The 48,074-nt window shown below is 64.1% G+C and carries 50 protein-coding genes; 25 read left to right on the forward strand and 25 right to left on the reverse strand.

What is annotated here, in order from left to right; translation table 11 throughout:
- Positions 1-80 precede the first annotated feature (80 nt).
- Together fbcH and petA are read right to left on the reverse strand one after the other, a co-directional pair.
- Positions 81-2,144, reverse strand: coding sequence for a cytochrome b/c1 (gene fbcH, locus C2U70_RS06060; protein ID WP_140977021.1), 2,064 nt, complete (start codon positions 2,142-2,144; stop codon positions 81-83).
- A gap of 68 nt (positions 2,145-2,212) precedes the next feature.
- Positions 2,213-2,743 carry a ubiquinol-cytochrome c reductase iron-sulfur subunit gene (gene petA / locus C2U70_RS06065; RefSeq protein ID WP_140977022.1) on the reverse strand — a complete coding sequence of 177 codons (531 nt, stop codon included), beginning with the start codon at positions 2,741-2,743 and terminating at the stop codon, positions 2,213-2,215.
- 290 nt (positions 2,744-3,033) lie between these two features.
- On the opposite strand from petA, the gene C2U70_RS06070 reads away from it, so the two are divergent.
- The 9 genes from C2U70_RS06070 to C2U70_RS06110 all read left to right on the forward strand — a co-directional run bounded on the left by C2U70_RS06070 (position 3,034) and on the right by C2U70_RS06110 (position 10,065).
- Positions 3,034-3,492: a tRNA (cytidine(34)-2'-O)-methyltransferase gene (locus C2U70_RS06070; protein WP_140977024.1), complete on the forward strand. Its 459-nt coding sequence runs from the start codon at positions 3,034-3,036 to the stop codon at positions 3,490-3,492.
- Between the two features lie 18 nt (positions 3,493-3,510).
- Entirely contained in the window at positions 3,511-4,143 is a 633-nt protein-coding gene (gene queE, locus C2U70_RS06075) for a 7-carboxy-7-deazaguanine synthase (protein WP_140977026.1), read from the forward strand.
- 17 nt (positions 4,144-4,160) lie between these two features.
- Positions 4,161-4,526, forward strand: a complete 366-nt coding sequence (locus tag C2U70_RS06080) for a 6-pyruvoyl trahydropterin synthase family protein (protein ID WP_140977028.1) — start codon at positions 4,161-4,163, stop codon at positions 4,524-4,526.
- Between the two features lie 116 nt (positions 4,527-4,642).
- Positions 4,643-5,530, forward strand: coding sequence for an oxygen-dependent coproporphyrinogen oxidase (hemF, locus tag C2U70_RS06085; protein WP_186294090.1), 888 nt, complete (start codon positions 4,643-4,645; stop codon positions 5,528-5,530).
- Positions 5,521-6,264: an HAD family hydrolase gene (locus tag C2U70_RS06090; RefSeq protein WP_140977032.1), complete on the forward strand. Its 744-nt coding sequence runs from the start codon at positions 5,521-5,523 to the stop codon at positions 6,262-6,264. Before hemF ends, C2U70_RS06090 begins: the two co-directional genes overlap by 10 nt.
- A gap of 375 nt (positions 6,265-6,639) precedes the next feature.
- Positions 6,640-7,689: a hypothetical protein gene (locus C2U70_RS06095; protein WP_140977033.1), complete on the forward strand. Its 1,050-nt coding sequence runs from the start codon at positions 6,640-6,642 to the stop codon at positions 7,687-7,689.
- Positions 7,690-7,779: 90 nt separating this feature from the next.
- Positions 7,780-8,010 carry a DUF2158 domain-containing protein gene (locus tag C2U70_RS06100; RefSeq protein WP_140977035.1) on the forward strand — a complete coding sequence of 77 codons (231 nt, stop codon included), beginning with the start codon at positions 7,780-7,782 and terminating at the stop codon, positions 8,008-8,010.
- A gap of 178 nt (positions 8,011-8,188) precedes the next feature.
- Complete coding sequence (locus C2U70_RS06105; RefSeq protein ID WP_140977036.1) at positions 8,189-9,469, forward strand: DUF2157 domain-containing protein; 1,281 nt, start codon at positions 8,189-8,191, stop codon at positions 9,467-9,469.
- The gene (locus C2U70_RS06110) at positions 9,466-10,065 is read left to right on the forward strand and encodes a GDYXXLXY domain-containing protein (RefSeq protein ID WP_140977038.1); all 600 of its coding nucleotides are present in this window, start codon (positions 9,466-9,468) and stop codon (positions 10,063-10,065) included. The genes C2U70_RS06105 and C2U70_RS06110 overlap by 4 nt, the downstream gene beginning before the upstream one ends.
- 31 nt (positions 10,066-10,096) lie before the next feature.
- On the opposite strand, the gene C2U70_RS06115 is transcribed toward C2U70_RS06110, so the two are convergent.
- Both C2U70_RS06115 and C2U70_RS33660 read right to left on the reverse strand, forming a co-directional pair.
- A complete protein-coding gene (locus C2U70_RS06115) occupies positions 10,097-10,405 on the reverse strand; it encodes a HigA family addiction module antitoxin (protein ID WP_140977039.1) in 309 nt (102 codons plus the stop codon).
- Positions 10,406-10,419: 14 nt separating this feature from the next.
- Complete coding sequence (locus tag C2U70_RS33660) at positions 10,420-10,611, reverse strand: type II toxin-antitoxin system RelE/ParE family toxin (protein WP_433960664.1); 192 nt, start codon at positions 10,609-10,611, stop codon at positions 10,420-10,422.
- Between the two features lie 176 nt (positions 10,612-10,787).
- On the opposite strand from C2U70_RS33660, the gene C2U70_RS06125 reads away from it, so the two are divergent.
- The gene (locus tag C2U70_RS06125; RefSeq protein WP_140977043.1) at positions 10,788-12,224 is read left to right on the forward strand and encodes a caspase family protein; all 1,437 of its coding nucleotides are present in this window, start codon (positions 10,788-10,790) and stop codon (positions 12,222-12,224) included.
- A 195-nt stretch (positions 12,225-12,419) separates the two neighbouring features.
- Here C2U70_RS06125 and C2U70_RS06130 read toward each other — a convergent pair whose 3' ends face one another.
- Genes C2U70_RS06130 through C2U70_RS06150 form a run of 5 tightly spaced genes read right to left on the reverse strand, consistent with a single transcriptional unit; the run spans position 12,420 to position 15,996 of the window.
- Positions 12,420-13,187 carry a sulfite exporter TauE/SafE family protein gene (locus tag C2U70_RS06130; protein ID WP_140977045.1) on the reverse strand — a complete coding sequence of 256 codons (768 nt, stop codon included), beginning with the start codon at positions 13,185-13,187 and terminating at the stop codon, positions 12,420-12,422.
- Positions 13,184-14,440: a CCA tRNA nucleotidyltransferase gene (locus C2U70_RS06135; protein WP_140977047.1), complete on the reverse strand. Its 1,257-nt coding sequence runs from the start codon at positions 14,438-14,440 to the stop codon at positions 13,184-13,186. The genes C2U70_RS06130 and C2U70_RS06135 overlap by 4 nt, the downstream gene beginning before the upstream one ends.
- A 10-nt stretch (positions 14,441-14,450) precedes the next feature.
- On the reverse strand, positions 14,451-14,714 hold the full coding sequence (locus tag C2U70_RS06140) for a DUF6111 family protein (RefSeq protein WP_140977048.1): 264 nt from the start codon (positions 14,712-14,714) through the stop codon (positions 14,451-14,453).
- The gene (locus C2U70_RS06145; RefSeq protein ID WP_140977050.1) at positions 14,711-15,385 is read right to left on the reverse strand and encodes a CoA pyrophosphatase; all 675 of its coding nucleotides are present in this window, start codon (positions 15,383-15,385) and stop codon (positions 14,711-14,713) included. Before C2U70_RS06145 ends, C2U70_RS06140 begins: the two co-directional genes overlap by 4 nt.
- The gene (locus tag C2U70_RS06150; RefSeq protein ID WP_140977052.1) at positions 15,382-15,996 is read right to left on the reverse strand and encodes a DUF1285 domain-containing protein; all 615 of its coding nucleotides are present in this window, start codon (positions 15,994-15,996) and stop codon (positions 15,382-15,384) included. The genes C2U70_RS06145 and C2U70_RS06150 overlap by 4 nt, the downstream gene beginning before the upstream one ends.
- Positions 15,997-16,239: 243 nt before the next feature.
- On the opposite strand from C2U70_RS06150, the gene C2U70_RS06155 reads away from it, so the two are divergent.
- The 6 genes from C2U70_RS06155 to C2U70_RS06180 all read left to right on the forward strand — a co-directional run bounded on the left by C2U70_RS06155 (position 16,240) and on the right by C2U70_RS06180 (position 26,119).
- Positions 16,240-17,238 (forward strand): AAA family ATPase, encoded by a 999-nt coding sequence (locus C2U70_RS06155; protein ID WP_140977053.1) that lies wholly within the window; start codon positions 16,240-16,242, stop codon positions 17,236-17,238.
- On the forward strand, positions 17,238-18,182 hold the full coding sequence (locus C2U70_RS06160) for a DUF58 domain-containing protein (RefSeq protein WP_140977054.1): 945 nt from the start codon (positions 17,238-17,240) through the stop codon (positions 18,180-18,182). Before C2U70_RS06155 ends, C2U70_RS06160 begins: the two co-directional genes overlap by 1 nt.
- On the forward strand, positions 18,179-20,998 hold the full coding sequence (locus tag C2U70_RS06165) for a DUF4159 domain-containing protein (protein ID WP_140977056.1): 2,820 nt from the start codon (positions 18,179-18,181) through the stop codon (positions 20,996-20,998). The genes C2U70_RS06160 and C2U70_RS06165 overlap by 4 nt, the downstream gene beginning before the upstream one ends.
- A gap of 7 nt (positions 20,999-21,005) precedes the next feature.
- On the forward strand, positions 21,006-23,069 hold the full coding sequence (locus C2U70_RS06170) for a hypothetical protein (protein WP_140977058.1): 2,064 nt from the start codon (positions 21,006-21,008) through the stop codon (positions 23,067-23,069).
- A gap of 150 nt (positions 23,070-23,219) precedes the next feature.
- Positions 23,220-23,621, forward strand: coding sequence for a DUF2946 domain-containing protein (locus tag C2U70_RS06175; RefSeq protein WP_140977060.1), 402 nt, complete (start codon positions 23,220-23,222; stop codon positions 23,619-23,621).
- Between the two features lie 149 nt (positions 23,622-23,770).
- Positions 23,771-26,119, forward strand: a complete 2,349-nt coding sequence (locus C2U70_RS06180; RefSeq protein WP_140977062.1) for a TonB-dependent receptor — start codon at positions 23,771-23,773, stop codon at positions 26,117-26,119.
- Here the strand turns inward: C2U70_RS06180 and C2U70_RS06185 are convergent.
- Both C2U70_RS06185 and C2U70_RS06190 read right to left on the reverse strand, forming a co-directional pair.
- Positions 26,116-26,631, reverse strand: a complete 516-nt coding sequence (locus C2U70_RS06185) for a GNAT family N-acetyltransferase (RefSeq protein ID WP_140977063.1) — start codon at positions 26,629-26,631, stop codon at positions 26,116-26,118. The two genes, C2U70_RS06180 and C2U70_RS06185, sit on opposite strands and share 4 nt — an antisense overlap.
- Positions 26,628-27,785, reverse strand: a complete 1,158-nt coding sequence (locus C2U70_RS06190) for a hypothetical protein (RefSeq protein WP_140977065.1) — start codon at positions 27,783-27,785, stop codon at positions 26,628-26,630. Before C2U70_RS06190 ends, C2U70_RS06185 begins: the two co-directional genes overlap by 4 nt.
- 109 nt (positions 27,786-27,894) lie before the next feature.
- Here C2U70_RS06190 and C2U70_RS06195 point away from each other — a divergent pair, with 109 nt between their 5' ends.
- Both C2U70_RS06195 and C2U70_RS06200 read left to right on the forward strand, forming a co-directional pair.
- Entirely contained in the window at positions 27,895-28,659 is a 765-nt protein-coding gene (locus C2U70_RS06195) for a glycosyltransferase family 2 protein (RefSeq protein ID WP_246666673.1), read from the forward strand.
- A gap of 61 nt (positions 28,660-28,720) precedes the next feature.
- Positions 28,721-29,098, forward strand: a complete 378-nt coding sequence (locus C2U70_RS06200; RefSeq protein WP_140977067.1) for a DUF2304 domain-containing protein — start codon at positions 28,721-28,723, stop codon at positions 29,096-29,098.
- Between the two features lie 65 nt (positions 29,099-29,163).
- On the opposite strand, the gene C2U70_RS06205 is transcribed toward C2U70_RS06200, so the two are convergent.
- A complete protein-coding gene (locus C2U70_RS06205) occupies positions 29,164-29,655 on the reverse strand; it encodes an NUDIX domain-containing protein (protein WP_140977068.1) in 492 nt (163 codons plus the stop codon).
- Positions 29,656-29,764: 109 nt separating this feature from the next.
- Here C2U70_RS06205 and C2U70_RS06210 point away from each other — a divergent pair, with 109 nt between their 5' ends.
- Complete coding sequence (locus C2U70_RS06210) at positions 29,765-30,646, forward strand: metallophosphoesterase family protein (RefSeq protein ID WP_140977070.1); 882 nt, start codon at positions 29,765-29,767, stop codon at positions 30,644-30,646.
- 64 nt (positions 30,647-30,710) lie between these two features.
- Here the strand turns inward: C2U70_RS06210 and C2U70_RS06215 are convergent, their stop codons facing one another.
- Complete coding sequence (locus C2U70_RS06215) at positions 30,711-31,265, reverse strand: hypothetical protein (RefSeq protein ID WP_140977072.1); 555 nt, start codon at positions 31,263-31,265, stop codon at positions 30,711-30,713.
- A gap of 192 nt (positions 31,266-31,457) precedes the next feature.
- A complete protein-coding gene (locus C2U70_RS06220) occupies positions 31,458-31,670 on the reverse strand; it encodes a DUF4170 domain-containing protein (RefSeq protein WP_140977073.1) in 213 nt (70 codons plus the stop codon).
- 249 nt (positions 31,671-31,919) lie between these two features.
- Here C2U70_RS06220 and C2U70_RS06225 point away from each other — a divergent pair, with 249 nt between their 5' ends.
- Positions 31,920-33,365 (forward strand): helix-turn-helix domain-containing protein, encoded by a 1,446-nt coding sequence (locus C2U70_RS06225; protein ID WP_140977075.1) that lies wholly within the window; start codon positions 31,920-31,922, stop codon positions 33,363-33,365.
- A 3-nt stretch (positions 33,366-33,368) separates the two neighbouring features.
- Here C2U70_RS06225 and C2U70_RS06230 read toward each other — a convergent pair whose 3' ends face one another.
- On the reverse strand, positions 33,369-33,662 hold the full coding sequence (locus tag C2U70_RS06230) for an antibiotic biosynthesis monooxygenase (RefSeq protein ID WP_140977077.1): 294 nt from the start codon (positions 33,660-33,662) through the stop codon (positions 33,369-33,371).
- A gap of 171 nt (positions 33,663-33,833) precedes the next feature.
- On the opposite strand from C2U70_RS06230, the gene C2U70_RS06235 reads away from it, so the two are divergent.
- The gene (locus tag C2U70_RS06235; protein ID WP_140977078.1) at positions 33,834-34,208 is read left to right on the forward strand and encodes a hypothetical protein; all 375 of its coding nucleotides are present in this window, start codon (positions 33,834-33,836) and stop codon (positions 34,206-34,208) included.
- A 24-nt stretch (positions 34,209-34,232) separates the two neighbouring features.
- On the opposite strand, the gene C2U70_RS06240 is transcribed toward C2U70_RS06235, so the two are convergent.
- The 4 genes from C2U70_RS06240 to C2U70_RS06250 form a co-directional block, all read right to left on the reverse strand.
- Positions 34,233-34,853, reverse strand: coding sequence for a tetratricopeptide repeat protein (locus C2U70_RS06240; RefSeq protein ID WP_140977080.1), 621 nt, complete (start codon positions 34,851-34,853; stop codon positions 34,233-34,235).
- Positions 34,854-34,992: 139 nt separating this feature from the next.
- Positions 34,993-35,166, reverse strand: coding sequence for a hypothetical protein (locus C2U70_RS32855; protein ID WP_186294091.1), 174 nt, complete (start codon positions 35,164-35,166; stop codon positions 34,993-34,995).
- A 241-nt stretch (positions 35,167-35,407) separates the two neighbouring features.
- On the reverse strand, positions 35,408-36,373 hold the full coding sequence (gene htpX, locus C2U70_RS06245; RefSeq protein WP_140977081.1) for a zinc metalloprotease HtpX: 966 nt from the start codon (positions 36,371-36,373) through the stop codon (positions 35,408-35,410).
- 94 nt (positions 36,374-36,467) lie between these two features.
- Positions 36,468-37,169 carry a hypothetical protein gene (locus C2U70_RS06250; protein ID WP_140977083.1) on the reverse strand — a complete coding sequence of 234 codons (702 nt, stop codon included), beginning with the start codon at positions 37,167-37,169 and terminating at the stop codon, positions 36,468-36,470.
- A gap of 321 nt (positions 37,170-37,490) precedes the next feature.
- Between C2U70_RS06250 and C2U70_RS06255 the strand changes: the two genes are divergently transcribed.
- Positions 37,491-38,837, forward strand: coding sequence for a lytic murein transglycosylase (locus C2U70_RS06255; RefSeq protein ID WP_140977085.1), 1,347 nt, complete (start codon positions 37,491-37,493; stop codon positions 38,835-38,837).
- Positions 38,838-39,064: 227 nt separating this feature from the next.
- Entirely contained in the window at positions 39,065-39,742 is a 678-nt protein-coding gene (locus C2U70_RS06260; protein ID WP_140977087.1) for a hypothetical protein, read from the forward strand.
- 96 nt (positions 39,743-39,838) lie between these two features.
- Here C2U70_RS06260 and C2U70_RS06265 read toward each other — a convergent pair whose 3' ends face one another.
- From C2U70_RS06265 to C2U70_RS06285, 5 genes are all read right to left on the reverse strand, one after another.
- Positions 39,839-40,378 (reverse strand): hypothetical protein, encoded by a 540-nt coding sequence (locus C2U70_RS06265; RefSeq protein ID WP_140977088.1) that lies wholly within the window; start codon positions 40,376-40,378, stop codon positions 39,839-39,841.
- A gap of 206 nt (positions 40,379-40,584) precedes the next feature.
- Positions 40,585-41,574 (reverse strand): ABC transporter substrate-binding protein, encoded by a 990-nt coding sequence (locus C2U70_RS06270; RefSeq protein ID WP_140977090.1) that lies wholly within the window; start codon positions 41,572-41,574, stop codon positions 40,585-40,587.
- A gap of 189 nt (positions 41,575-41,763) precedes the next feature.
- A complete protein-coding gene (locus C2U70_RS06275; RefSeq protein WP_140977101.1) occupies positions 41,764-42,603 on the reverse strand; it encodes a class I SAM-dependent methyltransferase in 840 nt (279 codons plus the stop codon).
- 221 nt (positions 42,604-42,824) lie between these two features.
- The gene (locus C2U70_RS06280) at positions 42,825-43,814 is read right to left on the reverse strand and encodes an ABC transporter substrate-binding protein (protein ID WP_186294092.1); all 990 of its coding nucleotides are present in this window, start codon (positions 43,812-43,814) and stop codon (positions 42,825-42,827) included.
- 232 nt (positions 43,815-44,046) lie between these two features.
- Positions 44,047-44,301, reverse strand: coding sequence for a DUF1127 domain-containing protein (locus C2U70_RS06285; RefSeq protein ID WP_140977092.1), 255 nt, complete (start codon positions 44,299-44,301; stop codon positions 44,047-44,049).
- A gap of 161 nt (positions 44,302-44,462) precedes the next feature.
- Between C2U70_RS06285 and C2U70_RS06290 the strand changes: the two genes are divergently transcribed.
- Complete coding sequence (locus tag C2U70_RS06290; protein ID WP_246666674.1) at positions 44,463-46,028, forward strand: winged helix-turn-helix domain-containing protein; 1,566 nt, start codon at positions 44,463-44,465, stop codon at positions 46,026-46,028.
- 142 nt (positions 46,029-46,170) lie between these two features.
- Here the strand turns inward: C2U70_RS06290 and C2U70_RS06295 are convergent, their stop codons facing one another.
- Positions 46,171-47,160 (reverse strand): ABC transporter substrate-binding protein, encoded by a 990-nt coding sequence (locus C2U70_RS06295; protein WP_186294093.1) that lies wholly within the window; start codon positions 47,158-47,160, stop codon positions 46,171-46,173.
- A gap of 341 nt (positions 47,161-47,501) precedes the next feature.
- On the opposite strand from C2U70_RS06295, the gene C2U70_RS06300 reads away from it, so the two are divergent.
- Complete coding sequence (locus C2U70_RS06300) at positions 47,502-48,005, forward strand: DUF1993 domain-containing protein (RefSeq protein ID WP_140977097.1); 504 nt, start codon at positions 47,502-47,504, stop codon at positions 48,003-48,005.
- Positions 48,006-48,074 lie beyond the last annotated feature (69 nt).

Genomic DNA, 48,074 nt, shown 5'->3' on the forward strand with positions numbered 1-48,074 from the left:
CGCTTCGCGCGTCCGGGACGCGAGGGCAACAAAAAAGCCCCCTTGCGGGGGCTTTTCGTTTGTTGGCTACCGTTTGCCGATCAGTGAGCGTCGGCCCAGACCTTTTTCTTGGTGAAGTACATCAGGCCTGCGAACACGATCAGGAAGATGAACACCTGGAAGCCGAGCTGCTTGCGGGCTTCCATGTGCGGCTCTGCGGTCCACATCAGGAAGGTGGTGACGTCCTTGGCGTACTGCGCGACCGTGGCCGGCGAGCCATCGTCAAAGGTCACCTGGCCGTCGGAGAGCGGCTTCGGCATCTTGATGGCATGGCCCGGGAAGTACTTGTTGAAGTACGAGCCCTCCGGGATGGTCACGCCGGCCGGCGCCTTGTCCTCGTAGCCCTGCAGCACGGCGGCGACATAGTCGGGGCCCTGCTCCTGGTACTGCGTGAAGACGTCGAAGATGAACCAGGGGAAGCCGCGCTTGTAGCTGCGCGCCTTGGTGATCAGCGACAGGTCCGGCGGCGCCGCACCGCCGTTCGCCGCACGAGCCGCCTGCTCGTTGGGGAATGGCGAGGGGAAGTAGTCAGCCGGACGGCCCGGGCGCTCGAACATGTCGCCGGCATCGTTCGGTCCGTCCTTGATCTTGTACTCGGATGCGAAAGCTGCCGCCTGCGCCACCGAATAGCCGGGACCGCCGGCCTCCGCGAGGTTGCGGAAGGCGATGTAGGACAGGCCATGGCAGCTCGAGCAGACTTCCTTGTAGACCTTCAGGCCGCGCTGAAGTGCGCCGCGATCGTACTTGCCGAACGGGCCCGAGAACGACCACTTCTGGCCGGGCGGGTTGTCGCCACCCTCGCTGGCGCGCGCGGTGTCGACCGAGCCGAGGAACAGCGCACCGGCAGCGATCAGCGCGACCGCGATCGAGGCGACGGCCTTGCCGGACTTCGCCAGCACGGCCTCCGAGATCGAGTTCGGCACCGGGCGCGGCGTCTCGATACGGGCGAGCAGCGGCAGCACGATGAGGAAGTAGGCGAAGTAGCAGACCGTCAGGATGCGGCCGGCGATGACGTAGATGCCCTCCGGCGGCTGCGCGCCGAGATAGCCGAGCAGGATGCAGACCACGACGAAGATCCAGAAGAACTGCTTGGCGAGCGGGCGATACTTCGACGAGCGGGTTTTTGCGCTGTCGAGCCAGGGCAGGAACACCAGCACGATGATCGCCGAGAACATGCCGATGACGCCGGCGAGCTTGTTCGGGATCGAACGCAGGATCGCGTAGAACGGCAGGTAGTACCATTCCGGCACGATGTGCGGCGGGGTCACGCCGGGGTTGGCCGGGATGTAATTGTCGGCATCGCCGAGATAGTTCGGCATGTAGAAGATGAACCAGGCGTAGAGCAGCAGGAAGCAGGACACGCCGAAGAAGTCCTTGATCGTCGCGTGCGGCGTGAACGGCACGGTGTCCTTCTCGGTCTTGGGTTCGACGCCGTCGGGATTGTTCTGGCCGGCGACATGCAGCGCCCAGACGTGCAGCACGACGACGCCCGCGATCACGAACGGCAGCAGGTAATGCAGCGAGAAGAAGCGGTTGAGGGTCGGGTTGCCGACCGAATAGCCGCCCCAGAGCAGCGTCACGATGCTCTCGCCGACATAGGGAATGGCGGAGAACAGATTGGTGATGACGGTGGCGCCCCAGAAGCTCATCTGGCCCCACGGCAGCACGTAGCCCATGAAGCCGGTCGCCATCATCAGGAGATAGATGATGACGCCGAGGATCCACAGCACCTCGCGCGGCTCCTTGTACGACCCGTAGTAAAGGCCGCGGAACATGTGGACGTAGACGGCGAAGAAGAACATCGACGCGCCGACCGCGTGCATGTTGCGCAGCAGCCAGCCGTAGTTCACGTCGCGCACGATCAGCTCGACCGACTTGAAGGCGAGATCGGCATACGGCGTGTAGTGCATCGCCAGGATCACGCCGGTCAGGATCTGCACGCCGAGCATGAAGGACAGGATGGCGCCGAAGGTCCACCAGTAGTTCAGGTTACGCGGCGTGGGATAGACCACGAACGACGAGTGCATGAGCCCGAGGATGGGCAGGCGCCGCTCGAGCCACTTCAGGGCTGGATTGCTCGGCTGGTAGTCGGAGGGTCCGCTCATGATGCGATCCTGAGGAAATAAAGCGACGCGACGGGTTCAAAGGCCGGAAACGAAGGCGTTCCCGTGCCTCAGCCGATCTGGATTTTTGTGTCGGAAACGAATGTGTACGGCGGCACCGGCAGGTTCGCGGGTGCGGGCCCCTGACGGATACGGCCGGACGTGTCGTACACCGAGCCGTGGCAGGGGCAGAAGAAGCCGTCGTAGCTGCCTTCATGGGCGATCGGGATGCAGCCGAGATGGGTGCAGATGCCGATCACGACCAGCCACTGCTCATGGCCCGATTTGGTGCGGGCCTCGTCGGACTGCGGATCGGGCAGGCTCGCCACGTTGACGGAACGAGCCGCTTCGACCTGCTTCTTGGTCCGGTGGCTGATGTAGATCGGCTTGCCGCGCCAGAAGACCTTGACGTCCTGGCCCTCGGCGATCGGCGCCAGGTCGACCTCGATCGGCGCACCGGCCGCAATCGTCGAAGCATCCGGGTTCATCTGCGAAATGAACGGCCAGAGAGTTGCTGCGCCCCCCACTGCGGCAGCAGCCCCGGTTGCAACAAAAAGGAAATCACGGCGTGTCGGATGGTCCGCCGAAGACGCTGTCGTCACGATTCCAACCCTTTCATTTGTGCGACCGGTGGAACCGCCCCAGGGGGCGCCCAAAGGTCCCCAGAACAGGCTGCCGGCGCCCGCGGCCCCCCGCGGCGGCAGAACGATGCTTCTCCGCGCCAATTGGGCGAAAACCGCAGTCCAGAATCGTTCTATTGGCACCCTTGCCGGGCGAGCGCAAGCCCGCTATCGGCGCGGAAGCGTGCAATGCACGAATTCCGCGGCCTGCGATGTTTTATTGAGACATTTTTGGCCGCGCCAACCGCCATCACACCCCCTGCCGGACCCCCATGCAGATCGCTCTCTTCCAGCCCGACATCCCCCAGAACACCGGTACGATTCTCAGGCTGTGCGCATGCCTGGATATGGCGGCCCACATCATCGAGCCCGCGGGTTTTCCGGTGTCGGATCGGCATTTCCGTCGTGCGGGAATGGACTATCTCGACCAGGTCAGCATCACCCGCCACGACTCCTGGTCGAAGTTCCAGGCCTGGCGCACCGAGCAAGGGCATCGGCTGCTGCTTTTCACCACCAAGGGCGCGACCAATTATCTTGATTTTAGCTACCAACCGTCGGACATCCTGCTGCTCGGACGCGAGAGCGCCGGCGTCACCGACGAGGTGGTCGCGGCCGCCGATGCGCGGCTGGTGATCCCGATCAAGCCGGGGCTGCGCTCGCTCAATGTGGCGATGGCCGCCGCAATGGCCGCGGGCGAAGCGCTGCGGCAGGTCCGGAACCCGCCGGTCTAAGATTTTGAGGAGAAGGTCGTGAGCTACGCGGTCAAGGAGATCTTCCTGACCCTTCAGGGCGAAGGCGCCCATGCCGGGCGTGCATCGGTGTTCTGCCGCTTTGCCGGCTGCAATCTCTGGAGCGGCCGCGAGGCGGATCGCGCCGACGCGGTCTGCCAGTTCTGCGACACCGATTTCGTCGGCACCGACGGCACGCTCGGCGGCCGCTATGGCACGGCCGACGAGCTTGCCCGCACCATCGCCGCGCAATGGCAGGGGGCGGACGATCAGCGCTATGTGGTTTTGACCGGCGGCGAGCCGCTGTTGCAGGTGGACGGGCCCCTCGTCGATGCGCTACACGCGGCTGGCTTCGAGATCGGGGTCGAGACCAACGGCACCATGATGCCGCCCGACGGGCTCGACTGGATCTGTGTCAGCCCCAAGGGCGGAAGCGAGCTCATTCTGCGGCAGGGACACGAGCTGAAGCTGGTGTATCCGCAGGCGCTCGCCCTGCCCGAAGCCTTCGAGGCCCTCGCCTTCGAGCGCTTCTCGCTGCAACCGATGGACGGGCCTGACGTAGCCGAGAACACGGTGCGTGCCATCGACTACTGCCTGCGCCATCCGCAATGGCGGCTCAGCGTGCAGACACACAAGACGCTCGGAATAAGATAGGACCGGTTGACGACGCGATGTGGGAATTGACGAAATCGTTTCGCTTCGAGGCAGCGCACGCGCTGTCCGGCACGACCTTCGGCGCCGCCAGCGAGGAGATCCACGGCCATTCGTTTCGCGCCGAGGTGACGCTGCGCGGCACGCCCGATCCAAAAACCGGCATGGTGGTCGATCTCGGCCTCGTGCAGCGCGCGATCGAGGACGTGCGCCTGACGCTCGACCACAAGCTGCTCAACAAGATCGAGGCGCTCGGCATTCCGACTTTGGAAAACCTGTCGCGCTTCGTCTGGGAGCGACTCCATCACGTCGGCGGGCTCACCCGCGTCTCCATTCACCGCGACAGTTGCAACGAGAGTTGCGCCTATTTCGGTCCACAGGGGTAAAACTTCGTAGGGTGGGCAAAGCGTAGCGTGCCCACCATCAAGTGCGACGATGAAGGTTGGTGGGCACGGCGAAGGGCGCCTTTGCCCACCCTACGAGATCTGCTTTGGAATTGAATATGGACGCCTCAACAATAGAAGATCGCAAGACGCGCGCGCGAAGCTGGTTCGAGCGCTTGCGCGACGACATCTGCGCGAGTTTCGAGCGGCTCGAGGACGATGCTCCGACCACGCTCTATCCCGGACAAACCGGCCGCTTCGAACGCACGCCCTGGAATCGCACCGACCACAGCGGCGCAGCGGGCGGCGGCGGCGTGATGTCGATGATGCATGGACGTCTGTTCGAGAAGGTCGGCGTGCACTGCTCGACCGTGCATGGCGAATTCGCGCCGGAGTTTCGCGCGCAGATCCCGGGCGCGGCCGACGATCCCAGGTTCTGGGCCTCCGGCATCTCGCTGATCGCGCATATGCGCAATCCGCACGTGCCAGCCGTGCACATGAACACGCGCTTCGTGGTCACCACAAAAGCCTGGTTCGGCGGCGGCGCCGACCTGACGCCGGTGCTCGACCGCCGCCGCACGCAGGAGGATGCCGACACGGTCGCCTTCCACGCCGCAATGAAGGAGGCCTGCAGCGGCCCCAATGGCGTCGCCGACTACGACAAATACAAGAAGTGGTGCGATGAGTATTTCTACCTGCCGCACCGGAAAGAGGCGCGCGGCATCGGCGGCATCTTCTACGACTGGCATGACAGCGGCGACTGGGACGCCGACCTCGCCTTCACCCAGGACGTCGGCCGCGCTTTCCTGAAGATCTATCCCGAGCTGGTGCGGCGCAATTTTGCGACGTCGTGGACGCAAGCGGATCGCGAGGAGCAGTTGGTCCGCCGCGGACGCTATGTCGAGTTCAACCTGCTCTACGACCGCGGCACGATCTTCGGGCTCAAGACCGGCGGCAATGTGGATTCGATCCTGTCGTCGCTGCCGCCGGAGGTGAAATGGCCATGACCAAACTGCCGCCGCTGCCGCGCGCCATGCTGATCGACATGGATGACACCATCCTGTCGGCCTATGGCCGTCCGGAGATTGCCTGGAACACGATCACCAACGAATTTGCTGACGAGCTTGCACCGCTGCCGCCGGAGCAGGTCGCAACCGCCGTGCTCGCCTTCGCGCGAAACTTCTGGGCCAATGCGGACGCCTCATGGCGGATGAAGCTCGGCGAAGCGCGGCACCTGACGGTGAAGGGCGGCTTTGCAGCGCTCGCCGCGGCCGGTCACCGCGCCCTGTCGGACGATCTCGCGGTGCGCCTCGCCGACCGCTTCACCGCCTATCGCGAGGAGGAGATGTTCGTCTTCCCCGGCGCGCATGAGGCGATCGACAAGTTCAAGGAGATGGGCATCAAGCTCGCGCTGGTGACCAATGGCGCCGCCGACATGCAGCGCGCCAAAGTCGAGCGCTTCGAGCTGACCCATCGCTTCGACCACATCCAGATCGAGGGCGAGCACGGTTTTGGCAAGCCCGAGGAGCGCGCCTATCTGCACGCCATGGAGGCGCTCGGTGTCAGCGCGCGGGACACCTGGATGATCGGCGACAATCTGGAATGGGAGGTCGTGACGCCGCAGCGGCTCGGCATCTACGCGATCTGGATCGACGTCCATGGCGAGGGCCTGCCCGAGGGCTCGACCATCAAGCCTGACCGCATCATCCGCTCGCTGACCGAGCTGGTGCCGGCTGCATAACGCCCGACGAGACCGGTTTCGGCTCGCGGCCCCGCCATCGTCCGATAATAGCGTCGAAAACAACCCCATGCACAGTAGCCGGCAGGGCGGGCGGGCTTTACGGATTTTTCGAAAATGAGTTTGACCCGTCGGGCAAATCAGGTGTATATTGCTATGATCGCAACCTGCGGAATTGAGCTGCAAAAACCCGTCGAAACGGCGCCACTTTCGTCCTCTCCCGCCAAGAATTTCGCAAAATGCCGCAGCCCCGTGCACCAGCGCGATCGGGTGAGCTGCGTCGTAACGCCCCTCCTCGCGAACCAGTGAAATTTCCCACAGACCGCAATCCAGGATTGCGGTAGGCTTGCTGCCGGGCGGGGGGACCGTGAGGCAGCAATGCAGCAGGACCTCCAGAGGACACCGCAGCCGCCAGCCGAGCCGCCGGGCGTGCTGCAGAAGGTTCAGGCCTGGGACAGCCGGCTGACTGTCACCAAAGGGCTGACCATCGTCACCCTGCTCACCGGCTTCTTCGGCGGCTATTTCAACTACCTCAACTCCTACGAGGAGAAGGTCGGCGAGCAGGCCAAGGCCGACATGACCACCGCGACCAAAACCTTCGTCGAGATCTCCAACGCCTTTGCCGAAGTGCAGATGCAGCAGGAGATCATGCTGGCGGATTTCGCGGGCGCGTTGAACGATCGCCTCGACCTCGGCGCCAAGCAGATGGACACCAAGGCCGCGAACGATCTGTTCCCGGATTACATCAAGGCGCGGACCGCCTTGCGGCAGAGCAGCGCCGTGTTCGCCCGCGAAGCCGAGATCTACATCGACTGGCCGAGCGACCCGACCCGCGATCCGGCGGCACCGCGCACGCTCAATCAGGACCCACTGACCGAGACGCTGCTGAACGACTACGATTTCGACTGCGATGCGCCGGCGAGCCTGCCGAGCTTCGAGGGCGCGATCTACGACGGTTCGAAGCACGGGCCGGCCGACGAAAAACTCTGCGCACCCGAAGTGATCGAGCAAAAAACCTATGTCGACATGTGCGCACGTACTCCCGGCAGCGGCGCGATCAAGCCGGCCAAAGGCATCGTCATCATCAACTGGTGGAGCGCCAAGCACCATTTGCTGACGCTGCATTATTGTTTCGAAAACATGCACACGCGCCTGCGCACCGCGCGCATCTGGGCCTCGAAGAACGACGTCAGCGACGATGCCAAGCAGGAGTTTCTCAAGCAGGAACGCCATCTGCGGCGGAGCCTCGAGCACCAGGGCACGCGGCTCAATGCCTTCATGACGCTGACCATGTCGCAGCTGGAACGGATCCGGGTCCGCTACCGCCCCTCCGGCTTCTTCTGCCACGTGCCCGTGGTGCGCGATGCGATCGGGGTTTTCAGCAATCAGTGCATGCCGATACGCACGGCGGTGGACGAGCGGAACTGAACGCAATCCACAGCACGCCCGTGCCGTGATCGGCGTGTCATGACCGCTTGCTAGCCTCTCGCCTCGTCGATCAAGACAGGAGGACCAGCCATGGAATTGAAAGCCGGTGACGTCGTCATGCTGAAGTCGGGCGGACAGCCGCTGACCGTCGTTGATGTGAAGGAGGACGACGTACTCTGCCTCTGGATGGGGATGGAAGGCCAGCTCTACCGCGAGACGCTGCCGCTCGCCGTCCTCGAGCACCCCGACGAGGAAGAGGACGACGAGGACGAGGATGAAGACGAGGAGGAGGAAGAGGACGAGGAAGACGACAAGGACTGACGTCCACCCTCCCCCCGCTTTACACCGCATCGCGATCGCGGCCCAGGACCTCAGGTCGGGCCGCGATTTTCTTTGAATACCGTCCGGCCGCAGGCCATCCTGTTGAACCTGCGGCAGTTCCGGCGCAACCGATAAGGACTGGATTGATTCTGCGCCAACGGGAGCCGGCGAACCGACCATGTTTGATCGTGTCTACCGGCAGCGCCTCGAAGCTGATCTGGCGCAATGGGAAGCCCGTGGCGTGATCGCGCCCGCGACTGTGGCCGCGATACGCGGCGCCCTTCCGCCTGCAACTCCCGGCCTCAACATTCCCGTGGTGATCGGCATCGTCGGCGGCCTTCTGATCGCGGCGGCGTTCCTGGCCTTCGTCGCCGCGCACTGGATGGAGATCGCGCGGCTGTCGCGGATGGGAATCCTCAGTGCCGGCATCGTTGCATCCAACGGGCTCGGGGCATGGTTCGCCCGCACCGAACGGCCGATCCTTGCCGACCTCTGCGCCAGCGTCGGCGCGGTCATTTTCGGGGCCGGTATCGCGCTGGTCGGCCAGATGTATCACCTCGGCGACGATTTTGCCGGCGGCATGCTGTTGTGGGCGGTGGGTGCGCTCGGCGCGGCCGCGCTGACCGGCTCGCGCGGTGCGCTTGCGGTGGCGCTTGCCGCGGCGAGCATCTGGACTTGTCTCCGCATCGCCGAGATCCAGGACGGCCCGCACCTTCCGTTCGTCGTGTTCTGGCTCGCTGCAGGCGCCCTTGCCCTGATCTGGAATTCCCGCGTCGCCGCACATCTCGTCGCGCTGGCGGCGCTGCCATGGTGGATTGCGACGGCAACCCAGGTGATCCTGTTCGACCTCGCGCCGTTCTTCATCCTTGCCAACGGCGCTGCCTTGCTGCTGGGCGGCGGGATGGCGCTGACCGCAACGCCGTGGCAGCGGGCGCGTGATGCCGGCGGCGTTTTGGCGAACTACGGCGCGTTCCTGCTCGCCGGCGTCGCCGCCATGGAGGTAATCGTTGCCAACGACATGCTCCGGCCTGGGTCGGATGCCAGCCTCCAGCCGGCATGGACCATCGCCTGCGGCGTCGCCGCGACGATCGCAGCCTTCGCCGTCGGCGCGCTGCGGCGACAGGCTGGTGCGGCTTTTGCCGGCGCCGCGATGGCGCTGATGCTGGTCGCGGCAATCGTGTGGCCGTTGCGCACCTTGGGCGAGCCATTAGGTGAGCCTTGGCCTGGCTATGCCGTGGTGCTCGGCGCCATGCTTTGCCTCGTCGTGTCAGGCATGTTCGATGGCAGCCGCGCGCGGACGGTCGCCGGCTGGCTCGGCATCGCCGGCGCGATTGCCGGCATCACCTGGGCCGTCAAGGGCTCGCTGCTGCGCCGCTCCGCCTTTCTCGCAGCCGCAGGTGTCGTTGCGATCGCGATGGCGGCGGCGCTCAACCGCCTGCTGCCGAGGAGCGAGACATGACCGAGATCGGCAGTTTCCTGCAGCGCATCCCAAAAGTCGCCCTGTTCGCAGCCGTCGCTATAATTCAGTTCGCGCTTTTGGCCGTGATGATCATCGACCGGGTGCAGATTTTGCGCGACGGCGCCGAGGTCGCGCTGCAGACGCGCCCCGTCGATCCCCGGGACATCTTTCGCGGCGACTATGTCCGTCTCGGCTATGACATCTCGGAGGTGCCCGCCGGCGCGCTGACAGGTCAGCCCGCCCAAAGCCGCACGCCGACCGTGTTCGTCAAACTGACGCCTGACAGCAACGGGCTCTACCAGGCGGTCTCGGTGCACGCGGACGCCGTTCCGGTGACGAGCCCCGAGGTGTTGATCCGTGGCCGCATCACCTCAGGCGCAAATTGCGGCCCGGCCGCTCCCCGATTCTGCGCAAAACTGCGGATCAACTACAATCTGGAGCGCTATTTCGTCCCTCAGGGTGAGGGATTGAAACTCGAGCAGGCGCGCAACGAGCGCAAGCTGACCATCATTGCCGCGGTCACGCCGTCCGGCCGCGCCGCCATCAAGCGGCTGCTGCTTGATGGCCAGGCGGTGTATGAGGAGCCGTGGTTCTGAGAACGATGGTCGTATTTAGGTTGGCAATCGATCACGCCGCCGGCTTAGCGTCACGCGCCGGCGCGATCTTACGGAACGCAGCACCCAGTTCGTCCTCGGCTCGCTCGAGATCATACTGTGTCTGGATGCCCATCCAGAACGCGGCCGAGGTGCCGAAATATCTGCCAAGCCGGAGTGCGGTGTCAGCGGTCACGGGGGTTTGCTCATTGGCCAACCGCTCAATTCTCGTGAGCGGCACGCCAACGGCACGCGCCACCGCGTAGGCCGAGAGGTTGAGCGGGCCCAAAAATTCCTCGCGCAGGACCTCTCCGGGGTGAACAGGGGGAAGTTTCTTGGCCATGGCCGCGCGTCCTCTCAATGATAATCCACAATCTCGACCTCGTCCGGTCCCTGATCGCTCCACAGGAATACGATCCGCCACCGGTCGTTGATCCGGATCGAATGCTTGCCAGCGAGATCCCCTCGCAAGGCTTCCAGCCGGTTGCCCGGCGGCGCCATGAGATCAGCGCAGGGGCCGCCTTGGGCCAACACCAGACGTACTGACACGGCTGCTCTTAGATCGAAAACGGCGCACCCGATCCGATCGTGTGACTTATGCCTGAGGAGAGCTACGCAGCCCATTCAACCCGGCGATTTTCGACCGGAAGGCCGATGCCTTAATCTGGATCAAGGCATCGAAGCAGAAAGCGGGATTCTGTCCTAACGACAGGGGGCACGGAACCATGCATTTCAACTCGAAATTTTGCACCGCCATCGCTTTCTGGATCACGTTGATGCTGCCGCATCCCGCTGTTGCTGAACGCAGGGTCGCGCTGGTGGTCGGGAATTCCGGTTATATGAACGTCCCACGGCTCCCGAATCCGCGCAATGACGCCAGCGACATGATCACGCGCCTCAAGGCGATGGGCTTCGATGTGGTTCCGGGGCTCGACCTCGACCGCAACCAATTTCTGAACACGCTTGCCAGCTTCGGTCGTGCCGCGGAAGGCGCGGACGTCGCGCTGTTCTTCTATGCCGGCCACGGCCTTCAAGTGAACGGTCAGAACTATCTTGTGCCAACCGACGCGAAGGTGGAATACGAAGCAGAACTCGAGATCGCGCTGATCCCCGTTCCGCTGGTCATGCAGCAGCTCACGCGCGGCAGCCGGGTCAATATCGTGCTTCTCGACGCCTGCCGCGACAATCCCTTTGCGAAGGATCTGTCGCGAACGCTCGGCACGCGATCGTCTTCGGCGCTCGGGCGAGGCCTGAACCGCATTCAAACCGCGTCCGGCACGTTCATCGCCTTCGCGACACAGCCCGACAACGTCGCGCAGGACGGGGCCGGCCGCAACAGTCCTTTCACGGGGGCGTTTCTGGCCAACATGGACAAACCGGGCCTGTCTCTCTCCGACCTGATGATCGAGGTGCGCAACGCGGTGATACAGGAGACCAACGGCAAGCAGGTGCCATGGGATTCATCGTCGCTGACGGGTCGGTTCTCGTTCAAGATCGAAGGCACAGTGACAGTTGCCCCGCAGACAGGTCCGTCCCAGTCGTCTGCTCCCGTTTCTGACACGCGCACGGTCGAACTTGGCGTCTGGAATGCAATTCGCGAGTCCAGCGACGCGGCGGTGTTTCATCGTTTTCTGAAGGAGTATCCGGAAAGCCTGTTTGCGCCCCTGGCGCGCGAGCGCATCGCGGGACTGGCGGGGGAGAGAAAGGCGGCGCTGACGACACCCGGATCTCCGGCGGAACGCACGACGGAGACCCAGCCGATCCTGCTGTCTGCGAGTTCGGTTGATCTGAAGCGAAGCCGCAACATCGAGATTGGCGGCGGTCTCGCCAGCCAGTATGGCGCGAACGTTTTGCACAACGCACCACCTTACGGAACGAGGCCGAATGCTGCCGAATGGGTCTTTTCGGCGCCGGCCGCCGGGCGCTACCGGCTCGACATCGAGTTTGCGGCGATGGAGGCGCGCCCGGTCAAGATCATCATCAACGGCAGGATCGTCCGCACCGACGCACTCAACGAGACAACGGGCGGCTGGTCGGAAGCAAACCAGACTTTCCGCGCACAAGGGTCTTACGACCTCAGGGGGGGCGACAACCGCATTCGGCTGGAACGCGCAAATGTGTTTCCTCACATCCGGGCCCTGCGTTTCGTGCCCGAGATGTGAACAGGAAGCAGTGAGCCTCAACTACGCTTGGGTCAGCAGGTACCTCAGCCGGCACTGCCCCAAGTCCGCTTCGGGTCATGAGCCGTCAATAAAGGCCAAGCGGGGCGACTTCCGCTTTGTCCTCAGAAGCTGACACTTGCGAGGACACGCCCCAGGGAAGACTCCGCTGCACATGAGTGCCTATACACCGCAATCTCAGGCCAACTGCTTCACCGCAGCCGAGATCATCACCAGCCCGCCGGTGATGACGGCAGCATCCAGGATCGCGGTGTGGATGTGCACCGGCATCCGCTCGACGAAGGCTTTTGCGAGGAAGGCGCCGGGGATCGCGATGCCGCCGATCAGGAGCGCGAAGGCCAGCACTTGCGCGGTCACGGCACCCGCGAGGCCGAAGACGGAAATCTTGATCAGGCCGGTGCCGAGCGAGATCATCGCATCCGTCGCGATCACGGCCGCGCCTTCGAGGCCCGACGCCATCAAGAGCGAGAGCAGGATCACGCCGGAGCCTGAGGTGCCGCCGACCAGCACGCCGTAGCCGACGGAGCCCGCGGCAAGGCCGGTGTCGCCGATCTTTAACGAGCGACGGCGCAGCACGCGGCGCAGCGGCACGCTCAGGATCAGCATCGCGCCGATCACGAGCGCGGCGCCGGCATTGGTGAGCCGAGTGTAGCCATAGGCGCCGAGCGCCGTCGTCAAGGCCGCGCAGGCCAGCACGATCAGCGCGCGGCGGCGGTCGAAATATTTGAGATAGGCAACGGCACGGCTGGAGTTGGTGAAGATCGCTGATATTGCGATGATCGGCACCACGGGCTCGGCGCCGACCAGCGGCACCAGCACCAGCGGCATCAGGGCGCCGGTGCCGTAGCCGGCGAGACCGCCGATAACGGAAGCAAACAACGCCATCGACGCGACCAGCAGGAGCTGAAGCAGCGAGATATCGGCGAAGCCTGAAACGATGGTCAATGTCTCCGGTCGCGACTGACGCGGGCCACGGCCTGATCGGCGATGGCAGCGAGCGCGGCCTCATCTAGTGGAAAATCCGCCGCGAGCCAAGCGTCCTCGGCCAGCGTCAACACATGTCCGAGCGCCGGTCCCTCCGCCATGCCGCGCGCGATGAAGTCAGCGGCCTTCAGCGGGAATTTTGGCGCAGTCCAGCGTTGCGGCAATTCGGCGAGCTCGCGCCAGCGCTGTGACGTCACATCGCCGCCGAGCCTTGCCCAGGCCAGCAACACGCGATCGTGATAGCGCTCGGGACCGAGCCGATAGACGAGACGCCGCGCACTGGCGTCGTCCTTGCTCTCGAAGCGCCACCAGCGATGGCCCATCGAATCCAGCGCCTTGGCTTCGGCATTGGAGAGCCGCAGCCGCGTCGCAACGCGCTTGGCATCCTCGGTGACCGCGACCGTCAAGGCCGCCAGGCGCCGCGTCGCGTCGGCTTTCACGCCGAGCTCGCGCTCGATCGCGACTATGGTCGCAAGCGGCCCGGTATAGGCAACGCCGCCGATCAACGCCTGCAGCAATCCGCTGTCGGCCATCGCAAGTGCCGCGGCGGCAGCGCCGTTTGCGACCAGCAGCTTCAGCATCTCCATCCGCACCCGCTCGGCCGAGAGGCTCGCAAGGCCTGCGCGGCCGCGGATGCAGGCGAGATAGCCGTCACGATCGGGCTCGCCTTCACCGAAGGCGGCATGGATGCGAAAGAAGCGCAGGATGCGTAAGTAGTCCTCGGCAATGCGCTGGTCGGGATCGCCGATGAAGCGCACGCGGCGGGCGGCGACGTCGGCGAGGCCCCCGACATAGTCGTGCACGACGCCTGTCGCGTCGACCGAGAGCCCGTTCATGGTGAAGTCGCGCCGCTCGGCATCCCGCACCCAGTCGCGGCCGAACGCGACCGTGGCCTTGCGGCCGAAGGTCTCGGTGTCCTCGCGCAGCGTCGTCACCTCATAGGGGTGGCCGTCGATGACCAGCGTGATGGTGCCGTGGTCGATGCCGGTTGGCACGCTCTTGATGCCGGCGCTTTTGGCGCGCCTCATCACTTCCTCGGGCAAGGCTGTCGTCGCGATGTCCATATCGCCCGGCGGCAGCTTCAACAGCGCGTTGCGCACCGCGCCGCCAACCACGCGGGCTTCCTCGCCGTCGGTGTTGAGGAGCTGCAGGACACGCGCGGTGCCGCCAGCGGTCAGCCAGGGCGCATCGGCAAGCAGGCTTTCAGCGCTCATGCATCAGCCCTTACTTCTCGACGCCCGGCACGAGCCTGCCGTTCTCGATATGAGCGGGAACGTAGGTCGAATCCGGCGGCGCACCGGTGAAATGCGCGAGCCCGATCAGGCTCGCAATCACCAGAACCAGCGCCATCAGCGCGAGGCGCGCGACGACCGTGACCGTCCACGACGATTGCACGAACACGCCCGACCGGCTTGCGACCAGAAACAGCGCATAGACCGCGAAGGGAATGAGGAAGATTCCGATCTCGGTCAGGGCTGGCCGGATCATGACAAATAGATCCGCTCATACAGCACACGCAGGATTCCGGCGGTCGCGCCCCAGATGTAGCGCTCGGCGAACGGCATCGCGTAGTAGGAGCGCTCCATGCCGCGAAACTCCTTGCTGTGCACCTGGTGGTTCGCCGGGTTCATCAGGAAGGATAGCGGCACCTCGAAGGCGTCATCAACCTCGGAATGGTTGATGGTCAGCTCAAAACCCGGCTTGACCCTGGCGACCGTCGGCAGGATGCGGAAGCCAAAACCGGTGCCGTAGAGATCGAGATAGCCGATCGGCTCGACGAAGTGGCGCGACAGCCCGACCTCTTCCTCGGCCTCGCGCAGCGCGGCGTCCTGAGGCGATGCGTCGGTGGCGTCGATCTTGCCGCCGGGAAACGCGATCTGGCCGGCGTGATCGTTGAGATGGGCGGCGCGCTGGGTCAGCAGCACGGTCGGCTCGGGCCGGTCGATGATCGGGATCAGCACGGCAGCGGGCCGCACCGGCTGCTCGCGCGCGATGATCTCCAGCATCCGGTCGGTGCCGGGATCGCCCGACGTCGGAACGATGTTCGGATCGTACAGCGCCGCCGGAACGTCGAAGCCGAGCCGCGCCTTCGAGCGGTCGAAAAACTCCGTCGCGCCGACCGGCGCGGCGGGTCCGTTCTTCAGAATCGGCTTGCTCAAAGTGCCGCCCTCACCTGCTCCGCATCGGCCATGGCGAAGAACTCGCCGGCCGATTCGACGCCGAACATCGGCTGGCCATCGACCATCCGCTCCTCGCCCATGTCAACAAGGTCGTAATACAGCGCGCGTGTCACCTTGGCCCAGAGGTCAGAGCGCACGTGCAGATAGGGCGTCAGCCCGCCGTCGGCCGCCTGCTCGAAGCGGAGCCGGTGCGCGCCGTCGCACCGCACCCAATCATCGACATTGGTGCGGAAGCTCAGCACGCGCCGGTTGCCCTCGCTTTCCTTCTGCATCTCGACCGCCATGAAGGGCGCGTCGTCGACGCGGATGCCGACCTTCTCCACCGGCGTGACCAGGAAATGCTTGTCCCCTTCCCGCTTCAAGATGGTCGAGAACAGCCGCACCAGCGCCGGGCGGCCGATTGGCGTGCCCATGTAGAACCATGTACCATCGGCTGCGATTCGGATGTCGAGGTCGCCGCAAAACGGCGGATTCCACAGATGCACCGGAGGCAGGCCTTTTTTGGCGCCGGTGGTACTTCCGACAGCTTGGTTGGCGGCAGCAGTCAGCCCCTCAAGACCCTGTTTGGTGCTCTGCCCTTGGTTCGCCATGGTTTGCCCTGACTTTGTGTTTTGGCACGATTGGTGCAGGTCTACGTTGCATATCGGCGAGCGGTTCCACCCCGGTATCACCCGGTGTGAAGTTCGCCACTTCGTGATGCCGTACATAGCCCGAAGCCGATAAGGTGGGGATAGCTTAATTCAACGAATACATGGCCTTCCTGCAAGTTTAGCATGGTGCCCATGACATGACGATCTGAAGCAGGCCGCGCGATGCGCCGAAGGAGCTGACGGATGGCGGAAAGTGTCGAGAAACTCGAAGACGTGATCGTCCGTTCGGCCGAACAGGTGTCGGGCCAGATTCGCGCTGCGAAAGACGCGATCGGGACCGTCATCTTCGGCCAGGACCGCGTGATCGAGAACACGCTGGTGACGATCCTCTCCGGCGGCCATGCGCTGCTGATCGGCGTGCCCGGCCTCGCCAAGACGAAACTCGTCGAAACGCTCGGCGTCACGCTCGGTCTCGACGCCAAGCGCATCCAGTTCACACCCGATTTGATGCCGTCAGACATTCTCGGCGCCGAAGTGCTCGACGAGAGCACCGCGGGAAAACGCTCCTTCCGCTTCATCTCCGGTCCGGTGTTCGCGCAGCTCCTGATGGCGGACGAGATCAACCGCGCCAGCCCGCGCACACAATCGGCGCTGTTGCAGGCGATGCAGGAGCAGCACATCACCGTCGCCGGCGCCCGCCACGATCTGCCAAAACCGTTCCACGTGCTGGCGACACAAAACCCGCTGGAGCAGGAAGGCACCTATCCGCTGCCCGAAGCCCAGCTCGACCGCTTCCTGATGGAAATCGACGTCGACTATCCCGATCGCGATGCCGAGCGCCGCATCCTGTTCGAGACCACCGGCGCCGAGGAGACACTGGCAAAGGCATCATTGACGGCGGATGCGCTGATCAGCGCGCAGCGGCTGGTGCGCCGCCTGCCGGTCGGCGATTCCGTGGTCGAGGCCATTCTGTCGCTGGTGCGCTCGGCGCGTCCGGGTCCCGATGCCGGCGAGACCGGCAAGCTGATTGCCTGGGGCCCCGGCCCGCGCGCGAGCCAGTCGCTGATGCTCGCGGTGCGCGCCCGTGCGCTGCTCGACGGACGTCTGGCGCCGTCGATCGACGACGTGCTCGACCTCGCCGAGCCCGTGCTGAAGCATCGCATGGCGCTAACCTTCCAGGCGCGCGCCGAAGGACGCACGATTCCGGACGTGATCCGGCAATTGAAGACACGGATCGGTTGATGGCCGCGGAGACCGGGCACCCAGCGAAGGAGATCATCGCGATCCGACGCGCCGATGGCGAAAGCCGTACGCTCGCCGCTTCGCTGCCGCGCCTGGTGCTCGAAGCCCGCCGCATCGCCGCCAACGTCATCCACGGCCTGCACGGCCGGCGCCGCGCCGGCTCCGGCGAGAATTTCTGGCAATACCGCCGCTTCGTCTCGGGCGAGCCGTCGCAGAACGTCGACTGGCGGCGCTCGGCGCGTGACGACCATCTCTATGTCCGCGAGCTCGAATGGGAAGCCTCGCACACTGTCTGGATCTGGCCCGACCGTTCCCCCTCGATGGCATTCGCCTCGAAGACCGCGCGCGAGTCCAAGCTCGAGCGTACGCTGATCGTCGCCTTCGCGCTGGCCGAGCTGCTGGTCTCGGGCGGCGAGCGCGTCGGCATTCCCGGCCTGATGGCGCCGACCGCGAGCCGCAGCGTCATCGACAAGATGGCGCAGGCGATGCTGCATGACGATGCCGACCGGCTGAGCCTGCCGCCCTCCTTCGTGCCGTCGGCGCTGGCCGAGATCATCGTGCTGTCGGACTTCTGGTCGCCGATCGCGGAGATCAAGACCATGCTCGCAGGGCTCTCCGGATCGGGCGCGCATGGCACGATGGTCCAGGTGGTCGATCCCGCCGAAGAGAGCTTCCCTTACTCCGGCCGCATCGAGTTCGTCGAGCCCGAGGGTTTTGGCGTGATCACCGCCGGCCGCGCCGAGAGCTGGGCGCAGGATTACACCACGCGGCTCGCATTGCATCGCGACCAGATCCGCGCCGAGACCGGCAAGCTCGACTGGCTGTTCACGACGCATGCGACCGACCGCTCGGCCGCCGAGCTGCTGCTGTTCCTGCATGCCGGCATGCAGGTGAGCAAGTCGGGTGCCCGCACCATGACCGTCAAAGCGGGGCCTGCCGCATGATGGGCCTGCCGCTCGCCTTCACCGAACCGCTGCTCCTGATCGGGCTCGTCAGCCTGCCGGTGCTGTGGTGGCTGTTGCGCGTGATGCCGCCGCGGCCGCGCCGCATCGAGTTTCCGCCGACGAGGCTCTTGTTCGACATCGCGCCCAAGGAAGAGACGCCCTCACGCACGCCGTGGTGGCTGACCTTGCTGCGCCTGCTCGCCGCCGCATTGGTGATCTTCGCGGCCGCCGGCCCGATCTGGAATCCGCAGACGGGCCTTGCCTCCAGCAAGGCGCCGCTGATGATCATGTTCGACGACGGCTGGAGCGCCGCCGCCAACTGGGACTCCAGGATCAAGGCCGCCGACGAGCTGATCGCCAATGCCGACAATGATCGCCGCGCCATCGCGCTGGTGCCGCTCTCGGAGCCGAACCGCGACATCACGCTGATGCCGGCGGGCGCCGCCCGCGTTGCGCTGCGGCAGATCACGCCAAAGGCCTATTCTGTCGATCGCGTTGAAACTCTCACCGCGATCGAACGTTTCCTCAAGGCAACCGGCGATTGCGAGATCGCCTGGCTGTCTGACGGTGTCGACACCGGCCGCGGCGAGGAATTCGTGCAGGCTCTCGGCAAGACGATCGGAGATCGCGGCCTGACGGTGTTCGAGGGCGGCACCGCGTCGCCGCTCGCGCTGGTCGCTGCCGAGAACGCCGCCGCGAAGATGACGGTGAAGGTGCTGCGCACCGACAGCGGCATCACCGCCGGCACGGTGCGCGCGCTGGACCAGAAGGGCTCGCCGATCGGCGAAGCACGCTACACCTTCGGCCCGCAGGACAAGGACACCGAAGCTGCCTTCGACCTCCCGGTCGAACTGCGCAACGACATCACCCGGCTCGAAATCGCCGGTGAGCGTTCGGCAGGCGCCGTGCAACTGCTCGACAAGCGCTGGCGCCGCCGCGCGATCGGCGTCGTCTCGGGTGCGACCAGCGAGACCGCGCAGCCGCTGCTGGCGCCGACCTTCTACCTCACCCGCGCGCTGGCGCCGTTTGCCGATGTCCGTCTTGCGGACAAGGGCTCGCCGCAGCAGGGCATCACGCAATTTCTCGACCAGAAGCTGCCGATGATCATCCTCGCCGATGTCGGCACCGTGGCGCCTGAGGTGCGCGACCGTCTCAACGCCTGGGTCGACCAGGGCGGCGTGCTGGTGCGCTTCGCAGGTCCGCGCCTCGCGCAGGCCGAGGACGACCTCGTGCCGGTCAAGCTGCGCAAGGGCGGCCGTACGCTCGGCGGCAGTCTGACCTGGGAGAAGCCGCAGCATCTCGCCAACTTCACGGCCGACGGTCCGTTCGCCGGCGTGCCCGTGCCGAAAGACGTCACCGTGAGCCGGCAGGTGCTGGCCGAGCCCAACGCAGCTCTGGCGGCCAAGAGCTGGGCCTCGCTGGAAGACGGCACACCGCTCGTCACCGGCGAGCATCGCGGCAAGGGCGTGGTCAGCCTGTTCCATGTCAGCGCCGATATGCGCTGGTCCGATCTGCCGATGTCCGGCACCTTCGTCGAAATGCTGAGGCGGATTGTCGATATGTCCGGATACACCTCGAAGCCGGGCGCGGGCGTCGCCGGAGAAACCTTCGCCGAGACGGTCGCGCCGCTGCACATCCTCGACGGCTTTGGCGCCTTCGGTCCGCCGCCGGCGACCGCCAAGCCGGTGACCGCTGATTATCGCGACCGCGCCACATCAGAGCATCCGCCCGGCTTCTATGGCCCGGCGGAAGGACCGCTGGCGGTGAACACGCTCGCGGCCGCCGACCGCATCGCGCCGCTCAACACCGCAAGCCTGCGCGCCCGTCACGCCACCTACACCAATGCCGAGCCGCGCGACTTGCGCGGCTGGCTGCTGTCGACCGCGCTGATGCTGTTCCTGATCGATGCGATCATTGTCGCCCTGCTCGGCGGCGGTCTCGCAGCCCTGATCCGCCGCCGTGCCGCGCCCGCGGTGCTCGCAATCGGGCTCGCGGTCAGTCTTGCGTTCGCCACGACCTTCACGCCCTCGCCGGCACGCGCGGACGCGGCCTCCGACGATTTCGCCATGAAGGCGGTGTCTCAGACCCGGCTCGCCTATGTCGTGACCGGCAATGCCGACGTCGATTCGATCGTGAAGGCCGGCATGGCCGGCCTGACGCTATTCCTGGCGCAGCGCACCGCGCTCGAGGCCGGCGATCCCGTCGGCGTCGATCCGGCGCGCGACGAGCTCGCCTTCTTCCCGCTGATCTACTGGCCGATCGTGCCGGGCGCGCCAAAGCCGCCGCAGGACGCCATCAACAAGATCGACGCCTATATGAAGCAGGGCGGCACTGTCATCTTCGACACCCGCGACGCGATCGAGGCGCCGCCCGGCGACAACGGCGCGGCGCAGACGCCGGCGATGCGGTCGCTGCGCGAGATCCTGTCCTCGCTCGACGTCCCCGAGCTCGAGCCGGTGCCGCGCGAACACGTGCTGACCAAGACGTTCTATCTGCTGCGCGACTTCCCCGGCCGCTTCACCTCCGGCCAGACCTGGGTCGAGACCCTGCCGCGCGAGGATGACGACGAGAGCGCGCAGCGCCCGGCGCGCGGCGGCGACGGCGTGTCGCCGATCATCATCACCTCCAACGACCTCGCCGGCGCCTGGGCGATCCGCCCCGACGGCCAGCCGATGCTGCCGCTCACCCCGAGCGAACCGCGCCAGCGCGAATTCGCGTTCCGCGCCGGCGTCAACATCGTGATGTACACGCTGACCGGCAATTACAAGGCGGACCAGGTGCACGCACCGGCGCTGATCGAGCGGTTGGGGCAATAGGAGCGACATGAATTACGGCATCGCGTTCACGCCGCTTGTCCCCTCGATCGTCCTGTGGATCGGGCTCGGTGCGATCATCGTCATGGCGGTCATCCTGCTGCTGGCGCGCGCCCGCGGCGCGGCGGTGCGTGTTGCCGCGCTGACGCTGATCCTGCTCGCGCTCGCCAACCCGTCCTTCACCCGCGAGGACCGCGATCCCCTCACCTCGGTCGCCGCAATCGTCGTTGACAAGAGCCCGAGCCAGAATTTCGGCAACCGCACCCGCGAGGCGGCGCAAGCGCAGGAAGCGCTCGTCGACACCCTGAAGAAGATCAAGGGACTCGAGGTCCGCGTCGTCGACGCAGGACAAGCCGATGGCGAGACCGACGGCACCAAGCTGTTCGGTGCGCTGGCCTCGGCGCTGTCGGACGTCCCGGTCGATCGTGTCGCCGGCGCGTTCCTGATCACCGACGGCCGCGTCCACGACATTCCGGCGAACGCCGCCGGAATCGGCTTCCAGGCACCGGTGCATGCGCTGATCACCGGGCAGAAGAACGAACGCGACCGCCGTATCGCGATCACGGCGGCGCCCCGCTTCGGCATCGTCGGCCAGGCCCAGACCATCACCTATCGGCTCGACGACCAGGGCGTGACCGGCGAGCGCGCCAAGGTCACGATCCGCCGCGACGGCGAGGTCATCAGCGAGCGCAATCTGTCGAGCGGCCAGACCTCGAGCGTCGACGTCGACATCAAGCATGCCGGTCCCAACATCGTCGAGATCGAGGCTTCGCCCCTCGATAAGGAGCTGACGCCGGTCAACAACCGCGCCGTCGTCGCCATCGATGGCGTGCGCGACAGGCTGCGCGTGCTGCTGGTCTCGGGCGAACCGCATTCGGGCGAACGCACCTGGCGCAACCTCCTGAAGTCGGATGCCAGCGTCGACCTCGTGCACTTCACGATCCTGCGTCCGCCGGAGAAGCAGGACGGCACGCCGATCAACGAATTGTCGCTGATCGCGTTTCCGACCCGCGAATTGTTCCAGCAGCGGATCAACGATTTCCAGTTGATCATCTTCGATCGCTACGCCCGCCAGGGCGTGCTGCCGATCCCCTATTTCGAGAACATGGCGCGCTATGTGCGCGCGGGCGGCGCCGTGCTGGTCTCGGCCGGCCCCGACTACGCGTCCAACACCAGCATCTGGCGCACGCCGCTGGATTCGGTGCTGCCGGCCGAGCCGGTCGGCGTCACCGAAAAGCCGTTCTATGCGCATCTCTCCGACACCGGCAAACGCCATCCCGTCACGCGCGGGCTGGAAGGCTCCGCCAGCGAGCCGCCGCGCTGGAGCCGCTTCTTCCGTACCGTCGATACGCGCAATGCGACCGTCACGCCCGTGATGACCGGCGCCGATAACAAGCCGCTTCTGTTCCTGTCGCGCGTCGGCGAGGGACGCGTGGCGCTCTTGCTCTCCGACCACATCTGGCTGTGGGCGCGCGGCTATGAAGGCGGCGGCCCGCATCTCGACCTCTTGCGGCGGATGTCGCACTGGCTGATGAAGCAGCCGGATCTGGACGAGGAAGCGCTGCGCCTGCAGGTGCAGGGCAAGGACATCGTGGTGGTGCGCCAGACCATGTCGGACAGCGTGCCGCCGGTGTCGGTGACCTCGCCGTCGGGCGTGACGCACGATCTGACACTGAACGCGGGCGAGCCCGGCGAATGGCGCGCCAGCCTGCCTGCGAACGAGCTCGGCCTGTGGCAGGCGACCGACGGAACGCTGAAGGCGCTGATCAATGTCGGCCCGACCAATCCGAAGGAATTTTCGGAAGTGACCTCCACCGTCGAAACCCTGCGGCCGCTGACGCAGGCGACCGGTGGCGACGCGGTGCGGGTCGTCGACGGCTCCAGCGTCGACCTGCCCCGCATCGTGCCGGTGCGCTCCACCAGCGTCTTCCATGGCGACGGCTGGATGGGGGTGCGGATGCGCGATGCCAGCGTGGTGAAGGGCGTCGGCGTGCTGCCGATCTTCGCCGGCCTGATCGGACTGTTGCTGCTGCTCGGCGCGTTCGCCGCGACCTGGGTGCGCGAGGGGCGCTAAATGCGCCCCGTTGCCCGAACACCACATGCCGTCCCTGACCTCGACGAGGCTGCCGCACCGCGGTTGACACCGCCGTGGCCTTCCGATGTTATAATGTAACGTCGCATGGGCCGGGGAATTGGGCCCTCGCGATGAGGGGTCCGTTTCCACATGAAGTGGTTCAGGTCGAACGTCAGGCACGGTGCCAGGCTCGCGCTTTTCGCGCTGCTGGTGCAGTTCGCGCTGTCCTTCGGTCACAGCCACTGGTTCGCGCAGGCGACGCCCCTCCTCCAGGCCTCGCTGCAACAGGCCGACGGCCAGAGCAGCGACGCGACGGCGAACCGCGCCGTCCTCGACCGGCAATCGCCTGCCAGCCCCGACCGCGACCAGGGCGACGACAATTGCGCGATCTGCGCCGTCGTCTCGATGGCCGGTACAATCGTGTTCGCCACACCGCCGCTGCTCCTGCTGCCGCAGGCGGTCACATTTCTTTACCTGACCACCGACGCCGAATTCGCACATCTGCAAGCGATCGGCACGGCGTTCCAGGCCCGCGCCCCTCCCCTGTCCTGACGTCCAACGCTTGATCACGCCCGGAGCCCGTTCCGCGTTCGCGCGAAGGATTCCCCGGGAGCAGTTGAAGTCGAATTCCGCCGCATCGCGGCGGCAGGTCGCCACCCACCAGAGATATTTGCGGTCGGCGCCTGACTGGAATCAGGACAATGACATCCAAATTACGACGCGCGCAGCGTCTCTCCGGAGCAAGCATGCTCCTGCTCGGTGCTGCCGCCGTGCCGGCCACGGCACAGGACAAGCCCGCGCCGGTCGAATTGCCGGCCGTCTCCGTGACGGCGCCGAGCCCCATCGTCCGGCGTACCGTGCCCGTACGCACCACGGCGCGGGTGACGCGCGGCGGCACCGCGCACAATCGCGAGCGCGGGCCCGACGTGGCGGCCGAACCCGTCTCGGCCACGCCGCAGCAGGGTGTGCTGCCTGTCGTGACCAACCAGTTCGCGTCAGTCACCGTGGTGCCGAACGAGGAGATCCGCCGCGAGGGCGGCGGGCAGCTCGGCGATCTCCTGTTCTCGAAGCCCGGCATCACCGGCTCGAGTTTTGCGCCCGGCGCCTCCAGCCGGCCGATCATCAGGGGTTTAGACGTCAACCGCGTCGGCATCGTCGAGAACGGCACCAATTCGAACGGCGCCTCCGATCTCGGTGAGGATCATTTCGTGCCGATCGATCCGCTCGCCACCAATCAGATCGAAGTGGTGCGCGGTCCCGCCGCGTTACGCTACGGCTCGACCTCGATCGGCGGCGTCGTGAGCGCGACCAACAACCGGATTCCGGATGCGGTGCCGACCTGCGCCGCGCCGCCGTTCCAAAGCTATGGCATGCCTGCGCCACAGACGACGCCGGGCGCGCCCTGCATCACGGCCGAGACGCGCACCGCGGTCTCTTCCGTCGATCGCGGCGTCGAGGGCGGCGTGCTGATCGATGCCGGCGCCGGCAATTTCGCGCTCCACGCCGACGCCTATGGCCGCAAAACTTCGGACTATGCGATTCCGTCCTATCCCTATCTCGCCGACCATACGCGGCCGGTGAATGGCCGGCAGCCGAACTCGGCGACGCAGTCGGACGGCGGCTCGATCGGCGGCTCCTACATCTTCCAGGGCGGCTTCATCGGCGCTGCGATCACGCAGAACGACGCGCTCTACCACATCCCCGGCACCGACGGCGCCGACCACAACACGCGCATCGACGGCCATCAGACCAAGGTCAACATCAAGGGCGAGTATCGTCCCGATGCCTCCGCGATCGACACCATCCGCTTCTGGGCCGGCGCCACCAACTACAAGCACAACGAGATCGGCCTTGCCGATCCCGCCGATCCCACCACCGATGGCGTGCGGCAGACCTTCACCAACAAGGAGCAGGAAATCCGCACCGAGGTGCAGTTGATGCCGTTCAACGCGCGCTTCGCCGAGGTGACGACGGCGATCGGCTTCCAGGCCGGCCATCAGGAACTGACGGCGCCGAGCCCGGACAATCCCGGTACGCTGTTCAACGGCCTCTGGGACCCCAACAACAACACCCGGGTCGCCGGCTACGCGTTCAACGAGTTCAAGTTTTCGGAGGCGACGCGCGCGCAGATCGCGGGCCGCATCGAGCGTGTCGAACTGCACGGCACGACGCCGGATTTTCCGGCGGACTTTTTGCCCAATGGCGCTGCGCAAACCGGCATCACGCGCAACCCGTCCTACACGCCGAAGAGCGGCAGCATCGGCCTGCTGCAGGATCTGCCCGGCGGCATGGTCGGCAGCATCACCGCGCAATATGTCGAGCGCGCGCCAAAACCCGCCGAGCTGTTTTCGCGCGGCGCGCACGATGCAACCGCCACCTTCGATATCGGCAATCCCAACCTGGGAATCGAGACAGCCAAGTCCGTCGAGATCGGCTTGCGCAAGGCGACGGGGCCGTTCCGCTTCGAGGCGACCGTGTTCTACACCCGGTTCGACAATTTCATCTATCGCCGCCTCACCGGCGTGATGTGCGACGATGATTTCGCCTCCTGCGGCGCGCCCGGCGCCGAGCTGAACCAGGCGGTCTATTCGCAGGCCAACGCGAACTTCCGCGGCGGCGAGTTCCAGTCGCAGCTCGATGTCGGCGCTTTCCATGGCGGCATCTGGGGCATCGAGAACCAGCTCGACGTGGTGCGCGCCACCTTCACCGACGGCACCAACGTGCCGCGCATTCCGCCGCTGCGGATGGGCGGCGGCCTGTTCTGGCGCGACGACAACTGGCTGATGCGTGTCAACCTGCTGCACGCCTTCCCGCAGAATAACATCGCCGCGATCGCGGAGACGCCGACACCGGGCTACAATCTCTTGAAGGCGGAGGTGAGCTACAAGACCAGGCTCAATCCGAACATGTTCGGCGCGCGCGAGATGATGGTCGGCCTGGTCGGCAACAACCTGCTCAACGAGAGCATCCGCAACTCGGTGTCCTACACCAAGGACGAGGTGCTGATGCCCGGCATCGGCGTGCGCGCGTTCGCGAACTTCAAGTTCTAGCTTCTTGCCTTGCTCCAGTCGGGGCCCACGGGCCCCGACACACCCTCGAAGGCGCCGTCGTTGAGCTCGAACACCAGGACACGGCTGGCATCGACCGGCCCAGGCATGGTGACGCGGCCCTTCGGCACCGGCTTGAAGCCGACGCGGCTGTAATAGGGCTCGTCGCCGACCAGCAACACGATGGCGTGGCCCTTGGCCTTGGCGTCCTTCAGTGCGCGCTCCATCAGCAGCCGGCCGACGCCGCGGCCGCGGAACGGCGGCTCGACCGTCAGCGGCCCGAGCAGCAGCGCCGGCGTCTCGCCGATCAGGATCGGCAATTGCCGCACCGATCCCACCAGCAGCGTGCCGATGCGGGCGGTGAAGGACAGTTCGAGGACGTGGTCGACATGCTCGCGGATGCGGTAGGCACTGAGCACGAAACGGCCAGGGCCGAACGTGCGTTCGTGCAGCCGCTCGATCGCTTGCGCGTCGCCGGCGGCTTCGGGCAGAATCGTGAGAGAGAGGTCACTCATGTGGCGCGGGATAGCATCTCCGAGCGCCCCGGTCCATCGACCTGCACGCCCTGCATTTCGCGCGAGAAGATGGTCGCGAATAAGACCGTCCACAGCGTGAGCATTGCGATCGGGATCGTGTAGTACTGCGTGAAGACGGGATGCGTGGCGAAGAACGCCAGGTTCAGTGCGAGATTACCGGCCACCAGCAGCGCTAATCGCCTCACGCACGATTGGCTGGAAAAGCGCCACAGCAGCGCGGTCCACAGACAAAGAAGCAGGATTAGCGGGAACTGCGTGTCCCCGAGATAGGCGCGCAGCACCGCCAGGTCCAGGCGGGGAGCCTGCGTATCCTGGCCGCCATAGGCCGACACCAGCGGATTGCCCGAATTGATCATGTTCGCGGCCAGCACCGGCACTACCCCGACGAGGAATCCCAGGCCGAGCGACAGGCCCTGAAGGAACGACGTCCGGTTACGGAGGATCAGGAACGACACGCCGAAGAACAGGAAGTAGCCCGCCGAGAGAAGAACGTTGGCAATGCGGAAGCTCGCGGACAGCCCGAGCAGAATGCCGACGATCGCGAGCATCAGCAGGCGCGGCCTGTCTTCGTCGGCAAAGAGTCTTGCGGTCAAGAGTCCCGCGAGCGAGCAGACCACCATGGTCGGCGCCATCGAATAGCTCGCCTTGGTCGGGTTGATCATGAAGTAGATCGAGAGCGCACCGAACGCCACGGCGAGCGCCAGCGCGCCGGGCTGTCGTGCGCGCCACAGGCCATACAGCGCGAAGCCGGCAATGATGATGTTCGCCAGCGCATAAAGTGGAATGACCTGAAAGCCTTCCGGAAACAGCGCCAGCACGAAACCGGTCCCAGGCGGCGGCGTCAGCACATATTTTTTGCCGTCAGCGGTCTGGGTGTGGCAGGGCGCCCGCGCCGGGTCGTTCCACTCGGGATAGTTGATGCTGCGCAGCTTGGCCCCGAGATAGCCGTCGTCATCGCGGGCGAGGCTGGTATCGAGCCCCTGCCATCCGAAGCGCTGAAACAGATGCGCCTGACGCAGATAGCAGATGTCGTCATAGACGCCGCGGCTCTCGGTCCAATGCGAGATCAGCCGGACATTGCTGACCAGGATGGCGAGGAAGACGATCGAGAAGAGTATCTTGACGGCTTTCATGGACGTCCCGCGGGCAGCCCGGCACGGCTTGAAAAGGGCTTGCCGCCTGTACAGGAAAAGCACCGGCAAGTATAGCAAAGCAGAGATTTCCAGGGGTTTGAGGCTGAAAGTGACCGTCGTGCAATTGGGGTCGACCGACACGTGCCGCAGCGGTGCAGACGCACCGCAGGGCGGCGTGCCGCGAGTCCTGCTGGTCATCCCCTGCTTCAACGAGGAGGCCTCGATCGGCGATCTCCTCGGAGAGATCGCCGCGACCGGCCGCCCCTATCACACGCTCGTCGTCGACGACGGCTCGTCGGATGCGACCAGCGCGGTTGCCGGCGCCCGCTCGCCGGTCGCGCGGCTCGCGCAAAATCTCGGCATCGGCGGCGCCGTGCAGACCGGCATCAAATACGCCGCGCGCCATAATTTCGATTTCTGTCTCCAGATCGACGGCGACGGGCAGCATGATCCGCGCGAGATCGAGACGCTGCTCAACGCCTATGCGCGGCGACCGACCAACATCACCATCGGCAGCCGTTTCATCGACAATGCCGGCTTCTGCTCGACGCGAATGCGACGCTTCGGCATCCGCCTGATCGCACGGGCGCTGAACACGCTGTTTAACGGCGGCAGCATCACCGATCCGACCAGCGGCATGCGCCTGCTCGATCGCCGCGCCATCGCCCTCTTCGCAAAAACCTACCCGATGGATTATCCGGAGCCGATCTCGCTGGCCTGGGCGATGCGCGCGGGCCTCACGGTCGGCGAAGTGCCGGTCGAGATGCGCGCGCGAGAGACCGGCGTCAGCTCGATCGACGGCTTGAAGTCGGTGAGCTACATGATCCGCGTGCTCGGCTACATCCTGCTCGCGCGCATCGCGAGGCGGTCATGAGCGATCACGACACCGGTTTTAAATTCTACCAACATCGTGCTGAATTATCGAGGAGGCGGTCGTGACAAACGTTCTTCCCAGCAACGAGACGGTCGTCGTCATCTCGGCCTTTGCGCTCATCTACATGCTGGTGCTGCTGCGCAAAACGCTGCAGGGCAAGTTCGACCTCTATGATTTCCTGATGCTGTCAATGGTGGCGATCATCCCGGCCGGCTTCGCGCTGTTTCCGAACCTGGCCTATCTCGCCAGCCACCTCACCGGCGTGGTGTTTCCCTTCGTCGTGATGTTCGGCGCGCTGTTCCTCGTGGTCTTCGCCTTCATGCACAACATCACGGCACGGCTGCACAAGCTCGAACGACAGAATTGGGCGCTGATCCAGGAGCAGAGCCTGCTGACGCTGGAATTGAAGGCGAAAGAGAGCGGCAAGTCCGGCGCGTGAAGGTAGATTCGCGTCTTGACGCGTTTTCTTGACGCGAACCGGTTCCCACTTCGCTCGAAAACGCTCTACCGCCACGTCGCGATCTGCGGCTTGCCATCGAGAATCTCCGCGATCCGCGTGCGCGTGCCCTGCGTCGTGCCTTCGGGCAGATCGGTGGCGGCGAAGAAGCCGCATTCGATGATCTCGCGGTTGGGCTCGGGCAGGCGATCCTGACGGTAGTCGCGAACGATGTAGACCGCGACATGGTCGCGGCGCGAGACGTGGCTGTTGAGGAAAATACCGTGCAGGGCGACCTCGCCCGTGACGTCGATATCGCCCTCCTCCTTCAGCTCGCGACGCATCGCCCCGTCCATGGTCTCGCCGACGTCGACACCGCCGCCCGGCAGGTACCAGCCACTGACATAGCTGTGCTTGACCAGGAACACGCGATTGTCCGGATCGAGCACGACGGCACGCACGCCCAGCGTCATGCCGCGGACGAATCGCCAATAGAAATGAAAGAATCGCCGCAGCAGCGGCTCGTGTTTCCGTCGCAATTGGTCGAGCAAATCTGCCATCAGGCTCCCTTGCGAGGCTCGGTCTTTCAGCTCACTTGCCTTAAGCTCACTTGCGCCGCGCGCCCGACCTTGCCATTACATCGCGGGAATAGCGAGGCAATCGCATCCGATGGCTCCCTTCAAGCTCGCGCACCTGTCCGATCCGCACATTCCGCCGCTGCCGAGGCCGCGGCTGGCCGAACTCGCGAGCAAGCGCGCGCTCGGCTACGTCAACTGGACGCGCAACCGGCACAAATACCAGCGCCGCGACGTGCTTGACATGCTGGTCGCCGATATCCAGTCGCAGACGCCCGACCACATCGCCGTGACCGGCGACCTCGTCAATCTGGCGCTGGAAGCAGAGTTCGCGCCAGCACTGGCCTGGCTCGAGGGCGTCGGCCCGCCAGATCGCGTCACCGCCATCCCCGGCAACCACGACGCCTATGTCCGCGCCACGCGCCATCGCTTCGGCGAGGTCTTCTCGCCCTATCTCGGCGATGCACCGGCCGCGACAACGTTCCCCGCCGTGCGCCGGCGCGGACCGGTCGCCTTGATCAGCCTGTCCACCGCCGTGCCGACGCTGCCACTGATGGCGACGGGTACGCTGGGACGCGCGCAGCTCGCGGAGCTTGCTGACGTGCTGGAGCGGCTCGCGTCCGAGGATCTGTTTCGCGTTCTCCTGGTGCACCATCCCCTGAGCTCGAAATCGCGCGTCAAGCGCATGACCGATTCCAAGGCGTTGCTGGCGCTGCTGAAGCGGCACGGCGTCGAGCTGATCCTGCACGGCCACGATCACGTGCATTCGACGATGTGGTTCGAAGGACCCAACGGCCAGATTCCCGCAATCGGCGTGCCCTCGGCGTCCGCGCTGGCGCATGGGCGCTATCCAGCGGCGGCGTACAATCTCTTCACCATCGAGAAAGACAATAGCGGCTGGCATTGCGAGCAGACCGTGCGCAGCCTCGATAACGCCTCGCAGATCCGGCAGATCAAGCACGTGCGGCTGACTTGATCGACGCTGCCGTCATTCGAGGCGCGCGCCAGCGCGAGCCCCGGAATGACGAGTTGAGAGATCTTTACCAGCTCCGCAAACTCGCAAACAACGCGAAGCCGAACAGCGCGACGGCGCCGAGGATGAAGCCGAGCAGGAAGCTCCAGACCCGCGATCGCCGCGGCTTCTCAGCAACAGGCGGTTTCGGCTCGGGCGTGACCACCAGCGCACGCTCACGCTCGACCATGCGGCGCGCGACGTAATCGGTCACGGCTTCGACGATGGCAGCGGTGTCGTGCGATTCCGCAAGCACAATGCGGCCGTGGCGCGTGTCCTGGACGAAGCGATACATCCGCTTGTCGCGGCCCATCACGATATGCGCGACGACGTCGATCCACAGCCGCGGCGTGTCGCCCTGGCTGATGCCGCGATCGAACAGGTCGACCCTGTCAGGCACTTCCGTGAACAGGGGATCGAGCGCGTCGTTGAGGATTTCGAGACGCGCGACTTCGGCATCGCGCAGGTCGACCACGACACCGGTGCGGTCAGCGGCCTCGATCCGCGCCTTCAGGAGTGCATCGCGCAGCCGCACCGTGCGCGGCTGGCTGGCATTGGTCCCGGCATTCTGCGGCTCTGACATTTTCGGCCCCGTTACGCGACTTACGGACGTTAACCTATCAGCAACCATGGTTGCCGCAAAGCGCGTTCAATTCCAGACACTTACAGCGGCCTCGCGGAGTTATCCCTGTGCCAAAAACAGACGATCCCACCCGGCTTACCGCCGGATGGGACCATCTGCCCTTGGACGTTTCTTGATTTGGAGCGCGACGGCTTAGGCGGCCGGAGCGCGGTTCGGCTCTTCCACGATCGAGAAGCGGACGCCGGCCTTGTGGCGGTTCGCTTCCGAAACCTCGCGCCAGGCATCCTCGGCTTCCTTGCGGGTCTTGAACGGGCCCTGCACCTGGGCCGAACCTTCGACGAGCTTGTGGAAGTTCATCGAGCCGAACTCGCCACCGATGACCCAGAAATTGCTGCCCTTCGTCATAGTCCGTCTCCTTGAGTGCGGTCGGCCCTGCTCGGCCGCCTGATCCTCATTCGCGCGCTATCGACATTTTTGACAACAGCCCGCGAAATGTCTGTCCTAGATAAACGCGAGAAAGCGAAGCTCGTACAGAGGCCTTGTATTCGAATGGTGATGTCATGTAACATAAGAACATGTCATAAATGTAATTTTGTAAAATTTGTAAAAAGAACGTCGAGATGACTGTCCTCAACATCGCGGAAGGGTCTGCAAATGCCCGCTGATTCCGGGAAAAAGCTGTTCGTGGGACCGCGCTTCCGGCGTATCCGGCAGCAATTGGGGCTGTCCCAGACCCAGATCGCCGAGGGGCTCGGCATCTCCCCGAGCTACATCAACCTGATCGAGCGCAACCAGCGCCCGGTGACCGCGCAGATCCTGCTGCGGCTGGCCGAGGCCTACGACCTCGATCTGCGCGATCTCGCGACCGCTGACGAGGACCGCTTCTTTGCGGAGCTGAACGAGATTTTTTCCGATCCGTTGTTCCGCCAGATCGACGTCCCCAAGCAGGAGCTGCGCGACCTCGCAGAACTCTGCCCCGGCGTGACCCATGCAATGCAGCGGCTCTATGCGGCCTATGCCGAGGCGCGCCAGGGCGAGACGCTGGCGGCGGCGCAGATGGCCGACCGCGACGTCGGAACGCGCTACGAGGCCAACCCGGTCGAGCGAGTGCGCGAGCTGATCGAGGCCAACCGCAACTATTTTCCCGAGCTCGAGCAGGCCGCCGAGGCCTTGCGCGACGAATTGAACGTGCCGGCCGAAGGCCTCTATGCGGCGCTTGCCGCACGATTGCGCGAGAAGCATTCGATCACGACGCGGATCATGCCGGTCGACGTGATGCGCGAGACACTGCGGCGCTTCGACCGCCATCGCCGCCAGCTCCTGATCTCCGAACTCGTCGACACGCCTGGCCGCACCTTCCAGCTTGCGTTCCAGATCGGGCTCGGCGAATGCGCACAGCATCTGGAGACCGTCATCGGTCGCCTCGGCCCGCTCGACGACGTACCGCGCCGGCTGTTCCGCATCACGCTCGGCAATTACTTTGCCGCCGCCGTGATGATGCCCTATCCGGCGTTCCTGGCTGCGGCCGAAGCCTTGAACTACGACATCCACGTGCTGGCGCAGCGCTTCAGCGCCGGCTTCGAGCAGGTCTGCCACCGCCTGACCACGCTGCAACGGCCGAACGCGCGCGGCATCCCGTTCTTCCTCTTGCGCGTCGACAATGCCGGCAACGTCTCAAAACGTTTTTCCTCCGGCACCTTCCCGTTCTCGAAATTCGGCGGCACGTGCCCCCTGTGGAACGTGCACTCGACCTTCGACACGCCGGACCGGCTGTTGAAGCAGGTGATCGAGCTGCCCGACGGCACGCGCTATTTCTCGATCGCGCAGATGGTGCGCCGGCCGGTTGCGCCGCATCCGTTGCCGCAGCCGCGCTTTGCCATCGGCCTCGGCTGCGAGATCCGCCACGCCTCGCGCCTAGTCTACGCGGCCGGCATGGATCTTGAGAAGACGGAAGGCACGCCGATCGGCGTCAACTGCCGGCTCTGCGAGCGCGAGAACTGCGCCCAGCGCGCCGAGCCGCCGATCACGCGCACGCTGATCCTGGACGAGACGACGCGTCGCGTCTCCTCGTTCGCGTTCTCGAATGCGCGGGAGTTGTGAGGCTCACACCAGCGTATGCACGATCACGGGACCCGCGACCGCACGCGCGTCCCCGGCAAGCAGCGGTCCCAGGTCCTTCTCGATCCAGGCGATCGCGCGCCTGTTGGCCTCCTCCGCCTGCTCGAACTTGTCGAAGATCGAGATCGCGGTCACCGTGTCGTCGCCGGCATAGACCACGTAATAGGCCCTGAAACCTTCGACGTCGCTGATGATGGGAACCGCACCCTCCTTGATGCGGCGCGCCAGCTCTTCGGCCGTCCCGCTTTTTGCCTTGGCCTGGCGGATGGCGGCATACATGAGACCCTCCTTCCGATGCTCGATGGGCGTTGCGCCCTGCGCGCGATCCTACGCCGAAGGGGCCGATCGATCCACGGTTGAAAGCGTTGGACGCGCGATTGCCAAGGCCGACCTCAATCTGCATAGTCCCGCGCGCAATCGTGACTGTTTTTTCTTAAAGAGGAAGATGACATGGCGGACGCCGACCTGGATGTCGTGATCCGGCAACTGGCCAGACAACTGCATGGCGGGCTGATGGCCCGCGCCAAGGAACGGCGGGACAAGTTTTCGGCACTTGCGGCCAAGGCCAAGGGCAAGGACGTGCGGGACCGCTACAAGGCGATGGCCAGGACCACGATGGAGCAGGCCACCGCCGCGGCGCGCCGCCTGCAGATATCCGCCGACAACGTCGCCGACAGCTACGCGCGCTCGATGCGGCTCGCCGCGGCCGAAGCCGCCGCGCAAAAGCCGGAGAAGAAGCCGCCGGTGCAAGAAAAGCCGGTGAAGGAGAAGCCGGTGAAGGAGAAGCCGGCCAAGGCTGCGAAGGCGAAGAAGAAAGCCAAATAGGCCTTCACCGCGGCCGTGGAAGGTCTAGTTCGGCTTGGCGTCTGCGAGGTCGGCCAATCGGGTCCGCGCCGTGGTGTGCGCCCAGCCGTCCTTTCCGTCGGGAAGCGCAAGTGCTGCCTCGAAATCGGCGCGCGCCTCGACGCTGCGTCCCTGCATCGCAAGCGCCAAGCCGCGGTTGACGCGCGACTCGGCGTTTGACGGTGCGAGCCGGATGGCGGTGTTGTAGCTCAGGATCGCGCGGTCGAGGTCGCCCTTGGCGGCGAGCGCGATGCCGCGATTGGCGTAGGGCGCGGCGAGTTTTGGATCGAGCGCGATCGCCTGGTCGTAATCGGCAATCGCGCCGTCGAGCTCGCCGTTCTGCTGGCGCGCGAGCCCGCGGTCGCGGAAGACCGCCGCGCGGTTGGGGTTGAGACGGATGGCCTCGTTGAAATCGGCGATCGCCATTCTGGAATCGCCGTGACGCATCGCAATCCGGCCGCGCCCCTCATAGGCAAAGGCGATCAGCGAGCCGCGCAGGGGGCTGAAGCCGATGACGGCCGAACAGACGTCGGGATCGTCGGCATCACCGCAATTGACGACGGTGTGCAACGACAGTCCGGCGAGAACGCCGACAACGATCAACAATGGCACGGCAAATCTGGTCATCACCGAACGTCGCCGGCAATGGGCCGGCCACGCATCCCCTTTCACAACGAAGCGGGATCGGTGTTAGCACCGGTGGAGGCGATCTTGTGTGCGCCAGGTCACAAAAGAGGTCACAAAGGCGGCCGCATCTGCGAAAGAATCAGGCCGCCTGATCGACAAGCCAATAGGCGACCTTCCACAGCGCGATCCCCAGCAAGACGCACCAGCCGATCGTTGCGGCACCCAGCGACGTCAGCAGCACGACGCCGCCCAGCCACTCCAGTGGTTTGCCACCCGGTGCGACGTCGCGCACCACCACTTGGTCTATCTGCATCGGTAACATGCGCACCTCCGGCAATTGCGTAAGCAATCCTGCCACTCGGCAAGCATCCCAGCCTGTTACAAACACAACGCGACGTCATTGATCTGGATCAGTTTTCGAAAAGGCGCAAGAGCCCCTCGATACAGGCGAACACAGGCGATCCGCATCCTGACGCTGACGAGGCAAGACAACGTCAATGCGAAGTTGAACAGGCGGGGGTTGTGCGCGGAAGCCGTTGCAGCGTGGCTCCGGATCAGCCCCAAGGACCTCTCGAGGAAGGCCCGCGCGATGAAGGCCCACGCGAGGACGAGCGGCCCCACGGACTTCCGTTCGGATAGTTCTCGTTGGCACCGACCGACGGCGCGGCGCGTGCGCCGAGCTCGGATGAAAGCTGCTGAAGTGCGGCGATGCGATTCTGCGTCGAGGGATGCGTGGCGAAGAGATTGTCGACGCCATGGCCCGACAGCGGATTGATGATGAACATGTGCGCGGTCGCAGGATTGCGCTCGGCGTCGTAGTTCGGCACCTGATGCGCGGCGTTCTCGATTTTCACCAGCGCCGAGGCCAGCCACATCGGCTGGCCGACGATGCGCGCGCCGAGATCGTCGGCGGCATATTCGCGGGTCCGGCTGATCGCCATCTGCACCAGCATGGCGCCGATCGGCGCCAGGATCATCATCAGGATCGAGCCGATGATGCCGGGGCCGGAGTTGCTGTCGCGGTGGCCGCTGAAGAACATGCCGAACTGCGCCAGCATCGAGATCGCGCCGGCGATGGTCGCCGTGATGGTCATCAGCAGCGTGTCGTGATTCCTGATGTGCGCGAGCTCATGCGCGATGACGCCGGCAAGCTCCTCGCGGCTGAGCTGGTGCATCAAGCCTGATGTGACGGCGACTGCGGCGTTCTCCGGGTTGCGGCCGGTCGCGAACGCATTGGGCTGCGCCTCGTCCATCAGGAACACGCGCGGCATCGGCAAGCCTGCGCGGCCGGCAAGCTCGGCGACGAGGCCGTAGAGTTCTGGCGCGGTGCTACGATCGACCTCATGGGCGCCGTACATCGACAGCACCATGCGGTCGGAGTTCCAGTAGGTGAAGAGATTGGTCGCCGCCGCAATCAGCAGCGCAACCATGGCTCCGCCGGCCCCGCCGATGAGATAGCCGACGCCCATGAACAGGGCGGTGAGGCCTGCCAGAAGCATTGCGGTGCGGAAGTAGTTCATGGCAATGGTCCGTTGGGTAAAGAGATCCTGCCACCGCTTCAGCTAGTCGTTGCGTCCCCGACGCCGCAAGGGGCGCGCGCCTGTGTCGCGCACCTTAATCGGGGAGTTCGTCAGGATCGGTAGCCGCCGCGAAGCGGGTCCAGGCGTCCGTGGCGCGCGCCGCCTCGTTCGGAAAGGCCGCCGCGATAGCGACCTCCTTTGCGAGGCGGGTGTGTTCCAGCCAGACCAGGTACAGCATCAACGGTGGCAATTGCTGCCGCGCCGCCAGCATCTCGGCACAGCGCAACTCGGCGCCGTCGTTTCCCCACCATCGCTCCGCAACCACGACCACTTTGCGAAAATTGCGCAGGATGCCGGTAATCTTCGTGCGGTCGACCTTGGCGATCCCCGCGCAATGGTTGAGCCAGTTGAGGCCTGCGATGATGGCGATGGCGACGTCGTCGCCGGCCTGTCCCGTGAAGTCGATCACCGTCTCGTCGTGCGGCTTGAGGCGCAGGAAGCTGTCGATCATCTCGGCCTGTCGCGCGGGTGCGATGAGCAGGCCGTCGTCGCGGCCCGGGATCATGGTGAGGTAGCGCAGCGCCTCGAGCCGCGTGTCGCGCCAGATCTCGCGCGCACCGCCATCCGCCGTGTCAGGCTCGCGCTTGCAGGCGGGATAGACGATCTCGCCGCGATCGGCCTTTTCGAGATAGGCCTGCGCAACCCGGTCGAGCGACTGCAACAGCGCCTCCGGGCCGGCGCGCGGGTCGAGCAAATCGTCGGGCGGCGACGTTTTGTGGTTGCCGAACAAGGCCATCGGGAACACCCCTGCGACCAACCCCCAGCCCCAGTCTAGCGCAGGTTGTGGCAAAATCGCGTGAGGCTTAATGACGTCGAAAACAACCCCATGCACAGTAGCTGGAGGGCGCCGGCTGCCGCTTACGATTTTTCCGAAAATGCCTTGACCCGTCGGGCAAATCAGGGGTATATTGTCACCATGGCGACCCGAACGATCGGGCCGGCCGCATCCCCTTAATCCTGCAGCAAACGGCAGCGGCAGCAGCCTCTTTATCGCCTGCGCCTGCCGGTTTACGCTGGAATCCGCAATGTTTCTCCCTGCCCTCAATCCGGTGAGCTGATGTTCAGGACACGATGCGCGATCGCGGCGATCGCGACCATTTTTGCTTTTGCCTCCGCGGCGTCGGCGCAGCAATCGCTTCCGCCGATGGGCCGGCCGGCCGCGCCTGCGGCACCGAAGGCCGCGACTCCTGCGGCACCAAAAGCTGCAACCGCAGCCTCCCCGCGTGCAGCATCGTGCCACAACGGCGCAAGTTTTGATCGCTTCCTTGCCGAGCTGAAACAGCAGGCAGTGGCCGAAGGCGTCTCGGAACGCACGATCGCGGCGACCGCGCCCTACCTCATCTACGACCAGGGCATCGTCAACCGCGACCGCGGCCAGCGCGTGTTCGGCCAGCTCTTCACTGAATTCGCCGGCCGCATGGCCGCAGTCTACCGGATGCAGAACGGCCAGCAGCACATCAAGCAATATGCGGCGGCGTTCGCGCGCGCCGAAAAGGAATACGGCGTGCCGCCCGCGGTCATCGCCGCGTTCTGGGGACTGGAGAGCGATTTTGGCGCCAACATGGGCAATCTGCCGACGCTGAAATCGCTGGTGTCGCTGGCCTATGATTGCCGCCGCTCCGAAATGTTCGCCAAGGAGACCATCGCGGCGCTGAAAATCATCGATCGTGGCGATTTGCATCCGGACGAGATGATCGGCTCCTGGGCGGGCGAGCTCGGGCAGACGCAATTTTTGCCCGTGCACTACGTCAACTATGCCGTCGATTATGACGGCGACGGAAGGCGCGATCTGCTCCGCTCGGGGCCCGACGTGATCGGCTCGACCGCGAACTACATCGCCAACGGCCTGAAGTGGCGGCGCGGCGAGCCATGGCTCGAAGAGATCAAGGTGCCCGCAAACCTGCCGTGGGAGCAGACAGATCTGTCGACGCAACTGCCGCGCTCGAAATGGGCGCAGTTGGGCGTGACCTATCCCGACGGCAGGCCGCTGCCGAACGACAACCTCGCGGCCTCCGTGCTGCTGCCGATGGGACGGACCGGACCGGCCTTCATGGCCTATCCGAATTTCGCCGCCTACACCGAGTGGAACAACTCGCTGATCTATTCGACGACCGCGGGCTACCTCGCCTCGCGCATCGCCGGCGCAGCACCGATGCGCAAGCCGGCACAGCCGGTGGCGCAACTGCCGTTCAACGAGCTGAAGGAGCTGCAGCAGCTCCTGGTGCGCGCCGGCTACAATGTCGGCAAGGTCGACGGCGTGCTCGGCCAGCAGAGCCGCATCGCGGTGAAGGCGATGCAGGTGAAGTACGGCCTGCCTGCGGATTCCTGGCCGACCGCCGAGCTGCTCGCGCGGATGCGCGGTGGCGGCACCGCGCAGGCGCAGCCGGCGGGGACGGTGCGGTAAACGAGCCGGGCGTGAACCCAATACTCCAGCGAGTGGATGGCTTGCCAGAATCCATTATGCGCCAGTAGCAGCCGAATTGCTGCGTCGCCGTGAACTGACGCGATGGCCACCAGGAGACAGTTGCTGTCACCACCCAAACGTTTCGTCAACGTTCATTTGCTACCAAACGATGCGCACGGTTGTTAGGGTAGACCGAACACCATGTCGAAAGAGGTTTGCGAACCAGCATGAAATGGCTTGCGGCAATACTGGCTGCGGTTATTGCCGTTTACGCGGTCTACGCGCTGAATTTTCCTTCCTATTCTTATCGCTACCGGCTTGAGATATCCCTCTCAGTCGAAGATAGGGTCCATACTGGTTCCAGCGTCATCGAGGTCCGTTGGTCGTGCGGACCCAAGCTCGCCGGTTTGGCCCAATGCTCTTCCAGTCTTGGCGGCCAAGCGACCGTCATCGAACTAGGGCCGCGCGGAGTCGTTGTCGCAACACTTTACACCGGAGAGAATGTCTCCCCCGTCCCAGACGGAGCCATTAACGCCACATGGCTATGCGCCAACGCCTTCGGCAATCGAAGCACCACCGAGGACTTGCCGAAGCTTCCCCACTTGGTCGGACGCCGCGAACTTTCGTCGAATAACTTCCCACGGCTAGTGTGGTTCTCGAATCCGGCCGACCCGAAATCCGCCCGGAAAGTAACCGTCGAGAATATTGCAAAAGTTCTCGACCCCAGCGCCCGCTTCACGAAAGCCTATGTGGAAATCACACGAGACCCAATAGTCGTAGATATCGCAAAGAAACTGCCTTGGTATCCAGCATTACTGGAAGCGCAAAAGGGGAAACTCATTATTTCAGAGCCCGGCAAGTTCCAGCTCATTTACAACATGCTTGTGGGAGAAAATACGACGTGATCTTCAGCGAATGTTCGTCCGCTATGGGTCAAATCCGAAGGACTCAACCTGAGCAAAATCGGTCCGCTGCGGCCCGCTAAGCCGAAGACCCGACTTCTATTCGCGAAAGCCGGGTTTGCCTCGCAAACGAGTGTAGGCCGACTGTTCGGCTTGCCATTGCGAGTATTGAAGTTGGTCAATTGGAAACGCGGTTAGCCGGCGTTGTCCATCTGCGTCCAGATGCATCATTACCGTGTATTCCCGACCAAATTGATCAGGCGTGTAGGGATACACAAAGTCCCGCTTCTCGCCACGCAACCCGAAGCGAACATCAAATACCTGACCGACCATGGCGTCGCCGCGTCGGAGCTCGGTAACTTTAACGCGCGTGAAGAATGTATCGTTTGGAAGATTTCGGGCTGGCTGTCCCGACTGATCGCGACCACCCAACCAACTCACCTTCTCAACCAAACGAACTCTGGCGATCACAACATCCTTGGCGTTGCTGGGCAGACGATCCAGCGCATCGATACCGCCTTGCATGTGCTCTAGAAAATACGCAACAGGCGACTTGCTTTGTGCTGTCCCAGGGAGCGGCACGGCTGCGGTCACGCCAATCACGGCGACGAAGGCAATGACTAGCTTAGACGATTTCATTCATGTTCCGCATCGCAGGGGTGTGACGCCTTTCTAACCCAATCCGGGAAAATCCGACAGGTGAAGTCCACTCGGGGTCAAAGGCGAAGAACTCAACCTGAGCAAAATTGGTCCGCTGCGGCCCGCTAAGCCGACCTCAATTGAGGGTTCGCCACTTCGCTAATGGGCCACTTTCGGACTCATGCACCGCAGCAAATCAAACATCTCTATTCGATCACTTCGTCGGCGTTGAGCAGTAGCGATGTCGGGAGTTTCAGACCGAGTGCCTTGGCAGTCTTGAGATTGATAACCAACTCGAACTTGGTCGGCTGCTCGACAGGCAGGTCAGACGGCTTTGCGCCCTTGAGGATCTTGTCCACAAAGGTGGCCGCGCGACGGAAGAGGTCGGCGAAACTCGGGCCGTAGGACATCAGGCCGCCATCGTCCGGGAATTCGCGAAGGCCATACATGGCCGGGAGGCGGCTGCTGGCAGCCAAGGCCACTATCCGTGGTCGATACGCAACAGTGAGGGCGTCATCCAAGGCGATGAGGGCCTGAGCGTTGCTGTTCGTCGCAGCGGCGAACGCCGCCTCGAAGTCTCCGGATCCGTGCACGTCGAGAGGCTGAAGCGCCACGCCCAGCTTCCGGGCTGCCACCTCGGTATCTTGCCAGAAGCTGGCGTGGACGGCGACGGTCGGGTTCCTGAGGACGGCGATCCGGATTAGCCCTGGCACGAGCTCCTGCAGGAGCTGTACGCGCTTCGCGATGATCGCTTCATTGAAATAGCTCACCCCCGTCACGTTTCCTCCGGGCCGCGCCAGGCTCGCCACCAGACCGAGCGCAACGGGATCAGGCGTGACTATGACGATGGGGATTGCCGCGGTGGCCTTCCTGGCCGCCACCGCTGCGACGCTGTTGCCGGCCACCAAAATATCCACTTTGAGACCAACAAGCTCAGCCACCAGAGCCGGCATCCGCTCGTTACGCCCCTCGGCGTAGCGGACTTCCAGTGCGATCGTCTGTCCTTCGACGTAGCCCAGCTCTCGGAGTCTTTGCCGGAAAGCCCCGACCATGTGCTCGGTCGAAGCAGCGTTGGATCCGGCGATATAGCCGACGCGCGGGATTTTTGTCGGCGTCTGTTCGCCGGCGGCCGCCGGCTGAAGGACTGACACAGCCGCTGCGCCCCCAAAGAGCGCGAAGAACTCGCGTCGCTGCATATTCGGTCCCACCCCAGGTGAGCCACATCTTAGCGGCTAATGCGCGCGTTGATAGCTGAAACCAGCATCTCCTGGATCCAGAGCCTCGCCTAAGGCGCATCTGCGACGGGACATGTGATGCCGGCTAAGGGCAAGAATCGGAAGTCGATATTGGTCCGAACCATCTTTTAGCTAGGCATTGGCAATGGGTTATCGGTGCGCCCGCACGATGTGAGGACCAGGTCCAAGCACGATATCTCGCTTCAGAACGCCGTAGAACCGGTCAGCAATTTCGAGAAGCCCCAGATCTTCTATCAAATTGAAGCCTTCACTGCGCAGCATTTGCGTCAACTCGATGGGATCGAAAAAGCTCAGCCAAGGCTCACCCCGCGACGCCGCCCTTTCGGCCGTTGCCATGACGCTGGCGCGGCGCTCAGCAGGATAGTTCTGGAATGGTTCGGCATAGTCGAAAACGACGGCGGCTTTCGGCACCGCGGAAATAAACTTCAACGTCGAAGAGACTGCAGCTTTTGTCAGGTAAGGCACCACGCCAAGCCATTGAAAAAACGCAGGCTCGTCCAGCTTTAATCCAGCTCTTGTTAGCCCTTCCGCGAGGCTTTCTCGTTCAAAGTCTACCGGCGCAAAAACAGTTGATGGCGGCTCGATAAGGCCAGCGGCTCGTATCCGATTGCGTTTCCAATTTTGCGTCGATGGGTAGTCGACCTCGAATGTGCGAACGCCGAGATCTGCATAAGGATTTCGTAGCGAGAACGTATCGAGACCTGCACCCAGCACCACGACCTGACGAACACCGCACGCGATACAATCCGCCATCGTGTCCTCGGAAAACCGGCTTCGTGCAGCGATGAATAGACGCCAAGGTCGTAGAGAGCCGTTGGCAGCGATCTCGCCTAGGGTAGCGGCGGTCTCTTGGTCTAAGATCCTCGACGCAAACGAATCCTTGAAGATCGCTCCACCTTCCAGTTTTTGATGAATGGCACGAAAGGCAGCCGCTCCGCGAGCTGTCTGACTAGGTTGTCCATAGCGCATCACGATCCATTCCAAAGAATGCAGTGCACATAGCATCGTTGCGCCACAAACTAGCACACTCGAAAGGGAGCTGCCGACGTCTGCTCCGGGTCAAACAGCGAAGGACTCAGGTTGAGCAAATCTGGTCCGCTCAGGTGCAATTACCGGACTCCCGGCCGATGAGGGCGCAACTTCGCAGATGGGCCACGTTCGGACTCATGCACCGCAGCAAATTGCATTCGCTATTCGATCACAACATCGGCTTGCGCGAGCATCGCGGGCGGCACAGTAAGGCCAAGCGCCTTCGCGGTCTTTTGATTGATCACTAGCTCGAACTTGGTCGGGCGTTCGACCGGCAGGTCGCCAGCTTTCGCACCGTTGAAAATCTTGTCGATGAAAACGGCGGACCGGCGAAATTGATCTGGCAAGTCGATCCCGTAGCTCAGGAGCAATCCCGCCTCGGCGTACTCTCTCACCGCAGAGATTGCTGGCAACCGATTTCTGACGGCCATGCCCCCAATCAGGCCACGATGGTTGAACAGCACACCATCACTCAGCACGACGAGCCCCTGCGCGCGTTCTCTCGTCATCGTTGCGAACGCTTGTTCAAGTGCCTCCGGCCCGCGCGCCTCGGCTCGGACAACCGTCAAGCCCAGTGCCTCGGTGGCTTCCCGCACCGACGTCAGCCGGTCCTGATTCGGCGTAAAGTCCGGGTTCCACAGGATGCCCACACGCGAGAGTTTCGGCAGGGTATCCTTCAAAAATTCGAGCCGCTTGCCATTGATTTCGTCGCCAGGCTCAGAGCTGAAGCCGGTGACATTCCCGCCCGGTCGCGCCAGACTGGCAACAAATCCGGCACTGACCGGCTCGGCACTGTTGGTCATCACGATCGGGATCGTGGTGGTCGCCTTCATGGCTGCAACCGTGGTCACATTGTTTCCGGACACGATGACGTCCACGCCGAGCCCGACGAGGTTTGTGGCAAGCGCCGCCAGCCGTCCCATCTCGCCGTCGGCAAAGCGGTACTCGATCACGGCATTCTCGCCAATGCGGTAGCCCAGGCTCCGCAGGCCCTCCTCGAAGGCTCTAATGTTTTGAAGTGTCCGCTCCCGAGACGCGATAGCGAGGTAGCCTACTCGGTACACCCGCGCTGCCGGTTGCTTCGCACCTGCGGCCAACGGCCACGTCGCCGCCGTGCTGCCAAGAAGCGTGATGAATTCGCGCCGTCTCATGTCTGCTCCCAAGCTCAGGTGAAGGCATGGTAGCGGTTTAGTCGGGCACATCGATAGTCATGAAAGCCGCTGCCGCACTGCGCAGCTAATGTCGCAGTTGAGTCAACAGCGCCCTCGGTCCAGTGGCGGGCACGTCCGGGCTACCCCTATGACCAGACATCCCTGCCGAGCACAGGATTGGCAGAGAAGGGCCACAGGCGGACCAGTGCAACCGAACCAGTAGGCCCCATTTTCAGCCACCCTCCAGGTGGTCTCTCCCGACAAATCGTGGGTCGACGGTCGGGTTCGAGCCAATATGTTCGATCATACCGCGCGAAATCCCGATGTCCTTGAGGTCATGATCGTCGAATGCATACAAAGCGTTCCGCAATTTTCGACGCCGCCGCTCCTCCTGAAAAGTACGCCAGTATTGTTTGAAGAAGGCGCAGATCGGGTGGATGGCAAGATTCAGACGCACCGTTCCGCCTGTAACGTGGTTCGTGCTCATGAAATTTGCCTCCGGCTAAGCGGTCCCCGGAAGGAACGTGCCTGCGCCCGAACAGACCTGCTTTATCGGCGGCTTACATTTTGCTTACCGGCGGCTTAATGTTTTGCAGTCAGCCGTTGCAGCGCCTCCCGAACATCCCGCGGCATGGAGGAAGTGGCAGATTGCGCTATCACCTTGAAGACCACACCCTTGACACGGACCGGCGCGAGCTGCGTCGAGGCGCCGAGTTGATCGCTCTCGCACCACAGGTGTTCGACCTGCTTCACTACCTTATCCGCAACAAGGACCGCGTGGTCAGCAAAGACGACATCATCAGCGCAGTCTGGAACGGCCGCATTGTCTCGGATGCCGCATTGACGACCCGGCTCAATGCGGCCCGGACCGCCGTCGGCGACACCGGCGAAAGGCAGCACCTGATCAAGACACTGCCGCGCAAGGGCTTCCGCTTCGTCGGCAGGGTCGTCGAAGATCAGGGGCGTTCAGTTGCAGCGGCGCATGACAACAAGGAGACCTCCCCCGCCCCGGCACCTCGTCTTTCCATTGTTGTGATGCCGTTCGCAAACATAGGCGGCGACGCCGAACAAGACTATTTCGCCGACGGCGTAACGGAGAGCCTGACCACGGACCTGTCGCGCATCAGCGGTTCGTTCGTCATTGGCCGGCACACAGCGTTTACCTACAAGGGCAAGTCGATCGATCTCAGACAGGTCGGCCGCGAACTGAACGTTCGCTATATACTGGAAGGCTCGGTTCAGCGGGCCGGTAGCCGGTTTCGCTTCAGTGTACAGCTGATCAGCGCCGAAACGGGCAACCATCTTTGGGCAGAGCGATTCGACAAGCCTGTCGCCGACCTTTTCGACATGCAGGACGAAATTGTGTCACGGCTGGCCAACGCGCTGAATGCCGAGCTGATTGCAGCTGAGGCGCGGCGAGCCGAGAGCTCCGCAAACCCGGACGCGATGGACCTGTATTTCCGGGGCAGAGCTATTTCCAACATGGGGCAGACCCCCGAGCAACTGACGCGAGCACAGGGCTTTTTCGAACGTGCCTTGGCACTTGATCCAGCCTGTATGGAGGCGCTGGTCGGCAAAGCTGAGGTTGATGCGACTATTCTGGCTGCCTTTCTGACCGACGACGCGGCCCCTCGCCTTGCAGCGGCAGAGACGACACTGAGCAAGGCCTTGTCGCTGGCGCCGCAGAATGCCATGGCGCACCTTTTCCTCGGCCTCGTCCAGATCACCACAAATCGCGCCGCTCAAGGTATTGCGTCATGCGAGCGAGCGTTGGCGCTGGACCGCAATTTGGCCGAGGCCCACGCCTGGATCGGTCTGGCAAAAATCTACATCGGTCGAGCCAAGGAAACCGAGATCCACATCCTTGAGGCGCTCCGGCTGTCTCCTCGCGACATAAGAGCCTTCCGTTGGCTGATGGTCATTGGCTTCGCCAAGTTGAACCTTGATGCCGCCGGGGAAGCGGTGGTTTGGTTACGGCGCAGCATTGAGGCCAATCGCAACAATCCCCTTGCGCAGGTTTGGCTCGCCGACGCGTTGATGCGGCTTGGCGAGCTGGATGAGGCAAAGGCCGCTGCGCGAGCGGCTCTTGTCCTTGATCCGACCTTCACCATCCGCCGCTTGCGCGCCAGAGCACCGAGCAACAATCCGACCTTCCTTGCCGGACGCGACCGAATTTACGAGGGTCTGCGCTTGGCCGGGGTGCCGGAGGGTTGACGTCCGCTTGGGGTCAAAGTGCGAAGAACTCAACATGGGCAGATCTGGTCCGTGATGCTTCCGCAAGCAGACTTCATGAAGGGTGGCTGTCACGTCGCCGACGGGCCACCAACGGACTTTTGCGCCGCGACAAAGGTGGCTTCTATTCGATCACCTCGTCGGCCTGCGCCAGCAGCGCTGGCGGCACCGTGATGCCAAGCTGCTTCGCCGTCTTCAGGTTCAAGATGAGTGTGAACTTGTCGGCCTGCTCGATGGGCAGATCGCCGGGCTTCGCTCCCCTCAGGATTTTGGCGACTTGGCCGCCAGCCCGGCGAGCCTGCTCATCGAGGTCGGTATAGTATGACATCAACAGCCCGCCCCGCGTCCAGAAAGGGGTGGGGCCGAAAGCCGGTTTACCGGTCTTTGCAAGAGAGGCCACGATTTGGGGAATGCGGACCGCTAATCTCGGATCAAGGGACATGAAGAACGCGCTGACGTCGTCGCGTTGCCCTGACGCAATTGCGCTCTCGACGTCAGCGATCGTCGGCACCTCATACATGGAGACCGCGAAGCCCAATTGCTGGGCTGCCTTTTGCACCGCAGCCCGCTCAACGGGAAAATTAACGGCAGTGTCCATAAGACCAATGAACCCGAGCCGCGTCAGGTTTGGCACCAGTTCCTTGAACAATTGAAATTGCTTGCTCATCAGGCTTTCAAGCCCACCACTGGCGTTCTGGACGTTGCCAGTCAGCATGCCGCCCGGCCTCGCATAGCTCTCCACCCAGCCTTGCGTAACGGGATCGACTGCAACGCCCGTGAAGACCACCGGAGCGTTTGGTACTAGCCTGTGGATTGTACCGCCGAAGGTGACATAGACGCGGGGCTTCAGGCCATCCAGCCCCTTGACGATTTCCGGCAGTCGCGAGAAGTCGCCATCGGCGAAGCGCACCGTCATGACATAGTCTTTGCCTTCGATGAGGCCGGATTGCTTGAGACCCTCGCGGAGCGAGGCGCTCCTTGTGATTGCAAGTTGCTCGGTCGACAGGCCTATAGCCGCGACAAGCGGCAGGTTTGCAGCCTGCTGTGCCCGCGCCGCGAGCGGCCACGCCGCTGCCGCGCCGCCCAAAACACCGAGAAAATCCCGCCGCTTCATTGTCCCCGCCCCGATGCGCTCGTCCGAGCGTAGGCAATTATCGACTCTGGTCCAAGCTGTCTGATGTCCGAAGTGGGTCATTCGTGACCGGCTCGAGCCTGGCGTTAAGCCGGACTACGCCTGATGCGGCCGCGGATGGACTGGACCCGGATTGCGCTTCGCTCCATCCGGGCTACGGCTCATCGTTACTTACTGTCATGCCCAGGCTTCGTGGGCGATGACAACGAGACAATTTTTTTTGTCCAGTGCCCCCGGTTCATGCGATTGCATTCTTCTTCGGGGCCCCCATGTCAGGAGGCCAGGATTTTGTCTGGCATTCCACAACACGAAAAGAGCATCACATGTCCTTCTATGACGCCGTCGTCCCCGGCTATTTGCAAATGCTGAACAGCCTCACCGGCCTGCTCACCAAGGCCGAAGCGCATTGCGCGGCCCGGAAGATCGACCCCTCGGTGCTGCTGGGATCGCGCCTGTTCCCGGACATGCTGCCGCTGTCGAGGCAGATCCAGCTCGTGAGCGATTTTGCCGCCAAGGGCTGCGCGCGACTGACGCATAGCGAGGTGCCGTCGACGCCCGACACCGAGACGAGTTTTGCGGAATTGAAGCAGCGACTCGCCAAGACCATCGACTATGTGAAGTCGTACAAGCCCGAGCAGTTCGACGGCGCCGACACCAGGGACGTCACCTTCCCGGCCGGTCCCGACCGGACCATGACGGTGACGGGCCAGCAATTCTTCTCCTCGGTCTCGCTGCCCAATTTCTATTTCCATGCCGCGACCGCGCACGGCATCTTGCGGCACAACGGCGTCGAGATCGGCAAGCGCGATTTCCTCGGCGTGAGCTGAAGGCCGGAAGCAGTGCGTCATGGCCGGGCTTGTCCCGCCCATCCACGACCTTTCCCGCAGCGCCAAGAA

Source organism: Bradyrhizobium guangdongense (genome assembly GCF_006483445.1).
Classification (GTDB): Bacteria; Pseudomonadota; Alphaproteobacteria; order Rhizobiales; family Xanthobacteraceae; genus Bradyrhizobium; species Bradyrhizobium guangdongense_A.

Excerpts from the sequence above, each read along its gene's own strand:
- fbcH (WP_140977021.1), bottom strand. The coding sequence starts at position 2,144 with ATGAGCGGACCCTCCGACTACCAGCCGAGCAATCCAGCCCTGAAGTGG.
- C2U70_RS06070 (WP_140977024.1), top strand. The coding sequence starts at position 3,034 with ATGCAGATCGCTCTCTTCCAGCCCGACATCCCCCAGAACACCGGTACG.
- C2U70_RS06080 (WP_140977028.1), top strand. The coding sequence starts at position 4,161 with ATGTGGGAATTGACGAAATCGTTTCGCTTCGAGGCAGCGCACGCGCTG.
- hemF (WP_186294090.1), top strand. The coding sequence starts at position 4,643 with ATGGACGCCTCAACAATAGAAGATCGCAAGACGCGCGCGCGAAGCTGG.
- C2U70_RS06090 (WP_140977032.1), top strand. The coding sequence starts at position 5,521 with ATGGCCATGACCAAACTGCCGCCGCTGCCGCGCGCCATGCTGATCGAC.
- C2U70_RS06095 (WP_140977033.1), top strand. The coding sequence starts at position 6,640 with ATGCAGCAGGACCTCCAGAGGACACCGCAGCCGCCAGCCGAGCCGCCG.
- C2U70_RS06100 (WP_140977035.1), top strand. The coding sequence starts at position 7,780 with ATGGAATTGAAAGCCGGTGACGTCGTCATGCTGAAGTCGGGCGGACAG.
- C2U70_RS06105 (WP_140977036.1), top strand. The coding sequence starts at position 8,189 with ATGTTTGATCGTGTCTACCGGCAGCGCCTCGAAGCTGATCTGGCGCAA.
- C2U70_RS06110 (WP_140977038.1), top strand. The coding sequence starts at position 9,466 with ATGACCGAGATCGGCAGTTTCCTGCAGCGCATCCCAAAAGTCGCCCTG.
- C2U70_RS06115 (WP_140977039.1), bottom strand. The coding sequence starts at position 10,405 with ATGGCCAAGAAACTTCCCCCTGTTCACCCCGGAGAGGTCCTGCGCGAG.
- C2U70_RS06125 (WP_140977043.1), top strand. The coding sequence starts at position 10,788 with ATGCATTTCAACTCGAAATTTTGCACCGCCATCGCTTTCTGGATCACG.
- C2U70_RS06135 (WP_140977047.1), bottom strand. The coding sequence starts at position 14,440 with ATGAGCGCTGAAAGCCTGCTTGCCGATGCGCCCTGGCTGACCGCTGGC.
- C2U70_RS06140 (WP_140977048.1), bottom strand. The coding sequence starts at position 14,714 with ATGATCCGGCCAGCCCTGACCGAGATCGGAATCTTCCTCATTCCCTTC.
- C2U70_RS06150 (WP_140977052.1), bottom strand. The coding sequence starts at position 15,996 with ATGGCGAACCAAGGGCAGAGCACCAAACAGGGTCTTGAGGGGCTGACT.
- C2U70_RS06155 (WP_140977053.1), top strand. The coding sequence starts at position 16,240 with ATGGCGGAAAGTGTCGAGAAACTCGAAGACGTGATCGTCCGTTCGGCC.
- C2U70_RS06160 (WP_140977054.1), top strand. The coding sequence starts at position 17,238 with ATGGCCGCGGAGACCGGGCACCCAGCGAAGGAGATCATCGCGATCCGA.
- C2U70_RS06165 (WP_140977056.1), top strand. The coding sequence starts at position 18,179 with ATGATGGGCCTGCCGCTCGCCTTCACCGAACCGCTGCTCCTGATCGGG.
- C2U70_RS06170 (WP_140977058.1), top strand. The coding sequence starts at position 21,006 with ATGAATTACGGCATCGCGTTCACGCCGCTTGTCCCCTCGATCGTCCTG.
- C2U70_RS06175 (WP_140977060.1), top strand. The coding sequence starts at position 23,220 with ATGAAGTGGTTCAGGTCGAACGTCAGGCACGGTGCCAGGCTCGCGCTT.
- C2U70_RS06180 (WP_140977062.1), top strand. The coding sequence starts at position 23,771 with ATGACATCCAAATTACGACGCGCGCAGCGTCTCTCCGGAGCAAGCATG.
- C2U70_RS06185 (WP_140977063.1), bottom strand. The coding sequence starts at position 26,631 with ATGAGTGACCTCTCTCTCACGATTCTGCCCGAAGCCGCCGGCGACGCG.
- C2U70_RS06190 (WP_140977065.1), bottom strand. The coding sequence starts at position 27,785 with ATGAAAGCCGTCAAGATACTCTTCTCGATCGTCTTCCTCGCCATCCTG.
- C2U70_RS06205 (WP_140977068.1), bottom strand. The coding sequence starts at position 29,655 with ATGGCAGATTTGCTCGACCAATTGCGACGGAAACACGAGCCGCTGCTG.
- C2U70_RS06210 (WP_140977070.1), top strand. The coding sequence starts at position 29,765 with ATGGCTCCCTTCAAGCTCGCGCACCTGTCCGATCCGCACATTCCGCCG.
- C2U70_RS06215 (WP_140977072.1), bottom strand. The coding sequence starts at position 31,265 with ATGTCAGAGCCGCAGAATGCCGGGACCAATGCCAGCCAGCCGCGCACG.
- C2U70_RS06220 (WP_140977073.1), bottom strand. The coding sequence starts at position 31,670 with ATGACGAAGGGCAGCAATTTCTGGGTCATCGGTGGCGAGTTCGGCTCG.
- C2U70_RS06225 (WP_140977075.1), top strand. The coding sequence starts at position 31,920 with ATGCCCGCTGATTCCGGGAAAAAGCTGTTCGTGGGACCGCGCTTCCGG.
- C2U70_RS06230 (WP_140977077.1), bottom strand. The coding sequence starts at position 33,662 with ATGTATGCCGCCATCCGCCAGGCCAAGGCAAAAAGCGGGACGGCCGAA.
- C2U70_RS06235 (WP_140977078.1), top strand. The coding sequence starts at position 33,834 with ATGGCGGACGCCGACCTGGATGTCGTGATCCGGCAACTGGCCAGACAA.
- C2U70_RS06240 (WP_140977080.1), bottom strand. The coding sequence starts at position 34,853 with ATGACCAGATTTGCCGTGCCATTGTTGATCGTTGTCGGCGTTCTCGCC.
- C2U70_RS32855 (WP_186294091.1), bottom strand. The coding sequence starts at position 35,166 with ATGCAGATAGACCAAGTGGTGGTGCGCGACGTCGCACCGGGTGGCAAA.
- htpX (WP_140977081.1), bottom strand. The coding sequence starts at position 36,373 with ATGAACTACTTCCGCACCGCAATGCTTCTGGCAGGCCTCACCGCCCTG.
- C2U70_RS06250 (WP_140977083.1), bottom strand. The coding sequence starts at position 37,169 with ATGGCCTTGTTCGGCAACCACAAAACGTCGCCGCCCGACGATTTGCTC.
- C2U70_RS06255 (WP_140977085.1), top strand. The coding sequence starts at position 37,491 with ATGTTCAGGACACGATGCGCGATCGCGGCGATCGCGACCATTTTTGCT.
- C2U70_RS06260 (WP_140977087.1), top strand. The coding sequence starts at position 39,065 with ATGAAATGGCTTGCGGCAATACTGGCTGCGGTTATTGCCGTTTACGCG.
- C2U70_RS06265 (WP_140977088.1), bottom strand. The coding sequence starts at position 40,378 with ATGAAATCGTCTAAGCTAGTCATTGCCTTCGTCGCCGTGATTGGCGTG.
- C2U70_RS06270 (WP_140977090.1), bottom strand. The coding sequence starts at position 41,574 with ATGCAGCGACGCGAGTTCTTCGCGCTCTTTGGGGGCGCAGCGGCTGTG.
- C2U70_RS06275 (WP_140977101.1), bottom strand. The coding sequence starts at position 42,603 with ATGCGCTATGGACAACCTAGTCAGACAGCTCGCGGAGCGGCTGCCTTT.
- C2U70_RS06280 (WP_186294092.1), bottom strand. The coding sequence starts at position 43,814 with ATGAGACGGCGCGAATTCATCACGCTTCTTGGCAGCACGGCGGCGACG.
- C2U70_RS06285 (WP_140977092.1), bottom strand. The coding sequence starts at position 44,301 with ATGAGCACGAACCACGTTACAGGCGGAACGGTGCGTCTGAATCTTGCC.
- C2U70_RS06295 (WP_186294093.1), bottom strand. The coding sequence starts at position 47,160 with ATGAAGCGGCGGGATTTTCTCGGTGTTTTGGGCGGCGCGGCAGCGGCG.
- C2U70_RS06300 (WP_140977097.1), top strand. The coding sequence starts at position 47,502 with ATGTCCTTCTATGACGCCGTCGTCCCCGGCTATTTGCAAATGCTGAAC.